The 50,443-nt window shown below is 44.1% G+C and carries 60 protein-coding genes; 48 read left to right on the top strand and 12 right to left on the bottom strand.

Annotation, left to right across the window (positions count from 1 at the left end):
• On the top strand, positions 1 to 246 hold a 246-nt coding region (locus AB4Z17_RS11865; protein WP_441959928.1), incomplete at its 5' end, for a hypothetical protein.
• A gap of 115 nt (positions 247 to 361) precedes the next feature.
• Here AB4Z17_RS11865 and AB4Z17_RS11860 read toward each other — a convergent pair.
• Together AB4Z17_RS11860 and AB4Z17_RS11855 are read right to left on the bottom strand one after the other, a co-directional pair.
• Positions 362 to 757 carry a hypothetical protein gene (locus tag AB4Z17_RS11860; protein ID WP_441959927.1) on the bottom strand — a complete coding sequence of 132 codons (396 nt, stop codon included), beginning with the start codon at positions 755 to 757 and terminating at the stop codon, positions 362 to 364.
• On the bottom strand, positions 754 to 1,446 hold the full coding sequence (locus AB4Z17_RS11855; protein WP_441959925.1) for a S24 family peptidase: 693 nt from the start codon (positions 1,444 to 1,446) through the stop codon (positions 754 to 756). The genes AB4Z17_RS11860 and AB4Z17_RS11855 overlap by 4 nt, the downstream gene beginning before the upstream one ends.
• 137 nt (positions 1,447 to 1,583) lie before the next feature.
• On the opposite strand from AB4Z17_RS11855, the gene AB4Z17_RS11850 reads away from it, so the two are divergent.
• From AB4Z17_RS11850 to AB4Z17_RS11725, 26 genes are all read left to right on the top strand, one after another.
• On the top strand, positions 1,584 to 1,817 hold the full coding sequence (locus AB4Z17_RS11850; RefSeq protein WP_441959924.1) for a helix-turn-helix transcriptional regulator: 234 nt from the start codon (positions 1,584 to 1,586) through the stop codon (positions 1,815 to 1,817).
• A 219-nt stretch (positions 1,818 to 2,036) separates the two neighbouring features.
• Entirely contained in the window at positions 2,037 to 2,252 is a 216-nt protein-coding gene (locus AB4Z17_RS11845; RefSeq protein ID WP_441959923.1) for a hypothetical protein, read from the top strand.
• Positions 2,249 to 2,605 (top strand): type II toxin-antitoxin system PemK/MazF family toxin, encoded by a 357-nt coding sequence (locus tag AB4Z17_RS11840; protein ID WP_441959921.1) that lies wholly within the window; start codon positions 2,249 to 2,251, stop codon positions 2,603 to 2,605. The genes AB4Z17_RS11845 and AB4Z17_RS11840 overlap by 4 nt, the downstream gene beginning before the upstream one ends.
• A gap of 65 nt (positions 2,606 to 2,670) precedes the next feature.
• Positions 2,671 to 2,946: a hypothetical protein gene (locus tag AB4Z17_RS11835; protein ID WP_441959920.1), complete on the top strand. Its 276-nt coding sequence runs from the start codon at positions 2,671 to 2,673 to the stop codon at positions 2,944 to 2,946.
• 94 nt (positions 2,947 to 3,040) lie between these two features.
• Positions 3,041 to 3,313 (top strand): hypothetical protein, encoded by a 273-nt coding sequence (locus tag AB4Z17_RS11830; RefSeq protein ID WP_441959919.1) that lies wholly within the window; start codon positions 3,041 to 3,043, stop codon positions 3,311 to 3,313.
• Between the two features lie 11 nt (positions 3,314 to 3,324).
• Positions 3,325 to 4,869: an ATPase gene (locus tag AB4Z17_RS11825; protein ID WP_441959918.1), complete on the top strand. Its 1,545-nt coding sequence runs from the start codon at positions 3,325 to 3,327 to the stop codon at positions 4,867 to 4,869.
• A complete protein-coding gene (locus AB4Z17_RS11820) occupies positions 4,870 to 5,805 on the top strand; it encodes a recombinase RecT (RefSeq protein WP_441959917.1) in 936 nt (311 codons plus the stop codon).
• Between the two features lie 11 nt (positions 5,806 to 5,816).
• Positions 5,817 to 6,047, top strand: a complete 231-nt coding sequence (locus tag AB4Z17_RS11815) for a hypothetical protein (RefSeq protein WP_441959916.1) — start codon at positions 5,817 to 5,819, stop codon at positions 6,045 to 6,047.
• Entirely contained in the window at positions 6,037 to 6,792 is a 756-nt protein-coding gene (locus AB4Z17_RS11810) for an MBL fold metallo-hydrolase (RefSeq protein WP_441959914.1), read from the top strand. Before AB4Z17_RS11815 ends, AB4Z17_RS11810 begins: the two co-directional genes overlap by 11 nt.
• Entirely contained in the window at positions 6,793 to 7,410 is a 618-nt protein-coding gene (locus tag AB4Z17_RS11805; RefSeq protein WP_441959912.1) for a 3'-5' exonuclease, read from the top strand.
• A 15-nt stretch (positions 7,411 to 7,425) separates the two neighbouring features.
• The gene (locus AB4Z17_RS11800; RefSeq protein ID WP_441959910.1) at positions 7,426 to 8,094 is read left to right on the top strand and encodes a hypothetical protein; all 669 of its coding nucleotides are present in this window, start codon (positions 7,426 to 7,428) and stop codon (positions 8,092 to 8,094) included.
• Between the two features lie 14 nt (positions 8,095 to 8,108).
• A complete protein-coding gene (locus AB4Z17_RS11795) occupies positions 8,109 to 8,954 on the top strand; it encodes a replication protein (protein WP_441959908.1) in 846 nt (281 codons plus the stop codon).
• Complete coding sequence (locus tag AB4Z17_RS11790) at positions 8,884 to 9,240, top strand: replicative helicase loader/inhibitor (RefSeq protein ID WP_441959907.1); 357 nt, start codon at positions 8,884 to 8,886, stop codon at positions 9,238 to 9,240. Before AB4Z17_RS11795 ends, AB4Z17_RS11790 begins: the two co-directional genes overlap by 71 nt.
• On the top strand, positions 9,237 to 10,649 hold the full coding sequence (locus AB4Z17_RS11785; protein WP_441959905.1) for a replicative DNA helicase: 1,413 nt from the start codon (positions 9,237 to 9,239) through the stop codon (positions 10,647 to 10,649). The genes AB4Z17_RS11790 and AB4Z17_RS11785 overlap by 4 nt, the downstream gene beginning before the upstream one ends.
• A gap of 174 nt (positions 10,650 to 10,823) precedes the next feature.
• Positions 10,824 to 10,967 (top strand): hypothetical protein, encoded by a 144-nt coding sequence (locus AB4Z17_RS11780; RefSeq protein ID WP_441959903.1) that lies wholly within the window; start codon positions 10,824 to 10,826, stop codon positions 10,965 to 10,967.
• Between the two features lie 138 nt (positions 10,968 to 11,105).
• Positions 11,106 to 11,648, top strand: coding sequence for a hypothetical protein (locus AB4Z17_RS11775; RefSeq protein ID WP_441959901.1), 543 nt, complete (start codon positions 11,106 to 11,108; stop codon positions 11,646 to 11,648).
• Entirely contained in the window at positions 11,641 to 12,084 is a 444-nt protein-coding gene (locus tag AB4Z17_RS11770) for a winged helix-turn-helix transcriptional regulator (protein ID WP_441959900.1), read from the top strand. Before AB4Z17_RS11775 ends, AB4Z17_RS11770 begins: the two co-directional genes overlap by 8 nt.
• The gene (locus AB4Z17_RS11765) at positions 12,053 to 12,706 is read left to right on the top strand and encodes a hypothetical protein (protein ID WP_441959898.1); all 654 of its coding nucleotides are present in this window, start codon (positions 12,053 to 12,055) and stop codon (positions 12,704 to 12,706) included. Before AB4Z17_RS11770 ends, AB4Z17_RS11765 begins: the two co-directional genes overlap by 32 nt.
• A gap of 49 nt (positions 12,707 to 12,755) precedes the next feature.
• Positions 12,756 to 12,941, top strand: coding sequence for a hypothetical protein (locus AB4Z17_RS11760; protein WP_441959896.1), 186 nt, complete (start codon positions 12,756 to 12,758; stop codon positions 12,939 to 12,941).
• Positions 12,938 to 13,117 (top strand): hypothetical protein, encoded by a 180-nt coding sequence (locus AB4Z17_RS11755; protein ID WP_441959894.1) that lies wholly within the window; start codon positions 12,938 to 12,940, stop codon positions 13,115 to 13,117. The genes AB4Z17_RS11760 and AB4Z17_RS11755 overlap by 4 nt, the downstream gene beginning before the upstream one ends.
• Positions 13,114 to 15,000: a DNA cytosine methyltransferase gene (locus AB4Z17_RS11750; protein ID WP_441959892.1), complete on the top strand. Its 1,887-nt coding sequence runs from the start codon at positions 13,114 to 13,116 to the stop codon at positions 14,998 to 15,000. Before AB4Z17_RS11755 ends, AB4Z17_RS11750 begins: the two co-directional genes overlap by 4 nt.
• A 27-nt stretch (positions 15,001 to 15,027) precedes the next feature.
• On the top strand, positions 15,028 to 15,537 hold the full coding sequence (locus AB4Z17_RS11745) for a hypothetical protein (protein WP_441959891.1): 510 nt from the start codon (positions 15,028 to 15,030) through the stop codon (positions 15,535 to 15,537).
• Between the two features lie 373 nt (positions 15,538 to 15,910).
• Positions 15,911 to 16,996: a phosphoadenosine phosphosulfate reductase family protein gene (locus tag AB4Z17_RS11740; RefSeq protein ID WP_441959889.1), complete on the top strand. Its 1,086-nt coding sequence runs from the start codon at positions 15,911 to 15,913 to the stop codon at positions 16,994 to 16,996.
• A gap of 274 nt (positions 16,997 to 17,270) precedes the next feature.
• A complete protein-coding gene (locus tag AB4Z17_RS11735; protein ID WP_441959887.1) occupies positions 17,271 to 17,525 on the top strand; it encodes a hypothetical protein in 255 nt (84 codons plus the stop codon).
• 31 nt (positions 17,526 to 17,556) lie between these two features.
• Entirely contained in the window at positions 17,557 to 17,802 is a 246-nt protein-coding gene (locus AB4Z17_RS11730) for a hypothetical protein (RefSeq protein ID WP_441959885.1), read from the top strand.
• A gap of 40 nt (positions 17,803 to 17,842) precedes the next feature.
• On the top strand, positions 17,843 to 18,085 hold the full coding sequence (locus tag AB4Z17_RS11725; RefSeq protein WP_441959883.1) for a hypothetical protein: 243 nt from the start codon (positions 17,843 to 17,845) through the stop codon (positions 18,083 to 18,085).
• 77 nt (positions 18,086 to 18,162) lie between these two features.
• On the opposite strand, the gene AB4Z17_RS11720 is transcribed toward AB4Z17_RS11725, so the two are convergent.
• The 3 genes from AB4Z17_RS11720 to AB4Z17_RS11710 form a co-directional block, all read right to left on the bottom strand.
• Positions 18,163 to 18,342 (bottom strand): H-type small acid-soluble spore protein, encoded by a 180-nt coding sequence (locus tag AB4Z17_RS11720; RefSeq protein WP_441959929.1) that lies wholly within the window; start codon positions 18,340 to 18,342, stop codon positions 18,163 to 18,165.
• A gap of 337 nt (positions 18,343 to 18,679) precedes the next feature.
• On the bottom strand, positions 18,680 to 19,198 hold the full coding sequence (locus tag AB4Z17_RS11715) for a DUF3231 family protein (RefSeq protein ID WP_441959881.1): 519 nt from the start codon (positions 19,196 to 19,198) through the stop codon (positions 18,680 to 18,682).
• A gap of 203 nt (positions 19,199 to 19,401) precedes the next feature.
• Complete coding sequence (locus tag AB4Z17_RS11710) at positions 19,402 to 19,725, bottom strand: WGxxGxxG family protein (RefSeq protein WP_441959879.1); 324 nt, start codon at positions 19,723 to 19,725, stop codon at positions 19,402 to 19,404.
• 239 nt (positions 19,726 to 19,964) lie between these two features.
• Between AB4Z17_RS11710 and AB4Z17_RS11705 the strand changes: the two genes are divergently transcribed.
• From AB4Z17_RS11705 to AB4Z17_RS11660, 10 genes are all read left to right on the top strand, one after another.
• Complete coding sequence (locus AB4Z17_RS11705) at positions 19,965 to 20,210, top strand: DNA-entry nuclease (protein WP_441959877.1); 246 nt, start codon at positions 19,965 to 19,967, stop codon at positions 20,208 to 20,210.
• A gap of 9 nt (positions 20,211 to 20,219) precedes the next feature.
• Positions 20,220 to 20,843: a hypothetical protein gene (locus tag AB4Z17_RS11700; protein ID WP_441959875.1), complete on the top strand. Its 624-nt coding sequence runs from the start codon at positions 20,220 to 20,222 to the stop codon at positions 20,841 to 20,843.
• A 39-nt stretch (positions 20,844 to 20,882) separates the two neighbouring features.
• The gene (locus AB4Z17_RS11695) at positions 20,883 to 21,212 is read left to right on the top strand and encodes a hypothetical protein (RefSeq protein ID WP_441959874.1); all 330 of its coding nucleotides are present in this window, start codon (positions 20,883 to 20,885) and stop codon (positions 21,210 to 21,212) included.
• A 135-nt stretch (positions 21,213 to 21,347) separates the two neighbouring features.
• A complete protein-coding gene (locus AB4Z17_RS11690) occupies positions 21,348 to 21,758 on the top strand; it encodes a hypothetical protein (protein ID WP_441959872.1) in 411 nt (136 codons plus the stop codon).
• 43 nt (positions 21,759 to 21,801) lie between these two features.
• Positions 21,802 to 22,494 carry a putative metallopeptidase gene (locus AB4Z17_RS11685; protein WP_441959870.1) on the top strand — a complete coding sequence of 231 codons (693 nt, stop codon included), beginning with the start codon at positions 21,802 to 21,804 and terminating at the stop codon, positions 22,492 to 22,494.
• Positions 22,495 to 22,681: 187 nt separating this feature from the next.
• Positions 22,682 to 23,275: a sigma factor-like helix-turn-helix DNA-binding protein gene (locus tag AB4Z17_RS11680; RefSeq protein ID WP_441959868.1), complete on the top strand. Its 594-nt coding sequence runs from the start codon at positions 22,682 to 22,684 to the stop codon at positions 23,273 to 23,275.
• A gap of 65 nt (positions 23,276 to 23,340) precedes the next feature.
• Entirely contained in the window at positions 23,341 to 23,526 is a 186-nt protein-coding gene (locus tag AB4Z17_RS11675; protein ID WP_441959866.1) for a helix-turn-helix domain-containing protein, read from the top strand.
• Between the two features lie 232 nt (positions 23,527 to 23,758).
• The gene (locus AB4Z17_RS11670; RefSeq protein WP_006040330.1) at positions 23,759 to 23,983 is read left to right on the top strand and encodes a helix-turn-helix domain-containing protein; all 225 of its coding nucleotides are present in this window, start codon (positions 23,759 to 23,761) and stop codon (positions 23,981 to 23,983) included.
• A gap of 177 nt (positions 23,984 to 24,160) precedes the next feature.
• Complete coding sequence (locus AB4Z17_RS11665; protein WP_441959865.1) at positions 24,161 to 25,750, top strand: sensor domain-containing diguanylate cyclase; 1,590 nt, start codon at positions 24,161 to 24,163, stop codon at positions 25,748 to 25,750.
• A gap of 62 nt (positions 25,751 to 25,812) precedes the next feature.
• Positions 25,813 to 27,123 carry a GHKL domain-containing protein gene (locus AB4Z17_RS11660; protein ID WP_441909222.1) on the top strand — a complete coding sequence of 437 codons (1,311 nt, stop codon included), beginning with the start codon at positions 25,813 to 25,815 and terminating at the stop codon, positions 27,121 to 27,123.
• Between the two features lie 54 nt (positions 27,124 to 27,177).
• Here AB4Z17_RS11660 and ptsP read toward each other — a convergent pair whose 3' ends face one another.
• From ptsP to AB4Z17_RS11630, 6 genes are all read right to left on the bottom strand, one after another.
• Positions 27,178 to 28,908 carry a phosphoenolpyruvate--protein phosphotransferase gene (gene ptsP / locus AB4Z17_RS11655; RefSeq protein ID WP_441959863.1) on the bottom strand — a complete coding sequence of 577 codons (1,731 nt, stop codon included), beginning with the start codon at positions 28,906 to 28,908 and terminating at the stop codon, positions 27,178 to 27,180.
• 3 nt (positions 28,909 to 28,911) lie between these two features.
• Positions 28,912 to 29,187 (bottom strand): HPr family phosphocarrier protein, encoded by a 276-nt coding sequence (locus tag AB4Z17_RS11650; RefSeq protein WP_076270216.1) that lies wholly within the window; start codon positions 29,185 to 29,187, stop codon positions 28,912 to 28,914.
• A 27-nt stretch (positions 29,188 to 29,214) separates the two neighbouring features.
• Entirely contained in the window at positions 29,215 to 30,666 is a 1,452-nt protein-coding gene (gene nagE / locus AB4Z17_RS11645; protein WP_441959862.1) for an N-acetylglucosamine-specific PTS transporter subunit IIBC, read from the bottom strand.
• Between the two features lie 43 nt (positions 30,667 to 30,709).
• Positions 30,710 to 31,210 carry a PTS sugar transporter subunit IIA gene (locus AB4Z17_RS11640; protein ID WP_441909224.1) on the bottom strand — a complete coding sequence of 167 codons (501 nt, stop codon included), beginning with the start codon at positions 31,208 to 31,210 and terminating at the stop codon, positions 30,710 to 30,712.
• 12 nt (positions 31,211 to 31,222) lie between these two features.
• Positions 31,223 to 31,783, bottom strand: a complete 561-nt coding sequence (locus AB4Z17_RS11635) for a PRD domain-containing protein (RefSeq protein WP_441959861.1) — start codon at positions 31,781 to 31,783, stop codon at positions 31,223 to 31,225.
• A 264-nt stretch (positions 31,784 to 32,047) separates the two neighbouring features.
• Entirely contained in the window at positions 32,048 to 33,622 is a 1,575-nt protein-coding gene (locus AB4Z17_RS11630) for a catalase (protein WP_441959860.1), read from the bottom strand.
• 214 nt (positions 33,623 to 33,836) lie between these two features.
• Between AB4Z17_RS11630 and AB4Z17_RS11625 the strand changes: the two genes are divergently transcribed.
• The 11 genes from AB4Z17_RS11625 to AB4Z17_RS11575 all read left to right on the top strand — a co-directional run bounded on the left by AB4Z17_RS11625 (position 33,837) and on the right by AB4Z17_RS11575 (position 49,613).
• The gene (locus AB4Z17_RS11625; protein WP_441959859.1) at positions 33,837 to 34,511 is read left to right on the top strand and encodes a tetratricopeptide repeat protein; all 675 of its coding nucleotides are present in this window, start codon (positions 33,837 to 33,839) and stop codon (positions 34,509 to 34,511) included.
• Between the two features lie 134 nt (positions 34,512 to 34,645).
• Entirely contained in the window at positions 34,646 to 36,391 is a 1,746-nt protein-coding gene (locus tag AB4Z17_RS11620; protein ID WP_441959858.1) for a sensor histidine kinase, read from the top strand.
• Positions 36,392 to 36,560: 169 nt separating this feature from the next.
• A complete protein-coding gene (locus AB4Z17_RS11615; RefSeq protein ID WP_441959856.1) occupies positions 36,561 to 38,171 on the top strand; it encodes an SWIM zinc finger family protein in 1,611 nt (536 codons plus the stop codon).
• Positions 38,168 to 41,068, top strand: coding sequence for a DEAD/DEAH box helicase (locus AB4Z17_RS11610; protein WP_441959854.1), 2,901 nt, complete (start codon positions 38,168 to 38,170; stop codon positions 41,066 to 41,068). Before AB4Z17_RS11615 ends, AB4Z17_RS11610 begins: the two co-directional genes overlap by 4 nt.
• A 9-nt stretch (positions 41,069 to 41,077) precedes the next feature.
• The gene (locus AB4Z17_RS11605; protein WP_441909232.1) at positions 41,078 to 41,269 is read left to right on the top strand and encodes a hypothetical protein; all 192 of its coding nucleotides are present in this window, start codon (positions 41,078 to 41,080) and stop codon (positions 41,267 to 41,269) included.
• Positions 41,270 to 41,476: 207 nt separating this feature from the next.
• The gene (locus tag AB4Z17_RS11600; protein WP_441959853.1) at positions 41,477 to 42,676 is read left to right on the top strand and encodes an extracellular solute-binding protein; all 1,200 of its coding nucleotides are present in this window, start codon (positions 41,477 to 41,479) and stop codon (positions 42,674 to 42,676) included.
• A 94-nt stretch (positions 42,677 to 42,770) separates the two neighbouring features.
• Positions 42,771 to 43,652 (top strand): carbohydrate ABC transporter permease, encoded by an 882-nt coding sequence (locus AB4Z17_RS11595; protein WP_076270206.1) that lies wholly within the window; start codon positions 42,771 to 42,773, stop codon positions 43,650 to 43,652.
• Complete coding sequence (locus AB4Z17_RS11590; protein ID WP_441959851.1) at positions 43,652 to 44,497, top strand: carbohydrate ABC transporter permease; 846 nt, start codon at positions 43,652 to 43,654, stop codon at positions 44,495 to 44,497. Before AB4Z17_RS11595 ends, AB4Z17_RS11590 begins: the two co-directional genes overlap by 1 nt.
• Positions 44,498 to 44,516: 19 nt before the next feature.
• Complete coding sequence (locus AB4Z17_RS11585; protein ID WP_441959849.1) at positions 44,517 to 46,328, top strand: cache domain-containing sensor histidine kinase; 1,812 nt, start codon at positions 44,517 to 44,519, stop codon at positions 46,326 to 46,328.
• Entirely contained in the window at positions 46,325 to 47,965 is a 1,641-nt protein-coding gene (locus AB4Z17_RS11580) for a response regulator transcription factor (protein ID WP_441959847.1), read from the top strand. The genes AB4Z17_RS11585 and AB4Z17_RS11580 overlap by 4 nt, the downstream gene beginning before the upstream one ends.
• A gap of 31 nt (positions 47,966 to 47,996) precedes the next feature.
• Positions 47,997 to 49,613: a glycoside hydrolase family 3 protein gene (locus AB4Z17_RS11575; protein WP_441959845.1), complete on the top strand. Its 1,617-nt coding sequence runs from the start codon at positions 47,997 to 47,999 to the stop codon at positions 49,611 to 49,613.
• Positions 49,614 to 49,668: 55 nt separating this feature from the next.
• Here the strand turns inward: AB4Z17_RS11575 and AB4Z17_RS11570 are convergent.
• Positions 49,669 to 50,443: YfbR-like 5'-deoxynucleotidase (locus AB4Z17_RS11570; RefSeq protein WP_441959843.1), on the bottom strand; the 775-nt coding region annotated here is incomplete at its 5' end.

Raw genomic sequence — 50,443 nt, 5'->3', positions numbered from 1 at the left:
GCTCTACATCGATCTAATAAAATTATTAGTACTCAGAATGAAAAAATAAAATCCTTCATAGAAAAATTATCATTCAGTGAATTTGTTGAGAAAGTGGGCATTCTGAGAAGAGTTGTAATTGAAAATGAAAATGAAAATGAAAATGAAAATGAAAATGAAAGTGGTATTCTTAGTTTTGAAGAAATAAGTTCAGAAGAAATGTTCGAGCTTTACAAACATACAAAGAAAAAATGGTTAGAGATGTAAATTGTTTTATCTATCGTATATTGTGAACCAAACCTTTATGTAGTTTAATCAAAGTGTAAATTCGTCCTTGAAAAAGATGAATAAGAACAACAAACTACTGAACAATAAGAAGATGTTAAATTTTCCATGTAAAAATTGATAAATAATTCATATTTAATATTTCTTCTAAATCACTTACCAGAATGAGCAACTGTACGATATCATCCATTAGAAACTGAGGAGCGAGCTTCTCGCCTCTCAGTTTATTTATTCTTTCTTTTACAGTGGGTAAATGAATACCAACATAAGTTGGGCGCTCCGGGCTAACTACTAATTCAGTTGAAGTGATCGACAGGCTGATAATGTGATCATCAAAATCTTCGGACATAAAGCGATGAAAAGGGAGATTAACCGGCACATAGATATAATCTTGTGACCAGTCAATACCCCCTTGTTTAAACTTGAGTATCATCCAGATTGGAACGAGTTCAGCTTCTATATAATCAAAGTAAACTGACAATTTAGCCTTCACACATCAAACTCAACTTTCTTAACTTGACCTTGTATACGTACTTCAAAGATCGGTAGGATACGGGGAGGGATGTCCCTGTTGGCTGCCTGAAGTACAACAGTATCCCCTTCGTAATAAACTCGTTTTAAAGTTCCCTCATCACCATTGACTATCACTACACCAATCTTTCCATGCTCGCAATGGCTTTGACTTTTAACAAGTACACGCATACCCTCATGAATGCCCTCATCAATCATGGAATCTCCTTTTACAATTAAGTAAAAGTATTCTCCGTCTTTGACTGTATCTTTTGATACTACCTCGTAGCCGATAATACGCTGCTCGGCTAATGAATCGTATCCCGCACGTATATCACCGTAAATAGGGATTTGTACCAACTCAACCGTTGGAGCTGACTTAGGAACTAGTGAGTTTTTGGTAACGTTATAATCAGATTGAGTTTCTCGGAACGTTAGAGTTTTTTCATCAATAAATTGATTATATTCTGTCCTGCCGAGTAAGAAATCTGTTGTGCAGTTAAAAATATCAGATAATTTAAGTGCAATATCCATGGGGGGAATTGCTTTACCTGTTTCGTAGTTTGCAATACTTGATCTGTCTACTCCGATTTTTTCACCTAATTGTAATTGTGTATACCCTAATCCATTTCGCATTTCTCTTATACGTTCACCGACAATATTCTTCTTCATTACGTTCATAAAATCACCTCTGGAAAAATATGTTGACGTGCAGGAAATAAACATGCTATTATTTGCATGTGCAGTAAATGCACGTTTGTATTAATATAGTCAATAGCTGTCACTTCTATTCGAAGGGAGGTAAATATATGGGCAGACGTAAAACAGATCCTCGCATTATTAAAAAACGTATCAGATTTAAGGAACTCCGCTTGGCGAAGGGTAAATCTCAGCGCGGTATTTCTCTCGATCTAAATGTAAGTGAGAGTTTTATCCGTAGTATAGAAAGCGGGCGATCAAATCCAGAAATACAATTTGCATTTAAAATAGCTTCTTACTTCGATACCACTGTTGATGATTTATTTAACGATCTAGTGGTTTAATTAAGTCTGTCTACTATGTGCATATTATGCACATAAGATTATTATAAAGCGTTAATATAATGAACGCAACAGAACATATGTTTCATTTTTTACATTAATTAGAAATTGTAACGAAGGGAGTTAACCAAAATGCAATTTGCTCAATTACTTAAGAACCGCGGTCTTACTTCTGGGCCAGTATATGTAACTCGCTTGATGAAGGGTCATGAAGCTGCTCGTATGGTTGCAGATTGTAAAGCACAGGAAACAATTCGCGCAGCTCATGCCATCGTGATATCTGAGGCGGAGCCGGTCGGTAGTGTAGCTCATGTAGTGGATAGGCTTGCTACATTTTATCATTCGGATCACGTTAAGGCGTGCCAACCTTGGATACTAGAAACACCTTTTGATGAATGGCGGGACATACAACTGGTAGGGATGGGGATCATTCTATGAAACGTGGAGAAATTTGGTGGGCAGAATTCGGAAAAGGAGAGGGAAGCGAACAATCTGGCGCTCGCCCCGTTCTCGTTATTCAAAACGATGTGGGTAACGAATTTTCACCAACAATCATCGTAGCAGCTATGACCGACTCTAAAAAGCGTTGGATGCCGACCCATATCAAAATCAGTAGAGGATGCGGGCTCGAAAAGGATTCAGTAATCATGGTAGAGCAAATCYGAACTATTAATAAGACACGATTATCAAATCGGATTACCACAGCACCTGATTACATCATGTCTCAGGTCAATCATGCCCTTGGTGTCAGTGTAGGACTCATACCTGCAAAAGCCCCATTTAAGCGATAGTCTATTTTTTTTTTGCCAAAAACGGCATTTTGAGCGGATTTAACGCTTGAGGGGAGGTGAATCATATGTCAATCGTAAACAAAATCGAGGCTGTTCTGGACAAGCTGGCTACGCTTCAGGGAGGTATTTCGGATAAGTACAACCAGACTCATCATATTCTGGAGAAGCTTTCAGACTTCGCTAAATTTGGTTTGAATGATCTAGTTAATGAGCTTGAAGAGATTCGGGACGAGGTTGAAGAGAACGAGCACAAGATTGGGCAGCTGGAAGAAAAAATCGAGGAGCTTGAAGTGGAAGAGGCTGCTCCAGTGGTGCTTATGGAAGAACCACTACCATTCTAATGAAAAAGCCCTAACAGCGATGGCCGTCGCGTTAGAGCCACAAATAAACAATTCACCGTCAGTGTACCACGGAGGTGGCAGAAAGGAAAGATTTATGAACCGGAAAACATTGGAGTACATGGAGGAACGTGCGAAAAAAGCTCGCGCAATCGTTGATAGAATTCATTCTTTAACACGCCAAGCAGAAGGTTTGGACAGTGCGACTTATATTGAAATAAAAAACGGACGTCGGAACAATGTTGTTGATATGGACAAACGGTTTACACATCCAGGTAATGAACGTCTTTTCGCACTAATCGTATCAACCACTCAGCGTTTACTTGCTGATGAAATCACCTTGCTCGAGCAAGAGCTCGCGGAATTATAGGAGGAAACAGCATGCCTAAAGTAGTCCAATTCAAACAATTAGAGCTTGTAAATTACACTGGGCTCCGCAGCCAGTCGGTCCATTACGGCAGGGTAACTAATCTATCCGGCCGCAACGGCGAAGGGAAATCATCGATCGGTGGCGCTCCGGTATGGATTCTATGGGGCAAGGATTTGCTCGGAGCTGATTACACATCAGCCAAAAACAGTCCACGGCCAAGCAATTATAAATACGATCGGGTTTTCGCTTCAATATTGCTTTCAGTTGACGGCATCGAGTACAAGTTTGCCCGAGAGATAGCCGGTAAGACAAACAGCTTCTATGTAAATGACATACCGCGGTCTGCGAAGGAATATGATGCCGCCGTTGCTTCCTTATTCTCGCAAGAGGAATTCATGGCCCTGTACTATCCAGCTTTCTTCTTCGGATTACATTGGACCAAGCAGCGCGCATTGTTGATGCAGGGTGTGACTCCACCGCTTAATAAAACAGTCTTTGAAGGCATGGACAAGTTGCAATCGGGTAAGCTGGCTGAGCTCACCAAGAAACACACCATCAATGACTTGGAGGCTAAACACAAAGAACTCAAGCCAAAGCTGGACAAGGCTCACACGGAGGCTGTTGGAGCCACAAAGAAGATGCGCGAGATGCTCGGGCGATTGCCAGAGACACAAGCGGATATTACCACTCTTGAAGCTGATGCTGCTACATTGAAGCTTGATATCGAGCGTGAAGAAAAGATTGTCTATGATGCTTCTTCTATTAATACGCATTACAACGCTTTGGAATCGCGTTGGCAACAGCTTGATAAGCAAGTTAAGGACTCGGCTGCTGCATGGCCTGCACTCAAGGAAGAGCCTATCCTAATTACTTGCCGTACATGCAAGCAACTGTTACAAGACGAAGCGGTAGATGCCGTCACAGCCGACAAAGAGAAACGGGTCGAGCAGTACCGAATCAAGCATGCGGATTTACAGGCTAAACGGAAAGAGGCGCACGAAGCGCTCAAGCAGGCTGAACGAGTCGACATCGAGGAGCAGCAAACGAAGGTTAGAGCGCTCAAGGAACAATATGAATCGCTGCTCGGCAACATCAGAGACCATAACGAGCGTGCTCGTTTGGCAGCTGAGGTTGCAACAGCTAAAGAAACCGAAGCGGCAGCACTCATTAGCCAGCGTGATACGACATTCATCCTTGATGCGATCAAGGCATTCCGCGCCAAAGAGGCGGAGCTGCAGGCTGCAGAGATTCAATCCAAGTTTACTACGCTCTCGATTCGCCTCTATAAATATGTAGCTTCTCGGAATGAATATGATCCGGATTTCAGCGTCCAGAAGGACGGCAAGGATTACACTTCCCTCTCGGCAGGCGAGAAGATCGGCGCGGGGCTGGAGCTGACAGAGGTACTGTTCAAACAATCAGGCCTCATAACTCCGGTGTTCATCGACGGTATTGGCGAATACACGGGACCCGTGGCGGCATATGACCAGGTTATTACCGGCCGGACTGTTCCAGAAATAGATTTAAAAATTGAAGTGGATGGAGTGATTGTATAAATGAGCACTAATACACAAATTCAAGTAGCGGAAGAGCTTAATCAAATCGTTCAGATCGGTGATTTTGGAGCTAACGAGCTCATGACAATGAAGGAAACGATCGGTAAGGATCTGACTATTCCGCAATTCAACCTGTTCATGTATCAGTGCAATCGCATGGGATTGGATCCAGCACTCAAGCACGCTTTCCCAATTCTCTACGGCGGGAAGCTTGATAGTCGGGTTTCGTACGAAGGCCTACTCTCACTGGCAAAGAAGTCGCCAGGTTATCAAGGGGTATTTAATCAAGTGGTTTGCGATAACGAAGTAGATTCATTTGAAGCTGAAACGGATGATGAAGGCGTTTTTGTAAAGATTAGCCACAAAGTAAAATTTCCCCGAGGAAAAGTTGTTGCTGCTTATTCTGTGGCAAAGCGCGAAGGGTACAAGCCCGTTATCATTCTCATGGATGTTACGGAAGTGCAAAAGCTTCTTAAAGGCCAGAATCAGAAGTTTTGGAAAATGGAAGACGGCTCACCGGATCCTGATATGTTCAAGAAGCATGTAGGATTCCGCTCTATCAAGGCTCAATACGACATCGCTTCAGTCGTAGAGGAGAACATGGAGGCGATGAATGCTCCAGAGGGGTATGTCTCTCCAGAACCAACGCGCAGGGATATCACGGAAGAAGCTAATGCTGCTACTGGATCGCCGAAAGAAATCACACCACCACCGCCATCAACTACCACGGAGAGCGAGACGGCACAGGTTCGGAAGAAAATTTCAGCCGCATTCAAAACACTCGGCATTATCGACAAGGATGCCCAAGGCGAGTACATGCAAGCTAATTGCACAGTAGCTGGAGATAAACCAACGCTCAAAGAGTTAAACGCCTTGCTCAAGGTTATGGAAATGGAAATCGCGGAGAAAGCTGCCGGCGACGACGATCTCGAATAGGGGGAATCAACGTGCAAATCACAAAACAACATCTTGAATTTTTGGAAGAGGCGAAAATAGCTTTTCTTGTGAATGTCAGATGGGATACGTATTTTAATGATCATTCAGGTCTAATCGCTTTAAGATTCGGGCCTGACCGAGACTGTATCAGGATATATGAACTTGGCGATGAAGTTGGGTTCTTCGCTCAAATGATCGATCAGAAATCAAAGACGCCGGATGCTACAGCTTATGAACGTTAAAGTCCTCTCAACGGGCTCTGAAAAGGGCAGTTGCATCTATATTGCTACGGAGGGAGCCAGCATCTTAGTCGATGCTGGCCCATCCAAAACGAAAATCGAGAAGTTGTTGCTTGAGCAAAACTATGATCCTACTAAAATCGATGCGATATTCGTCAGCCACGAACACGGGGATCATACCGACGGCCTTGGCTTCGCAGATAAATTTAAGATTCCGGTATATGCCAGCGAGGGGACGCTCAAGGCAATTGGTAGGCTGGACAGCGGGCGAGTGGTTAAAACGAATGGCTTCACTGGATTCGCATCTTTTAATCAGAGCTACATGAATGTCAAACCATTCAACATATCCCATGATGCGATGGAGCCATTCGGTTACACAATCCATTCCGCTGACAAAAAAGTTAGTGTTCTGATGGACACGGGTTGCGTCAACGAAGAAATGCTCACAGCAATGGAGCACAGCGACATATACGTGTTCGAATGTAATCATGATATCTCGATGCTGCATGGCAATCCAAAATATCATGATGGTCTGAAATACCGGATACTATCAGACATCGGTCATATGTCAAATGATGCTGCCGCAGAAGCTTTGTCCAAGCTGGTTAATGGTAGAGGCGAACAAATCTATTTAACCCATATGAGTCAGAACAACAACACGGCAGCGCTGGCAGAAAAGGCTGTTAAGCTAGCTTTGTTCGACAAGGGTTTCGTAAAGAACAAGCATTATAAATTGGAGGTCATCTGATTGACTATTAATGTTTTAGACGACTTGTGCGTGTTTGACTTCGAGACCTCAGGGCTCGACCCAGCGAAAGAGCGTGTCATTGAAATGGCAGCGATTCGAGTCGTGAAAGGTGTTCAGGTCTCCGAATTTCGGACATTCGTTAAGTATGACGGAAAGCTGGTGCCGAAAATCACCGAGCTGACGGGCATCACCGACGAGCACCTGGTTAACGGGATGGAGGAGAAGCAAGCCTTCCTGAACCTTCGTCGGGTGATGGGCCCGAAAACGCTGCTTGTGGCTCATAATGCAACGTTTGATCTTGCATTCCTCCATTATGCGATGTTCAGAATTAGCGAAATTACATTTGGCAATCCGTTCATCGACACCTTGACAATAGCGCGGGGCCGGACAACCTACCCGCACACGCTCACAGATATGTGTAACAAATATGAAATTAAACTTGACGGCGCTCACCGCGCTCTGGCTGATGTTGAGGGGACGCTAGCCTTACTGCAGGCGATGCATGCGGAGCGGCCGTTGGATGAATGGATCAACAAATTGAGCTACGTTGAGAAATATGGAAAGCCCGACTGGGTGCCGGCACATGCCGAACTGTCTCCTGTAGTCTGGAAAAAATAGAGGATGGTGAATTGAATGGGACGCATGAAGGAACGAGATTTTAAAATTTTGAAAGAGAGATCGAACGACGTCACTCCCTGTTTTTTCGCCAAAGAAGCGGTTCGCGGTCTCGTCGCTCACGCTGAAGCAATTGAGCTTGAGCTCAAGATAAGCAAAGAGGACGAGGAAGAGGCAGTCCGCAGATTCGGTAAAGCTGAATTGAATATCGTCCGCCTGACGGTGAATGTAGCGCAGCTTAAACGGGAGCTGGACGAATCTCGCTCCGACGAATTACTGGCAACTCAATGTGCGGACAGACTTTCTACAGAGAACGACACCTTGAAGGCACAGTTAGAAGCTAAGAAGGTCGTGCTGCCGAAGGAAGTGGCGGAGGCACTTGATCGTTATGTGAGTGACGGACACTCTCATGAGAGCAAGAGATGGGCATTATTCAATATAATCAAATGTGATTCTCACGCGCTAGACATGCCCGCGCAATTGATTCAGAGACATTTTGATTTGAATTATTTCTCACTTGCCTCGGCAATTGTCAATGGTTACACCGTCGAGGAGCCAGCCGATGTGCGGCGCAACGATATTTCCTCAATCATTAATAAGTGGTGGGTAACGGCAGCACCGATTGATGACAAACATTCTACACGTTTAGCAGATCAAATCCTTGAGTACATTGATTCTACGAATTGAACGGGTGAGGTGCAATGGCAGGCCCGCAGCTAGAAGATGGTTTCACTCAGGTAGCCAATGAAATATTCGAGCAGGCTGCACGAATCAACCTAAACGGTACACAATTCCGAATCCTGCTTATCGTCTGGCGATACACCTATGGCTTTAAACGCAAGACTCATCAATTCTCATTAACGTTTCTAGCTGAAGCGTTGGGCACTCATAAAAATCAAGTTCAGCGGGAGCTGCAAATACTAATCGAACGTAACATATTGATCGTCATTTCGGGCGGTTCTCGCCAAAGTCGAACGATTTCCTTCAATAAAGATTATGACCAATGGGATTCCAAATCTGACAACGGATTAGCGGTCAGTTTGGAACAATCAGAAAATGCTTCGAAACAACAGATTAGCGGTCAGTTTGACCCAAATCTGACCGCTACGTCGCGTACCAAGAAATATATATATTTAAATAAAAAAGATTTTAAAGATATAGCTGAAACGGAGGAAATAGAACCTATGAATGACCAGGTCAAAATCCAGTTTCATGACACCGTATTTTTAACTCAAGAAGAATACGATCGTCTAGTAAATGATTTTGGTAAAGAGAGAGTTGATCTGTACATCGAAATGGTAGATGAATGGCAAACGAATAACCCGAAGAAGCAAAAGAAGGATCATAACAAAACCATTCGCGTTTGGATAAAGAAGGATGATGCAAAGAAAAAGTCGTTATACCCTTCTAACCAGCAACAGAAGCAAGAGCAGCAAATGGATGTATTAGCACAGTTTTATGAGGAGGGCGCGGCGCTTGAAGCAGACGGAAACGGCCCAGCTATTAGCGGTCATCAAAACGGCGTACCAGAACTTCCTAGTAACTGATCAGGCTGTACGTTTATGGCATGAGTACATGAAGGAAATTTCATTTAGCTCAGCACAAAAGAATTTGCAAGAGCATATACGTTCGAATCGATTTCCTCCAACTATCGCAGACATTGTCAGGCATGATCCGAATCAATTCACCGATCATCAACGGTTAGAACTGGAGACGGAAGAGCGCTTTGCATTAATGGATGAATGGGAGCAGAAGGCAACCGACATACCAGAGCATGTTCGCAATAGAATTGAATTCGGGCAAAAGCTTCTGAAGCGCGGTGTTGTTGAATGAACGGGCAATATCAAGCTGAAGCAGCTGTTCTCGGCGCAATAATCAAGAACGGTCAGTTAATGGATGAATGCGTGCTGGCACCTGAGGAATTCATTTCAGACGAACGCCATCCTTTAATCATGGAGTATCTGCGATTCACGTTCGAGCAAGACGGGAAAATCGATTTTGTGACGATGGCGAAACGCTCGGGTAAAAAGCTTATGCGTATGGGTGGATTCGAATATTTGACCAAGTTGAGCGAATCAGTGCCGATTGTTGATAATTTCGCTCAACATATGAGAATTGTCAGAGACTCATACATCGTCAGACGAACGCAAGATGCAATGGAAGGAATATCTGCGGCCGGCAGAAACGAGGACGTAGATTCAACAAAACTTCTCGCTGACGCAAAAGCAGCTCTCGAGGAAATTTCTGATCTCCAGGTGAAGGAGAAAGACACAGGGCTCAAGCATGTTTCGAAATATATGGACGGTCATGCAGATAAGATCATTGAGCGTAAGAAAAAAAGAGGCGTAACCGGATCAAAGACAGTGAGCGTTAAGCTGGACAAAATGACAGGCGGTCATCAAAAGGGTGATCTAGATATTTACGCAGCGCGTCCCTCAATGGGAAAAACTGCACTGATCGTGAATGAAATGATCACAGCGGCGCGCGGAGGTACAGCAGTAGCGTTCTACTCTTTGGAAATGTCTGCAGAACTTATCATCGATCGTTTCTTATGTAGCCTAGCCAATATAGACAATTCAAAAATGCGTTCAGGCGATTTCGATGATTCTGACTGGGAGCGTTACAGCTTTGCAGTTGATGAATTCCTGAAACTACCGATTTACATCGATGATACATCAGGCATCACTCTTCAAAATATAAGGAAAGAGTTAAAAGAATTATTGAAATTACATTCTGACATTGCTGCCTACGTTGATTACCTACAACTCGTGCAACCTGGTCGTAATTTCAAAGAGCCTCGTGACTGTGTCGCATACGTCTCCAAAGGACTTAAGGCTACCGCTAAAACGCTTGATGTTGCAATGATTGCAATATCGGCAGTTGGCAGGGAATGTGAAAAACGAGTGGACAAGCGACCGATGATGTCCGATTTGAGAGAGTCAGGATCAATAGAGTCAGACGCTGACAATTTAATTTTCCTTTATCGAGATGATTATTATGATCCAGAATCAGAGGATAAAGGGATTGTGGAATTGATAATAGCTAAAGGTCGAAACGTTGGTGTAGGCAAGCTGAAAATGGCTTTCTTGAAACAGTACGGAAAATTCCTCGACCTAGATTATTCCGGACAAGGCCCGAAGCAAGGAGGCGACCATGTCAAAAAAGATTCCGGATCGAATCAACAACGACGAGGAGTACGAACTGATTCTGGCTCGTATCGTAAAGGGAGCTCAGGCAATTGAGGACCCTTCGTCAACAGATGAAGAACGAGAACGCTATATGGTTGGATATGACAAGTTATGCGCTCTGATTGATGATTATCGTATGAGAGGAGACTGATCATGCAATCACTATGTACTATGCCAGGTTGCAAAGATAGAGCAGATACCACTTTCGCACTTTTACCACTCTGTCAGATGCACAACGATTCTGTTCTACACGAGGCATTAGATTACTACAGCAAGCATCCGAATGCTGGTGAGAAGCACTTAAGACCTTTGTATCGTAAAATCGATTCTCTTATTCCTTGGAGCCGCAAACGGATGGGGAAATTCAAATGAAGCGCATGCCGCGAAAGCATGTCGAAGTCGATCCCTTCTTTCAAGAGATTCCTTGGGAGATTGTACTGAATGACCAAGGCAAAGTAATCGGTGAAGTGTTCCTGTTGCCAGCAAAAAAACAGAACGGAGGCAAGCAAAATGATAGAGCAAATAAAAGAAGCGTTGGAGAAGGCTACACCGGGACCGTGGAAGTATCAGAAAGGATTCTACGGAAGTAATCACTTGGTATATGAAATCGATACTGACATTCTGATATGCACAGCGAAAACTCATGCAAAAACGGAAGAGAATATGCAACTCATCGCTCAATTTCCCACCTATATCCGCTACCTCCTTGATGAACTGGAGAAGGAACGAAGAGGTAAAGAGGTAGCATTAAGCAGCCACAAGTATCTTGAGGGTGAACTGGAGAAGGCGAACAAAGAGATCGAGAAAGTAACGCTGGAACGGGATAACGAATACTGGAGAGCAGTATGGTACGAGGGACATATAGAGGACGCAAGCCGATCAGCAGACAAATGGCAGCAGCATTTTAGGGAGTTGTTGGAGGAACACAAGACCATAAAGGAAGCGCTGAAAAAGGTCGGTTATTATCTAAAACGTGAAGCTTACATTCCRGCAGAAATTTTAATAGAGAACTTTCTACCCACTCTCAACAAGGAGGCTCCTACCGATGGCTAATTCCGAATTTGCAAAACAGCTCGATTCACTCATCATGACGGATGAGCAGGTTATCGCTCAAATCGACAAGTGCATCGGTGACGGTAAGCCGATCAACATAAGCACTATGCGACGGGGGCTGGAGATCCTGTTGTACGAGAGACACATGCGGCCGCAGATAAAAGCAGGGCTGAATCCATTAAACAAGCGTCAAGCTGCAACGTTTAATTTCATTGTCGATTTCCTGAATAAAAATGGATACCCGCCTTCAGTTCGTGAAATTGGAGATGGAGTAGGACTCTTATCTAGTTCAACCGTTCACGGTCATTTAGAGCGGCTTGAGAAGAAAGGCTATATCAAACGTAATTCGGAAGGCGGCAGGCCACGCAGCTTGCAAATAACAGGTATAAGGGAGGTCGGGGCCGATGAGGTTTGTGGGGATCGATCCGGCGACTAATACAGGATTTGTTGCTCTTGATTCATGCGGAATGCCTTTTGTAGAGGAATTGATTCGCGGTGAAGGTAAGAATCAGCCAGGCGGAATATCACCTGAACAAAGAATGTCACTAGAAAATCAATTGTTTGTACTCCTGAAGCCTGGCGACGTGGTCCTAAAAGAAGGCGTTGCAAACGGAACGCAGATGCTTATCACTACTGCAAAGATTCACGGCGGGCTAGAAGGTATGGTAACGCGCAAAGGTTTGCGTTATGACGAGATTGCTCCCGATTCTGTTAAAAAGTTTGTTGCTGTGGAGAGTTGGACAGGAACTAAAGGAAGCAAAGTCCGTTTAGACGGACCAGCAAAGAAAAAAGCGATGGCAGCCGCAGCGCTGGAACAATACGGATATACAAATCCGAGTCATGATATTGTGGATGCTTTCATAATCGCTAAGATTTGCGAAGCTGTTTACAGAGTGCGTAACGGCCGCAGCCTAGACGAGTACCCGCCACATCAGAGTGAGGTAATCGAATCAATAACCGATCCTGTTGCTTATAAGGCAAAGAAGGACGCGAAGAAAAAGCCGAAGCCGAAGCTGAAGCAGAAAGTAGAAGCAAGTGCACAGTCAACATTGTTCTAACCCCGCAATCGCTCGGTGAAGGGATTTTTGCTGCCTAAAAACCGAACATATGTTTCTGAATGAGGTGTTTTTATTGGATATGAGCAAAGCAACATTGAAGGAATTGGTCATTATCCGTCATTTCGACGAAGCTGCAAAGCTTCAAGACAAGATCGATGCCGAGACAGAGTTCTTCCGCCGGCAGCGCAAGCGGCGCAGTAGCAAGCTGGATAAGCACCCAGGGTCGAAACGATGAGCCGCCGCTTACAACCGCTGCCTCAGCGCAAGCTGGATGTCGACCGAAAGGCAAACAGTGACGTAGAGGTTCGGCAGATGACGGCAGAAGAACATGAAAAGCAGGCTGCCGCAAAACCAAGGGAACGCGATGTTATGACATGGAAGCCGACCAGGCGGAAAGAGGTGGGGGATTGAAAAGAGCTGATGAGCGCTTTGCAGGCAACAAGGCAATGAGGAAGTATTATCGCAAAGTTGCCAGCTTCACGTATCACCACCGGACGTATTCGGCTGACGAGATATTCGTAGACAACTTTGCCGGAGGAGGAGGCGCGAGCACCGGGATAGAAATCGCAATCGGCCGCAGCRTGGATGAAGCAATTAACCATGATCCAGCTGCTATTGCAATGCATAAGGCAAACCATCCAGAAACTAGACATTGGTGCGAATCAGTTTGGGATGTTGATCCACGCACCATTGCAGCAGGGCGTCGAGTCGCACTGGTCTGGCTCTCTCCTGACTGTAAGCACTTTTCAAAAGCTAAGGGAAGTAAGCCGGTTGAAAAGAGTATTCGGGGGCTGGCATGGGTTGGGATAAGGTGGGCTGCCACAGTTCGGCCTAGGGTTATCATGCTAGAGAATGTCGAAGAGTTTAAAACCTGGGGGCCAGTAATAGTTCAGAAGGACAAAACAACTGGAAGGGTTATGAAAAAGGTATTTAGGAGTGACGGACACAGCTTTGATATGGTCGTTTCATACCCCGGGGAAGTGGTCCCGGAAGAGCTGCAATGTATGATTCCAGACCCGAATGAAAAGGGCAGGACATTTCATTCATTTGTTAATGCGTTACGCCGTTTAGGCTACGAGGTCGAGTGGCGCGAGCTTCGGGCATGTGATTACGGAGCCCCGACGATCCGCAAGCGCTTGTTCTTAATTGCTCGATGCGATGGAAAGCCGATTGTTTGGCCGGAGCCGACCCATGGCGCGCCGGACAGTCCCGAAGTGCTGTCTGGTGAACGGCTACCTTATAAAACAGCAGCTGACATCATAGATTGGTCGATTCCTTGTCCTAGTATCTTTGACAGGAAAAAGCCGCTCGCAGAAAACACGCAGCGCCGGATCGCTCGCGGCATTGAGAAATTCGTTATTAATAACCCGAAGCCATTTATCATCAAGGTCAATCATCAAGGCGAACAGTTCCGAGGCCAAGACATTGACGAGCCACTCCAGACAATCACCGCGAAAAATGGCTGGGGCGTTGTGACCCCATTCGTTGCCCGCATCGGTCAGACCGGATTCGGCGGGGACCGGATGCAATACTCAGCGGAGCAGCCGCTTACTACTGTGACAACAAAGGCGGAACACCTGCTGGTAAGTCCTACACTCATACAAATGGGTTACGGAGAGAGGCTGGGACAGGAGCCTAGAATATTGGACCTTGATAAGCCTGTCGGCACGGTTACCGCAGGCGGTAATAAATTCGGATTAGCGGCAGCATTCCTTGCTCGACATTTTGGACAATCAACAGGCAGCACAGTAGATGAGCCTGTCGGGACGGTTACAGAGGGCGGTGGTGGTAAGACCTCGCTTGTTACCAGCCACCTCGTTAAGCTGCGGGGAACCTGCAAGGACGGACAAGAGGTCACGGAGCCGATGCCAACAATTACTGCAGGCGGCCTGCATATTGGAGAGGTTAGATCTTTTTTGATTGCATACTACGGCAGCAGCGTTGGGCAGGACCTAAACGACCCATTGCAGACAGTGGTGACCAAAGATAGGTTCGGGCTAGTAACGATCGAAGGAATCGATTATCAAATCGTAGATATCGGAATGAGAATGTTGAAACCGCATGAGTTGTTCGCAGCTCAAGGATTCCCAAGCAAATACATTATCGACAAGTACGAGGATGGCGCGCCAGTATCGCAGGCCGAGCAGGTTAACCGCTGCGGAAACTCAGTATCTCCGAAGATGTCCGAAGTACTGACAAAGGCGAATGTGCCAGAGCATTGCGCCGGATCAGGAAATGCTCTGAAATTTGAAAGGTATGCAGAAACCGAAGGGCAGCTTCAATTATCGATGTGAATAATACTATTTCGAGGAGCGATGAACTTGAATAAGCAATATGAGCAAGTGAAACAGTTTCACGCAGCATGTGGCATTGAGATGCCTAGCAAGCCAACCGAATTAAGCATCGGACCGCTAGTTACAAATAGTTGGTTGATCGCTCCACTTCACGAGTTAACTCAGGAAATTAAGGAGATCAGCTCGCGTAAGTACAAAGGCGAAGGTGAAGATATTGGCGGAGAGGTTGCAAAGCGTATCTCTTACATGTTGGAAGAGTTGACGGAATTTGCTGCGGCTGATGGATTAACAGAACAAGTTGACGCCATTATCGATCTTATCTATTTCGCACTCGGCACAATAACATTGATGGGCGTTAACCCGGAACCGATCTTTGACATCGTAGCTCAGGCCAATCTCGGTAAGATAGCGACAGATGGCAAAGTGCTGAGAAATGAACAAGGCAAGATTCAGAAGCCGGRAGGCTGGCAAGAGAACTTTTCACCAGAACAGAAGATCAAGGAAGAGATCGAGCGTCAGGCTCAAGTATCTGGATGAATATCAAACGTACTAGGAGGAAAAGCATGAAATGCCCTAATTGTAATAAAGATGAGCCGATGCTAGTTATTAATGGGGTTTGCGAGGATTGTAATGAGGTTGAAGTGGAATATATCGATTACGACGAGACAACATATTGAATAAAGACGTTCATCATTCTTTAAAAATTGATCCAATTAGTTTGAAAAATTCAATTGGTAAAAAAACTAGTATTTGAATGATGCCTACGACAGCTTCAAGTATCATATATTTTTTATCATTATTGCGACTCATTAGTTTCATCCACCTTTATGTACGCTTCATGGTATTTACTGGTTATTATATCACGAAAATTATAGAACAGTCCTGAATATTGAGGAACTTGGAGGCTGATATGGAGAAAATAGCAGACGTAATGAGCATTTCTGGCGGTAAAGACAGCGCGGCGATGTGGATATATGCGACAAAGGAATTGGGTGTAAAAGTCATCCCTGTATTCGCTGATACAGGGAACGAACACCCTTCAACATATGAATACCTTGATTATCTCGAAAGAGAGCTTGGTCCGATCCGCCGAGTGGTTCCCGACTTTACTAAACAGATTGCGAAGAAGCGTGAGTATGTAATAAATCATTGGCCTACAAAACTACAGAAGGATATACCTGGCCGCTGGGTGAGCGTGGAACCAGAGTTTGAAGGATCGAGTGAAGAAGATTTAACGCTCCCACCGTCGACTCCGCCAATTGATATTTATAAAACCTATAAAGGTGTCACCGGCTGGATATGGGAACCAACAGTAAAAGGTAAATCTTTTGAGGAAGCAGAAGCGATAGTGTCTAGAGCGCTTGAACATTTACATCCAACTGGGATTCCATTCCTCGATCTCTGTATCTGGAAAGGTCGTTTCCCTTCTACAAAGGCAAGATTCTGTACGGAATGGCTCAAAATTATACCGATTGCAGAGGATGTGTACTTTCCGCTCTTGGAAGACGGATACCACATTGTTAGTTGGCAAGGTGTCCGAGCAGCAGAAAGCCCAGCACGCGCTAAGTTGCCTATGCGGGAGGAGACGCCGGAAGGTTACGAAGTGTACAGGCCGTTGCTGAACTGGAGCGCTAGAGATGTGTTCGACATGCACAAGAAACACGGCATTGAACCAAATCCTTTATATTCGCAAGGAATGTCCCGCGTGGGCTGTATGCCTTGCATCAACGTTAACAAAGGAGAGCTTTTTGAAATATCACGGAGATTCCCTGAGGAGATCGCAAGAATATCGGAATGGGAAAGGTTAGTCGCTGGAGCTTCAAGACGTGGAGATTCATCATTCCTTCCGGCCTTAGATGCCGATGATAAAAAGAATATTCATGATTGGGTTGAATGGTCAAAAACTAGCTATGGCGGGCACACATATGATTTGTTAAAAATGATTTCGCTCGAAGAGCCAATTACTTGTTCCAGCGTTTACGGCTTGTGCGAATGAACATTCGCTGAATATTGAGGAACTTGGGCCTAATCTAAGAGTATTTATGGTGCAAATGAGACGTGACGAACAATATACCATAATCCGAGTAATCCTCCGAAATAAAGAACAATGATAATCCCTAATAAAATTATTATTAATTTCTTTGTTTTCTGCATGCCGGATCATTCCTTTTCTTTCTAACGATACAACAGTTTTTATAAGTGAGTGAGTACCATCTTTATATGGTACCGTGAAGAAAAAGTTTGAATATTGAAGATCATGGAGGGATGAAATGAAGTTAATAAAGTTAGAAAAACAGGAGCAATTCGATGCAATGAAGAAGGGTGACATTGTTATCGTTAGATGGCGTCCAGGCTCTCTTGAATACAAAAAGGGCAATGAAATCAGTCATTATTCAATGGTTGAAATTAATCGCTCCAACGAAATTATTCTTCAAAAGCGCGGGAATGTTTATTTCATCATTCATCTTTATTTAGAAGATAACTCACAAGCAGCAGAAGCGTATCTCGTTTCGCACGCTGGCTGAATACGGAAGAACATGAGGGAGGAAACAAGGGATGATTAAACGATATTATAACGGGGTAACTTGTTCGTTTGTTGAAGCAGTCAAGTTCAACGGAAACTTTGATGAAATTGAAAAATTTGTTGGCGGTGACGCAGATTTTAGAAATGGTGGTATTGTAGTCGCTACTTTAGACGGACCGCTTTTCGCAAAAAACGGAGACTATATTATCAAAGACCCTAATAATAAATTTTCAGCATGTCCAGCATTGGATTTTATTAATAGATACAACCAACAGTAACGGACAAGTTTGAATACACAAATACATGGGAGGGTTAAACGTGAGCATTGAAAAGAAATTAAAGAAGCTTTGCGGAACTAGTACGGAGGTTAAAATCGTTAAGATCGAAATGTCAGAAAAGACAGTCGAGGTGCTGGTTCCATATGAAGTTGGCTCTATTGAAATTGAACTTGAAGGAGATAATGAAGGGGAAATGCTAGAATCCTTCGTTGAAGGTGTAAATCGCCAATTGGAACGGATGGTCAACCATCTGAATGACTGTAAACTAATGGACATCGACTGAATATTGAGAAACTTAAGAGGGAAAATGTTCATGTGAAAACAAATGAAAAAGTCGTCCCTATGAGAGACGACAATTATCTATTCCTCACTTAAGTTGTGTAAAGGTACAGTGAGTTCTTTCTCTGGATCATCAAGTGGGAAGATCCTTGCCATTTCAGTTATTTCGTCAATGTCTTGTATATATATTTTTAATCCTTCATAGGTCACGTTAGCCATGTTGGGTGAATCAACGATCTCTTGCGCTCTTTGAATGTTAATGTTGAACAACCTCCACATTTGTTATGACAACATTTTATTATTACACAAATATCAATAATTATTCTTATTTTTAGGACTATCGGTCCTTAATGATGGCACAAATGTAACATATATATTTCCTTCCTTTTATTTGCTTCAAGTTTTCACAATGTATGCATTTCATGGCGTAGCTCACCTCCGAGTGATATTATGCCCGATGGTCGTTAAGGAATATACAGGAAAGTTGATCATTACGAAATAGCAAGCTTGTTACATTAAGCTCTTTGAAGGGGAAATTTGTAATTACATGAGTAGGATTAAAAAAACCTGCCCAATGGGCAGGTTGGGCAACTTATTTTTATGCGTTAACAGTCTCTGGTCGTTTAACTTGAAGTGGAGGAGGTATAAGCCAACCTTTTTCTTTGCTCAGTTCAAGTATTTTAACGCCAAGTGCTGTTTTAGTAAGATGATATTTCGCAAATAAAGCTCCAATATCTTCTCTAATAGACTGACCCATAACTTGGCTACAAGCAACTAGTCCAAGTGATGTGTCAGCGGCAATTATAGCGGCAATTTCAGGATCAGAGAATCTTGCGCCTACAGGGATGTCTTCGAGTTTAACAGGGGGTCTCTCAGGCATCATAGGTGCGGAAGCAATTCCGTTATCAGTAAGCAATGTATCACATTCTTTAATTTCCATCTTTGCTTGATCAATGAGAGCATCCAGTACTTTTTTTAAGTCTTTGTCTCCAGCGTGGTTTAAGTATGCTTGGTAACAGGATACAGCGCCTTTTGCTACAGTCGAAGCCTGCCAAACACTAAATATTTCACCGTAGTGCATTGGTTCATCCTTTGGATTACCGCTTAAAATTCCCATTTGATTTGCTCCTTTTGATTCAATAATTTTTTGAACTGACTTAATATGCTTAACTACACAGAAATAATACGAGTAAGGGTGAAATTCACAAAAATAATTGATAACACTTCGAATTGGCGGAAAAATGAAGGAAGCTATTTTGCGCTCAAATGAACCCCCCCAATAAATGCAGGGGTTCATGAAAAACGATTCTCTATTCTTGCTTAAGTACGTTCCCGATCTCGGCTTCTTAATCCGATTAAGCCCGTTAAGCCAAGCAAACCAAGCCAGCCCCAATTATTTCTTCTATCGTCTGTTGTTGCATTTGTCCGATAGTTGTTTGCATTGATACCCGTGTTATTTGCTCCATAGCCATCTCCATAGCCATTCATTTGATTAGTGGTTGTGTTGTTTGTTCCATAACTGTTCATGCGATTGTTATCAGTAGTCATCTTATCTACTTGATTTGAATGTTCCGCGAAGGCAGGGATACACAGTGCGGATGATAGGATTGTAAAGGCAAATAGCAACGAGTAAATTTTTTTCATAATCACTAATTCTCCTTGTGTTCAAATTTTTTACGTTTATAAGTTGCCCTTACTATAAAAAAATATTCTGTTTTTATGTATCTTAATGAATAAAAAAAGCCCCCCCTAGATGATTAGGAGGGTTTGATGGCTTTAGATATGGTTGTCAAATATTCTATGTGATGAATTAAATAATGTGATCATGATTAATGAAAATAGGTGTTTTTACTGAATAAGCAAATACATGGGAGGGATGATGTTTGGAAGCTGAAATTCAATATGATAGCCTCGGCCGGATGAAATACCATCCCGATTTTCACCCAAAGCACGGCCAACCTTTTTCAGAAGAAGAACTCTGCTACCTTGCGAAATATTACAAAGTAGATGGCCGCTTGTCTGTTTCTCTTGCGCTTGATCGTCCAGAAGGATCGATTCAAAAGAAATACTTGTCTCTCAAAAGCAATGGCATGCTTGAGCAATACAGCAAACTCGAATACTACAATTGAGGTGATGACATGCTGCTACTTGTTAGTGGAGCTACCAAAACCGTGCAGAGAGTTTCGGGAGACTCGGACAATATCGGCGGACTGCTCACGCCGCGAGCTGGCAACCTACTTTACTATTCCGCGAGCGGTATTCCTTGGGCAGCGGACAATGATTGTTTTAATGGATTCGATGAACAACGATTCGTCGGTATGCTTGAGCGCATGCGAGATTCAAAACCAATATTTGTGACCGCGCCAGATGCCGTGGGTGATGCGCCAGGCACGTTGGATATGTTCGGGCGGTGGGAGCCGGTTATTCACTCATATGGGTTTCCCGTAGCCTATGTCCTTCAAGACGGTCAAGAGAAGCTTTGCATGCCTTGGGGCAAGATCGATGCAGTATTTATCGGGGGATCAACGGAGTACAAGTTGGGTCCAGAAATCAGGTGGTTAGTGCGAGAGGCAAAGTGGCGAGGGAAATGGGTACACATGGGCAGAGTCAATAGCTTGCAGCGGTTGTCGTATGCGAGGGACATTGGCTGCGACAGCGTGGATGGTACGGGCTATAGTCGGTTCCCGGATACAAACATCCCGGAGGCCCTGAGTTTTCTGAAACATGAGCAGTTAGCGTTGCAAATAGACGAGGCCATATGAACATTGGCTGAATATTGAGATGTATGGGAGGGACAGACATTGGATTATGCCAAGCTTACAAATGATTTTAGAGAAGCTAATCAAATAGCCTGCGAAGCTGTCAAGGATTCGGACGATGGTGGTACATGCAATTTAGATAGTTGCTTCCTACAAGTTCCTAGAGCACGAGAAACGAAAGTGCTTGAAGCGATCAAAGCAGCTGGTCTATATTGCAGAGCTAAGACACAGTGGGGCTGGATCGGCAATGGTTACATGATTAAACCAACGAATGATGGTCAAGGGGACAAGCGTTCAAAGGCCGTCGAGGTAATGTCCAAAGAGCTCAAGCAACGTGGTTGGGACGTAACAACCTATTATCAGATGGATTAAATAAAATGAGAAAACAGCCATTTCTGGTGAGCTAGCGGCTAACTACTGTCTAAAAACCGAACATATGTGCTGGAATTTCTAATGGAGGAGATAGGATATGCGTGATCTGAAGCACTTGCTGGAGGTGAGCAAAACATGATCAAGTTAACGGAGTTGCAAATGACAATTATGAATGTTATTGCCAAGCATGATGGGATAAAGTACGGCGACATTATGGAGAAGTCAGGTGTCACGCTCAACAACGGCACTGGTACGATTCAAGCACTCTTAAACAAGCAATTGGTTGTTCGCGAAGGCAAACCGAGAAAGTACCTTTATCGCAGTACAGGCATTCTTTATGAGGCGCGTCCGGATAGCGATGAGGAAAATAACGAGCGAATTAAGCGAGCAGATCCTTTTCTTACGAAATCTGCATTATACCGTTTTACTGATGATCAATTAATTTTTCTGAAAAATAACAGCAATCTATCTCGCAGTAAATTGGCTCAAAAGCTCGGTATCAGCAAACTAGAGTTAAACTTCGCATTGGACTTAAAACGCAAGTAATCGTTGAAGTTATTCCAAAACTATTCTGAGGAGAGATATAGATATGGCAAAGAAAGCGAAGACGGAAAAGTTTCATACGGAAGCGGAGTCCACAGTATACGATCTGCTGCAGGAAGTGGTTGAAAAGCATCATGATCATTTTGAAGAGCCACGCTTCCTGATCCTATTTAAACACGGCGGTTGGGCATCGAAAGGGCGGACAGTTTTTGCAAAATTCAAGGTCCTCGCCGACGACTTGCGCCGTACGCTGAAGAAGGAAGCAATCCTATACCTTAACTGCGATGTTTGGCGCAAAATGAGCGAGCCGCAGAAACGCTATTTTCTGGATGAGGCATTGTACGGCCTCGACTTCAAGACCAACGCTCAAGGCGATACGTTGATGCATGCGGATGGCTATCCGCTATTGAAGTCGGTACCTCCAGACGTGGAAGCATACATCGACGTTATCCGCCGACACGGCGCCATTGCAGAAGATGTGAAAAGGCTCATGAAGGGGCTGCAAGATGTCAGCCAAATGAGCATTGAGGATGTCAAGGAAGAGCCTCCGGCACCGCCGCATGACGGGTTAAAGGTTGTTGTTGGAGCTAATGGAGTTGTTGAAACCGTTGAAGATAAAAACCAGCTCACGCTCGAAGAAGCTGCTGCGGCTGCTGAAGCTGCAAATGATCCGATGAATGCCATCAAAACTGACGACGATAACAAAGCTGGCTCGCATGAAGATGACGATCTCGTATGAAGAATTTAAATGACATGTCGGTTAGACGGTTTTGGGGCTTGGCTGTGCTTTTTCTCTTAGTGTTTTGGTCGGGAGTATTACTGCTTATAAACACATTAATTAAATAACATATAGCCCCGGTTCGTCCGGGGTGATCCCACAAAGGGGCGTGACGTAAGTGGGCGAAGCAACGGATACATTGAGTAAGGTGGACGATCGAGGATTTTTGATTGATCTCCAAGACCTTAAAAAATCATACAGAGCCACGCTGCGCATGCTTACAGCGCGAAGGCGGGAAATTGAAGAGTTTATTGAACACGATAGCGGCATGACGATGGAGCAGATAGGCGAGAAAAAGCATCGGGACGTTTACAAGCAATGGAGATCAACAAATGATGGGCTTTGGAACGAGATACAGGATCTCAAGGAAATGATATCGGATGTGAACTTTACAATCGAATGGCTCCACACTGGCCGGCAGCCTGGCACAAAACGTGGAGTCGATCGAAGAAGTGTATATCAAAATACCGTGCTGCTCGATCCGATGATAATGGCAAACTTCTCGAATGCTTATAACAGCCGTAGTGGTTCCACTATTTCAGAAGAGGAGCGCCATAAGCTAGAGGAAGTATTGGGAATTCTCAGCCCACAAGAGCGAGAATGTTTTGTCTTATCTTTTGGACAATGCTACAGCCATTCGGATATTGCGACAGCGCTGGCGATAAGCAAAGGCGCGGTTGACAAGTATGTGCAGCGCGCACACGCCAAGGTATCGGCAGGTTGGCAGGGGACTTTGTTTTAAATTATGTGATAGTTAATGGTATCGGACAATGTCGAAGTGGAATATAAAATATCAGAGGTGATTAAATGGAATCGAAAATAGAAGATCTCCCCGACATTCTCGAAGTAGATGATATTCGCTCTTATTTAGGAATAAGCAAAACAGCTGCATACAATTTAGTTAAGTCAGGAGAGTTTCATGTTGTGAAAGTGGGTCGTATTTTCAGAATCCCCAAGAAGTCATTCCAAACATGGTTACAAGGAAATGATTGAATATTTATAAATCGAGCAGCTTAAGCCTAATAGCTAAGCTGCTTTTTTTTTTTCGTGCGTTGATGCAATTTGATGCAAAATTTGATGCAAATCAAGGTGTGATTTAGTAGGATTGGATAGTAATGAGTGGGAATGGAGAGAAAGTGGAAGAGCTTTAAAAGATTGATATCATTGGGATTCGTCGCATTTAATAGTATTTAATTGGACTATAAGAGAGTGGCGGTGACAGCCATTGAAGGGTAGCGACCATAAGAGCAAGTTTTTATTGACGCATCGTGAACGCGAGGTATTCGAGCTGTTAGTACAGGACAAGACAACAAGAGATATTGCACAACAACTATTCATCAGCGAGAAGACCGTCCGCAACCATATTTCTAATGTCATGCAAAAGCTGAACGTAAAAGGTCGTTCACAAGCGGTTGTCGAGCTAATCAAGCTTGGTGAATTACAAATCTAACATAGCAACCTAATCGGACGGCACTGTGACAAGGTGCTGTCTTATTTTTTTAAATCGATTAATGGGCAATTATTGAAATTGATTATCTAATTATGGAAAATAAACCAGCAAAGAAAGAGGTATTTGTCGAATCCCGTCGAATAATGAGTAATATCATAAATCAAAGAAGGTATCGCTGTGTCGCTTTTACAAGTAAAACAAGCTATCCAAAAGAGAAAAGTGAGCCTGACGACGCTAATGATTGGTTTAGTCTCTGTTTCGGTTTTACTCATGTTAACCATTTTGCTTATTGCATCCTACCAGTCCAAGAAACAAGCGTTGTATGAAACAACACTTACACTTAATCTTTCAACCGCATCTAAAATGAGCATGACAATGGATTCATTATTTGAGTCGATGCGAAGCAGTCTTAAAAACGCGGCAGACTTTTATTCTTTGAATAGTGATATGAAGCAATCAGATTCCGGAAAATATCTTGATCTCATTCGCAATAGCAGCAACTATTTTAATTCGATTGTCGTAGTTGATGAGAATGGTGTCATGCGTACACTGTCCCCTTCGTCGATCGGGAAGGCAGGCGTGCCTATTAAAACAGCTCCTGCGAAGGAAGCATTGGCCTCACGAAAGCCATATTTGTCAAAGCCTTATACGAGCGCGACAACAAAAAATCTCATGGTGTTTATTAGTGAGCCTTTGTTTGATCAAAAGGGTGTATACCGGGGCTATATCGGTGGAAGCCTCTATTTGCAACAAAATAACGTTCTAAATATGATATTCGGTAATGATAACCTAGACCATAACGGTTCCTATTTCTATGTAGTGGGTTCAGATGGCCACTTGATGTACGATCCTGATAAAAGTCAGATTGGAAAGGATAGTACCTCGAATATGATCGTTCAGAAGTTGATTAAGGGGCAGAGTGGACAAGAGCTCGCCGTAGATGAAGATGGTGTAAAATGGCTTGCCGGTTACTCCTACGTCCCAGAGAATCAATGGGGGGTCGTTGTGCTTTCACCAATAAGCATAGTGAAGGAGCAGTTGAGCAATCATATACAAGCGATCCTATCATACACGCTCGTACCCTTTATTCTTTTGATGCTCGTGACGACCTTTCTTGCCCGCCGATTGGCTAAACCTTTTGTAACACTTGCGAATATCGTCAGCAAAATGGGGAAAGAAGAAGTTCCCATACCCGCCATGAAGCATCATTGGAACAGAGAAGCCGATTTATTAACGAGCACGGTCATACTTGCTATGAACGGTATTAAAACGGAAACCGATCGGTTGACACAAGCGGCTATGACGGATCCTTTGACTGGATTAAATAATAGAAGAACGTTAGAAACGATTATGAAAAAATGGATAGAAGAAAAGAAACCTTACTCCATTGTCGTCCTGGATATTGATCGCTTTAAAACCATTAATGATACATATGGGCATCAGGAAGGTGACAGAGTGCTTCAACATTTGGCTGACATTGTCAGGTTTTCTGTAACACCTGATGACCTTTGCAGCCGTTATGGAGGGGAAGAGTTCGTTGTCCTGCTGCCGAATACCGCGCCGCATGTTGCCTTTGAAACTGCTGAGCGGATTCGTACAAGGATGGCGAGCAGCGAAAATCATCTCAAGCAGATGGTTACCGTTTCGCTTGGCGTAGCTCAGTTTCCTTCCCATGCACAAACAGCAGATGAATTATTTTCACTTGCAGATCAAGCTCTCTATAAGGCCAAGCACGCTGGAAGAAACCAGACGGTAATGGCTGACTAGTACGCTGCCTCTGAAATTTCTGATTATTATCAATTATTGATGTACTGAAAAGGATTAAGCTAATGAAACCAGACCTAGTGTATACAAAAAAAAGAATGATTTATTTTATCGTTTTATCCATTGCAATCATAAGTATGCTTGTTGGACTTAAACTCATCTCCACCTATCACAATACAACGAAGTCAGCGGAGATCACACTGGCGAAGCAGTATACGGAAATCGCTACGGATGCAGCAAATGGTATAGATAAAGTTGCTTATAAGCAATTTCTACTAACGAAAACGGATGATGAGAATCGTAAAAAAATAAAGCTGTATTTGGAGGAGTATCGGAAACGTATAAATGCGCTCTATATTTATATTCTGCTTTTAGATGATACCGATGTTTCCAAAGTAATGGTTAACGCATTTCCGCCTCATATAAAAGATATACCGATTGGTTTTCCTTGTACCGTTCCTTCTAATCAAGTGGAGATGGCTAAAAAAGGGTTGAAATATTCCACAGGAGTGTTACATGATAGGATAAGCGAATCCTATATGTCCGTCGGGGTTCCTTTCTTTGATGAGGATGGTACGGTGCTTGGTGTTGTGGGGATCGATATCGCTGCGAAGGATTTAGGCCATGTGGGCAAGTATGTTGTCCAAAATAATATGTTTATTTTCGGAGTGGATGTCCTGTTTGCTTTATTGCTGCTCGCTGGTGTATATGTGCTTAACAAATGGTACAAAGCCAGGCTTCATCAGGACATGCGTGAATCTGAGAAGGTATACATTTCCGAGTTGGGCAAAATTGTAGAGACCATCAAATCAAGTCGTCATGATCTCATGAATCATCTCCAGGTGTTGAATGGATTAATGGACATCCGAAGGTATGATAAGGCACATGATTATTTAAAACAGCTAACCGAGGAATCCAAAACGCTAAACCTATCGCTGCATATTAAAAATCCGATTTTAATGGTGCTGTTCCAGAGCAAGAGGGAGCTGGCGCATTCGAAAAATATAATCATCAGCTTCGCTACAGATTATGATGCATTCGATAAAATAGAGTCGATGGACTTAGTCAAATTATTTTCTAATTTGTTGGATAATGCGATTGAAGCGGTGGAATCAAATGCTGGGTATATAACGCAGGAGATTCAAGTGCAATGTAAAGTGGAACATGGAAAGTATATATTTATAATCGAGAATCCAGCCGTGCTTACGGATGAGGAGCAGAAGAGCTTCTTCCAATATGGTTTCACTACGAAAGCAAAAGGTTCTGTTTTACGAGGAAACGGTCTCTCTATAGTAAGGAGAACGGTGGAGAAATATAAGGGTGAGCTTAAATTTCAATATGAAGAAGGCAAGGTTCGTATTCAAATCCGAATCTAAATAAATAGAGGCTGTACCGCATTCTGATGCAGTACAGCCTCTTTTGCAGAAATTTTATTTTAATCCAGAAACATGCTGCTCCACATAGGCTTTAACCTCTTCAGCTGAGCTTAGTGCCAGAACGGCCTGCGCTATCATCTTCATTTCCTGCTGAGATAGATTTGCTAGCAAAGCGCGAGCAGGAAGTATTGCACTTGCGCTCATACTAAACTCATCTAAACCTAGACCGAGCAGGATCGGCAGTGCAAGCTTCGAGCCCGCCATTTCACCGCACATCCCCACCCATTTGCCATGAGCATGAGCGGCTGTAATAACACGATTAATGAGCTGTAAAATAGCTGGATGAAGCGGATCGTTTAGATAGGAAAGCTTAGGATTCATACGATCTGCAGCAAATGTGTACTGAACTAAATCGTTTGTTCCGATACTGAAGAAATCAACTTCCTTGGCGAATAAATCCGCTAGCAGAGCCGCTGCTGGAATTTCGATCATGATGCCGGCTTCGATCCCAGAGTTAAAGGGAATGCCTGCTTCGGTCAGTTCCTGCTTTGTTTCTTCCAGCATAGCTTTAGCTTGGCGCCATTCACCCAGTGTAGCAATCATAGGGAACATAATTTTTAAGTTGCCGTATGCGCTGGCCCGCAAAATCGCCCGAAGTTGTGTCTTGAACATATCCGGTCGATCCAAGCAGATACGAATGGCACGATAACCAAGGAAAGGGTTGTCTTCCTTAGGCAGGTTGAGGTATGCAATTTCCTTGTCTCCGCCAATATCTATCGTTCGAATGACGATAGGMGCATCGTTTCCAAACGCTTCTGCTGCTTTGCGATAAGCTTCAAACTGTGTATCCTCGGAGGGCAGCCCAGCTGCGTCCATATATAGAAACTCGGTACGAAAGAGTCCGATGCCTTCAGCTCCTGCCGCAGCGGCAAGCTCTGCATCCTTAACTAAGCCGATATTTGCTACAAGTTCAACCTGTACGCCATCGCTGCTTACGGAAGGCTGATTCATAAAGGTTTGATAAAATTGCTTGCTCTCAAGCTGCTGCTTCTGCAATTGTGAATAGCGAGTTAATGTTTCATTATCCGGGTCCACGTAAATATGCCCATCTGTCCCGTCAATGATGACGGTTTGGCCGTTTTTCACTGCCAGCTCCATGGAGCTGCCGATTCCGACAATGGCAGGAATGCCGATAGACCTTGCAATAATGGCAGAGTGGGAAGTACGTCCGCCTGCTTGCGTTGCGAAGCCAATCACTTTGCTTGGATCGAGCTGAGCCGTATCCGAAGGTGTTAAATCTTCTGCAAACAAAATGATAGAACCTGATTCATCATTCAAGGATGTTGATGAAATGCCTTGCAGCTTGTTCAATACGCGCCGACTTACGTCACGAATATCGGCTGCTCTTTCCTTCAAGTAGGGATCATCCAGCCCGCCAATCATTTCAGCAATCTCTTCAGAGGTGCTCAAAAAGGCAAATTCAACATTAATCCGTTCGGATCTGACGATCTCTTTCGAGCGGTCGATGAGCTCTTCATCCTCGAGCAGCATCAGATGCGCTTCAAATATTTCTGCCTCATGCTCTTTGCTCTGAGCAATCAGCTTGGCATGGATGGCTTCAAGCTCTATATGTGTTGAAGCAATTGCAGCTTCAAAACGTTTAATTTCATCGTCCAATTGATTGTCTTCTATGTGAACCTTCTCGATCTGGAGAGGTTTTGTAGACAATACTTTAGCTACGCCAATCGCATATCCAGGAGATGCGGCAATTCCTTGAAGCATCATCTCTTATTGCCCCTTTTCTGCATGCGCCTCAATAGAGACAAGAATCTCTCCAATAGCAGCTACAACAGCCTCAGCATGCTCACCCTCAGCAGAAACGGCAATGCTGTCTCCAAGTTTTGCCCCAACAGAAATGACATGAACGAGGCTTTTGGCATTGAAGCTTTTGCCATCCTTCTCTAGTGTAACTGTTCCTGTGAATGCCTTTGCGGCTTCAACGATTTTACGTGCTGGTCTTGCATGTATGCCAAATGGATTTTGTATAACAAAGCTGTTTTTCATCGTTTTTCACTCCTATTATGGTTGTTGCTACATTATTTTTTTGATTTCGTCTTTCAACTGCTCGGACTGCGTGCCGAATATAACTTGCACGGCGCCTTTGCCTAAACGGATAATGCCTGCTGCGCCCATGCCCTTGAGCTGTGTATCATTGACAATCGATTCATCCTTCACGACTAAGCGAAGACGTGTAATACAAGCATCTAGACCGACGATATTTGAAGATCCGCCGAGCGCATGCAGCACATTTTCAGCTTTACTGCCAGATTCGGCTGCAGTCTTTTCTTTGTTATCGGCGTTGTCCTCGGCCGTCTCATCTTCGCGACCTGGCGTCTTAATATTGAATTTGACGATGATAAAGCGAAATAAGAAATAATACACGACGGCAAAGGCAAGGCCTACTGGAATAATGAGCAGCGGATTCGTCGCGAGCTGATAATTGATCGCATAATCGATAAAACCAGCTGAGAAGCCAAACCCATGCCTAACCTCCAGCTGATAAAGGATGAAGCCGGATAACCCCGTTAAGATGGCATGAATGACAAATAGAAACGGCGCTGCGAACATAAAAGCAAATTCAAGCGGTTCTGTGATCCCTGTCAGGAATGAAGCGAATGCCGTACCAATAAATATGGAAGCAACGAGTTTGCGCTTCTCCTTGCGAGCTGTGTGGATAATCGCAAGCGCGCCTGCTGGCAGTGCAAACATCATAATCGGGAAGAAGCCAGTCATAAACATGCCCGCTGTTTTGTCTCCAGCGAAAAAGCGATACAAGTCACCGTGCACTACTTTGCCTGTTGCATCTGTATAGTCACCGATTTGGAACCAAGCGATGGAATTAATAACATGATGCAAGCCGGTAGGAATAAGCAGTCGGTTGGCTGTAAGAAAAACAAAGGAGCCGATTCCGCCAAAACCAACGACCCAGCGGCCAAAAGTATCCAGCGCCATTTGAACAGGACCCCAGACAAGACCGAGCAAGAGAGCAACGATAACCATAACGAGCGAGGTTATGATAGGGACAAATCGTTTGCCGCTGAAGAAGCCAAGCCAATCGGGCAGCTTGATCGTATGAAATCTTTTATATAAGTACGCTGAGATCAAACCAGCAATAATACCGCCAAGGACGCCCATGTTGAGTTCAACATCTTTTCCAACAATGTTGGTAAAGACGAGCGGCACTTTAATTTGAACGGTTACAAGAACTTGGTACGCAATAACGGCAGCCAGTGCGGCAACTGCATCACCAGCAAGTCCGATGGCAACACCGACGGCAAATATGAGCGGTAAGTTATCGAAAATTGCGGCGCCGCCAGCAGCAAGAAACGGTGCGATGTATTGATTAATAAACTCTCCTGCGCTGCCCATGTGAAAGTCTTTCACATAGTCAATATTACCAAAACGAAGCAAGATGGAAGCCGCTGGAAGAGCGGCGACTGGAAGCATTAATGCTTTACCTATTTTTTGTAGGAAGGCCAGCATAGTTATTCGTCCTCTTTTCTAATCCAAGTGTAGGGGTGCTTCTTTAGCCGTTCATAGTTGCCTTGAGCAGAAGCTCTTTGCCAGCTGTGACAGAACCGCTGGTGAGCAAATGCTCCAACTGCTTCACATCATCCTCGTTTGCGACAACGATAGGTGTGATGGATGGATAACCTGCAGCTTCGATTTTGGCGCGATCAAATGTTATAAGTGCATCACCGGCTTGAAAGGTGTCACCTGAAGCTACATGAGCCTCAAAACCATCGCCATTTAGTGCTACAGTATTGATGCCGATGTGAATGAGAAGCTGCAGGCCTGATGCATGCTCAATAATAATGGCATGATTGGTATGAATAAGATGAGATACAGTACCTTCGAAAGGTGCGACGATTGTCCCTTCAGACGGCTCAATCGCAAGTCCGTCACCCATATGTTTGCCTGCGAAAGCTTCATCAGGAACAGCGGTTAACGGTACGACCTTTCCTGACAAGGGTGCTGATACTTCAATTGTTTTTTGTTTTGATTTTCCAAAAAGTTTAGATAGCATAATAATATCCTCCTAGTGTTGGTCTGCTTGTTTAATAAGTTGCCCTACCGGTACATTGTGAATTCCAGAATAAACATGAAACGATAAAAACCCTATTTCTTCTTCCGGGATGCCGACGTGGAATTGCTCACTAATCCACTCAGCCAATTTGGCGGCAATTTCGAACTCTAAAGGAAAGCTCTGCTTCGTCTCGTTTAGAAAGGGATTTACAATATCCATGCCATTGTGAAGCCGATAAACAGCAAATTGGATGTGGCTCGGCAGTGTGAAATATAGTTTCGGGTTTACTTCGACACCCGTTTTCTGCTTGATGTAATCGGCTATTCGCTCTGTCATATCAATGATGATTGGATCGATTTCTTCAAGATACGTGTGATATTTCTTCATTTGTTCGGAATCGTCCAAACGAAATCGTTTTTCTATGCGGTTATCGGTTCGATCAATGGTTTGTCCGGCTTTAAGACTGAACCCTAATCCTTTGCCAAAAATGACGTATTCTTTCTCCGTTTGCACATCAATTGTTAATAACACATTGTTGCCGATTGCGCGTTCAACCCGAAAGGCGCGAGCCATACTTGAAATCCCTCCTTTGTCATTAAGGTGCCCATCTGGCAAAAAAAAGAGCCAAGAAAAGAAAACCGTTCTAAAAAGAAATTAGAAGGTAATCTGTTCTTGGCTCATGCCTCTTTTAGTGAGTAACACGCCAATTTCATGTGATTGATCGTTTTAATCGATAAAATGATGTTTAACACCATTCATTTGAATATTAACATCATAAGAATGTAAAACGCTTTCGTCAAGAGGATATTCACTTGAAAAATATCACTTTCATCATTTTCAATAACCGTCAGTGGAATGACCGAGCTCCTCAGAAAGCTCCATCCCTTCGTTTGCAGGCGTTGTTCCAACGTGTTTTGAGCTGTTGCCGAGCTTATCGGTTGTCTGTAGTCCTTCCTTCACACGTTTGCCATATTCGGGATCCGCTTCTGTAAAATGTTGAATCATTTGATCACGAATAACGGTGCTGCATGTGCTAAGTGCATCTACCAAATTTTCGATGAGCTCATCCTTCTCCCAGTCCTCGAATTTGCGATAGGTCTCCCCAGCTTGTTTGAAATTGTTTTGGCGATCGATAGGCTGTTTTACAAGTTTTGCGGAATAGGAGGGCTCATGAGGCTCACCCGGCTTTGGGGCTTCCGTTAATCCGCCCATTGTAGACGGCTCATAATTGACATGCGGATTTTGGCCGGGAGCAATGTCAATATAGAAAGCCATTTGTCCGTCACGCTGATTGGTAGCGACACGTTTCTTCGGTGCGTTGATCGGCAATTGAAGGTAGTTGGAGCCGACGCGGTGGCGCTGAGTATCAGAATAGGAAAACGTCCGGCCCTGCAGCATCTTATCGTCAGAGAAGTCTAGACCATCAACGAGTACGCCTGTGCCAAAGGCCGCTTGCTCGACTTCTGCAAAGTAGTTTTCCGGGTTTTTGTTTAAGACCATCTTCCCAACGGGCAGCATCGGGAACAATTCAGGGTCCCAAAGCTTTGTGTCGTCCAGCGGGTCAAAATCAAACTCTTCATGCTCGTCATCGCTCATCCACTGCACTTGTAATTCCCAAGCTGGAAATTCACCACGTTCGATGGCTTCATACAAATCTTGGGTTCCGTGATTAAAATTTTTCCCTTGGATTTGCTCTGCTTCACTTTGTTTTAGATTGCGAATGCCTTGAAGCGGCTCCCAATGGTATTTGACGAGTACGCCTTCGCCTGCGGCATTAATCCATTTGTATGTATTGACGCCGGAGCCCTGCATTTGCCTATAGTTTGCGGGTATTCCCCAAGGCGAGAACAAAAAGGTAATCATATGGGTAGCTTCCGGCGATTGAGATACAAAATCAAAAAAACGTTCCATACTTTGTACATTGGTGACTGGGTCGGGCTTGAATGCATGAACCATATCAGGAAATTTCATCGCATCCCGTATGAAAAATATTTTCAGATTGTTGCCGACAAGATCCCAGTTGCCATCTTCAGTATAAAACTTTGTAGCGAACCCGCGCGGATCGCGCAGCGTTTCTGGTGAATGGCCTCCGTGAATAACGCTGGAAAAACGAACGAATACGGGCGTACGCTTGCCCGGCTCTTGAAATAGCTTGGCTCTCGTATATTTTGCAATGGGCTCTTCGCCAAGCTTGCCGTAAGCCTCGAAATAACCGTGCGCACCTGCGCCGCGGCCATGCACTACACGTTCTGGAATACGCTCTCTGTCAAAATGAGATATTTTCTCGATGAAATGATAGTTCTCCAGTGTCGACGGACCACGATTGCCAACAGTACGAATATTTTGATTGTCTGAGATAGGGTGACCTTGCCGATCAGTTAATGTCGAATCGGGTGTCTCATTCGTCGCCATGATGTTTTCATCCTCCAATTTAATGCAATTGATATTTCTAGCGTATAGTTTAAGTCATACAAGTTTTTATTATTCATACATTAGATATAGTAATGAAATGCTATTTTTGCTCGAAAAATGTGAAGATTATGGTATGATAGAACCATATTTGTACAATAAATGATGGATTTGCTTACGAATTGAATGTTAATTACAAAGCGTGCAGGAGGACCATATGTTAAAATTTAGTCTTTTAATATTTTTATTTTGGTTGTTTGGCAACCCGTTTATAGCCATTCTTGTCATGCTTCTCCTGCTGTATGTGCTTGATCGTCGTTTTGTCGGGTTAATGCCAAGCATATTTAAACCACTAAAAAGAATATCAAGAATAAAAAAACTGAAACAGCAAATTGATCGGTCGCCAAATGATGTGTCCTCCAAGCATGAGTTGGCTCGTCTTTTAATTGAGAGAAAGAAGTATAAAGAGGCTTTGACATGGCTTGTCCCGCTGCAGCCTATGCTTGATGAATCAGCTGAATTTTGGGATGACTTAGGGACTTGTTATTTATATACTGGTGATGAGGAAAATGGGGTAGCAAGCATACTTCGGGGGCTGGAGCTTAATCCACGCGTCAAATACGGTGCACCATACTTGAATCTAGCGGCTCATTTCTCGAATGGCCAAACGGAGCAAGCGCTTAAGCATATCCAATCCTTTCAATCGATAAACTCCTCATCCTGCGAGGCATATGATCAACTTACTACGATATATAAGAAATTAGGCAATACGGCTGAAGCCAAAAAAGCTATTGAAGAAGGACTTCGAATTTATCGTATGCTTCCTCGTTATAAGAAGCGGCAGGAGCGCAAGTGGGCCGTTCGATTGTTTTTCAAAAAATGGACGGTTTAACCTAGAACGAAATACTAGCGCTTTGGTTGATATTCATGTATTTGTAATCATTTGTTAGTGATTGTCATATTGTCGTTTAGTTTAGGATGATCCATAATGGAAGCTATAATAAATAGAAGGGCAAGATGCTTGAGATGCAACGCAACATTTGGCTTGTGGCGATTAGTATTATCGTCGTTTTAGTTTTATTAAATAATACGGCTTATTATTTTCTCACAAAAAAAACGCTGGAAGATTCCTTTAATGAAGAGCTTCTGACACATGCCAAGCGGCTGGAGATTTCGCTCGAGCAATCCCGCGAAGGCTCGGAACAGTTTCAAAACCAGATTGGACGTGAACTTCGCGCCGCCTCGATTGCAATTCAATATGCGCTTGATCCCGATATTGAGAAAGTAACGACGGAGCAGCTAATGGAGCTGCGCGATAAGCTGGACCTAAGCCACATTACCCTTCTCAAAAAATTGCCTGATGACATTGTTTTATACAAATCATCCAATGCTAAGCAAACCAATATTAGTACAAAAGAATGGAAGCCATGGTACGAGGTGTTCAACCAGCTATTCGAAAACAAAAATGCATCGGTTAATTGGCTTGGACAATCCCTTCCGAACTTCTGGAGCGGACCTTATGAGGTATCGGCAACAAATGTTGATAAGCTTAACAAATGGGGTTACTACTACGACGGAGCTACAAAMTATATTATTGATCCTTATGTAGATTATGAGCGACAACAAAAGTATGAGAATGCGACAGGTGTTCACCGCATGATTGAAAATTCAATTCAAAGCAGCGATTCATTGCTTGAAATTGCTTTTATTAATCCGGAGACATTTCCTGATGGGAAAAATACGATTAATCCGCAAGGCGAGGTTCAAGGCCATAAAGTGCAGGAACCGATCTTTTACGGCACGTATAATATTAAATCAAAGCAGGATACGAATTTAGTCCGCAAAGCTTACTTCTCCAAGAAGACGGTTACCATAAGAGAGAATATCGGCGGCAAAGAGATATTCAAAATGTATATTCCGGTATTTGTTAATGAGCATGGTATTAATATTACCGATCGTGACGGTCAACCTATGAATAGCTATGTGCTAATGATGACCTCTGATTATCACGTCATTCAGGATAAGCTGGACTCTCAGTTTCTGAATTTAGGCATTATCATTTTAATTGTTACCTTTTTCAGTTTGTTGATAGCTGTATTTGCAATGAGATATTACAGGCATTCTCGCGACAAGGTTGTTCGCGTCACGCAGGAGACCTATGTCGAAGAGATTAATCAAATGTTCCAGTCTATTCGAGCGCAGAGGCATGATTTCTTGAATCATGTCCAGACCATTCACTCTCTCGCAGAGCTTAACAAATCGCATGAGCTCGTTGCTTATACGAAGGAGCTGACCGGTGATATTCGATTAATGAACGATATTATCAATATTGGCAATCCGGCCATAGCAGCTTTGGTTCGTTCCAAAATTTCACAAGCAGAAAGCAACAAAATTCAATTCAGCTGCTCCTTTACCGGACTGAATATGCAGGAAATGGGCGTTAGAACGCTTGATGTCAATCGTATGCTTGGCAATTTGATCGATAATGCTTTTGATGAGGTATTGAAATACTCGGAGGATCGACGCCATGTTACGCTTATCGGCAAACAAACGGCGGATATGCTGGAATTTACGGTAACAAATAATTGTGACGATGCGGAGCTTGCCATTTCGAATCCTATATTTGAAGCGGGTTATTCCACTAAGCAGCAGGATCATCAAGGCTTAGGTTTATCGATTGTAAAAACGATTGCGAAGCAATATAAAGGTGATGTTTATGTGGCTGCAGAGCCGGCTGGGAAATTAACATTTACTGTGAAGATGCCATTATAATATTGTTTTATGCCTTGCCGAGCGAAGATCTTCGTCGGTAAGGCTTTTTTTATCCTGCTGCTTATTTCATTTGCAATTGTAATCCAGCTTTTAACGTCAAATGATGGCACCAGCCTTTCTGGCTTGGTATAATAGAAAGAATGCAAGTGAACGGAAAGGAAGCGGGTGAATGTCTATGATGCACCTCAATGAAAAGCTGCACGCGCTAATTGAGCAACAACTGAACGTCCATGTTGAGACAACGATTATGAAGCGGGGCTGGCATTATTACATGGAAGGTAAAGTGAACAGCGCGAATGAGGGAAGCCATGATCATCTTTATGGGGTCGTGCAAGGATCGGATCTTTATGCGGTCATCCTTGATGCTGGTCAGCTGCGTTATAGCTCATGTACTTGTCCCTATACAGGATTTTGCAAGCATATGGCTGCTGTTTATTTTCAATATTGCAGTCAGCAGGAGGGGGGACATACACTGGCGGAGCGATCCTATTTTCGCTTGCTGGGGTTGTCTTCCGCGAGTGCGCTGCTCAAAAATACACAGGCTGCAGCACCGCCGCCCGAAGCTGCCCCTGTTTTGCCTCGTGAACCCGGTGAACAAGCGTCAGCTGAGGAGTGGCTGGAATGGATGGAAGCGACACATGGCGACGTATGGCGGAAATGCCGGCACTCACTCCATGCTCTTCAACCATTGTTGTCCTCATTAAAGGGGCTGGCCAAGGATTGGGAAAAACCGTTGCAGCGTTTGCATTGGTCAACAGCCATCATCTTTGTGCTGGAGCAAGCAGAGCGAGCGATCAATACAGTGGACTCGTTCAGCAGATATTATCATGAAATGTCGTTCATCCGGATGGCTGAGCCTTGGGTGGAGCATTTATATACATTGGTATCCGAGCTAACTCCTGAAGCAATGGAGCTGCGGGAAGAAGCATGGGCAGATGCCTTAATTGCCCGGGTGAAAGTATGGGCATCGAGTACCGAAAAGCAGCTTTTTGACTGGGAGTATATCTATTTAGTTTTGTGCGAGAAACTGTCGGAGAGCCGCAGCTGGTTTGAGCGGGAGTTAGCGTCGATGGTTGAGCTGTCGATGAATGAAAATGTCGAAGACGTCAATAAGGCATTTTTGCATACTGCGATTGGCATCATGTATTTTTTTGACAAGCAGGATGAGAAGGCAATTGCTCATTTTGCATTAACAAGCTTTGAGCGCTCTCAGAAAGTGATGTATCCTTGCGCCGCACAGCGGATGGAAGAAGGGAAATGGGAGCTTGTAGAGCAGTGGATGAGCTTCTTGTTCGAGCGAATCAATAAATCGAAAAATGGCCGTTCGGTGGGACCGTTCGTAACATTATGCCGAAGAGCAGATCTTGACCGGCCTGAGATGCCGATATGGACCGATTATATGAAGCAATTGCTGCCCCATTCTTATTCAGAATTATCTGACCATTGGCTGGGTCAGAAGCGTTATGAAGAATGGGCTGATTTGCAAATGCTGATTGGATCAAGCCCTGAGGATGTCGGCGCTCATGCGCTTCGAGAAATTGCTAAGCTTGCGCCTCGCGCGCTAATGCCCATGTATCATCAATCGGTTGAATCGTCCATCCAATCACGGAACCGTCAAGGCTACCGAATTGCGGTTAAGCAGCTTAAGAAGCTGGAGCGGTTATATAAAGCAGATAAAGATGAAGTGAGATGGAATCAATATATTTCTGGACTTGTAAGTAAGCATCAGCGATTGCGAGCATTTCAGGAAGAGCTGTGGAAAGGGAAAATAGTTACATGAGAACTTACATTGGCGCGCGCAAGTTGACGATAGACGGATTTTGGAGCGAAGAAGAGGGTACGTCCATTTGGTTAAGCGCTGTCGATCGCAAGGATTCCGCGGATGGCAAGCTGCGATCCTTATTGTTCGCATGGCACAAGGCATCTTGGTATGGAGCGGATGTAGAGGAAGTCAGTGTTGGTGAGCGTAAGATGCTGAAGGTTCCGCCGCTCCTTGCCATTGATTATTTATCCTCGCCTCAGCATGTTCGCCTGCTTCAAGTAGAGTGGACGGAGCGATTGACGGTCTTGATGCAAATGGCAGAGTTAATAAGAATTGCGCTTCTTAACGGTTGGTATATGCCTGATTGGGAGCGTTGGACGGAAGAGAAGCGAAGCTGGAGAATGGCTATTCCTGAGCAGGATACCGAGCGCAACCAGCAATGGAATGCTATTGTAGCAGCTGCTAATCAGAACGGCGATAAAGGAATTGAACAGTGGATTAGCGGAGCAATTGAGCAAATGATTGAAGAAAACGAACAGGCGGCACAGGCTTGGAGGGAAATAGGCAATGCTTCTGGAGAAGCGGTGCTGAGGAGAAAAGCGGTTGATGAGGAAGATTGGCTCATTGCCATTGGGCTTAGGAAGGATGTCCTTCCATTCCGAATTGCGCTTCAGCTGGTGGAGCCGCAGGAGTCATCCATTTGGAGGCTTCGACCCGCTCTGCAAAATCGTGATGGCGGACCGTGGCTGCCTATTCGCCAGAATATCAGTGAGGACGGCTGGGAAGCGGATACGGATGATGGACAAATCATTCCGCAAGAATGGCTTCCGCTTCTAGATGGCAAACTGGCTAAGGAGCAGCAGAAATGGATGAATGCTCTTCCTGATCTAACAGAAGCGGAAAACGACGACAAGCTAAGATACACCTTATCGGATAATGAAGCATGGAAGTTTCTTGAGCATGCAAGCGTTCAACTGCTGGAGGCAGGTTGTCCGGTCTTATTGCCTAGCTGGTGGGAAGCGGTTCGCAATCGCAAGCTTCGTTTGAAGGCGAAGATGAAATCTTCAGTAGGCTCAGCGGCCCAGCCCATGTTTGGACTTGATCAAATCGTACAATTTGATTGGAAGCTGGCTCTTGGTGATGTGAATTTGACCGAAGCCGAATTTCTGCAGTTGGCAGAGCAAAACCGTCGTCTCTTCAATGTCGGCGGCGAATGGGTTCATTTGGACCCACAGGATGTGACGCAAATTAAACAGTGGCTGAAGCGGATGGGTAAACGCAAAGGACTATCTTTCCGTGATGTGCTGGAAATGCATTTAAGAGGCGGCATCCCGCTCGATGACAGCGGTGAGCTTGATTCGTCTATGGACACGGAAGTTGAGCTGAATGACCATTTAACGGCATGGCTCACGCAGCTGCAGCAAATTAAGGAAATACCGCAGGCGGAAATTCCAGCTACGTTTTTGGGAGAGCTTCGACCATACCAGCATGAAGGCGTATCGTGGCTGCTTTTTCTTAGGAAATTCGGGCTTGGCGGTGTGCTTGCAGATGATATGGGACTCGGAAAAACGATTCAATTTATGGCTTACCTTGTCTATATTAAGGAGAAGAAGCTTCAAATGGGAGGGCCTTCGCTGCTTATTTGCCCAACTTCAGTAATAGGCAACTGGGAGAAGGAGCTCGAGCGTTTTGCTCCCTCGCTTAATGTCATGCTGCATTACGGCAACAAACGGGAGAAAGGCGAATCATTCCGCGATTCCGTTTCAGGGGCAGATTTGGTCATAACTTCTTACTCCTTGGCACAGCTGGATGAAGATGATTTGTGTTTAGTGGATTGGGATGCTCTTTGCCTCGATGAAGCGCAAAATATTAAAAACGTATATACAAAACAATCTACAGCAATAAGGAGACTGCCTTCGAATCATCGCCTGGCTCTGACAGGAACGCCGATGGAAAATCGATTGACAGAGCTCTGGTCGATCTATGATTTTATAAATCCGGGTTATCTTGGCAATATGACCGAGTTCCGCAAGGAGATCGTCACACCGATAGAGAAAACACGAGATGAGAAGCTTATTGCTGGCCTTCAAAGCTGGGTAAAACCATTCATGCTGCGAAGAATTAAGAAGGACCCTTCGATTCAGCTGTCTTTGCCGGATAAAAATGAAACGAAGCTGTATATGACGTTGACAGCTGAACAAGGCGCGATGTATGAAAATTTAGTCGCAGATCTCCTTGAGAATTTGGATAAACTAGGTCCAATGCAGCGCAGAGGTCTCATTCTTGCAGCTTTAACCAAGCTGAAACAATTATGTGATCATCCTTCCCTGCTTAATCATGAGCATACCGCGGCTTTATGGGAAATAGAACGTTCGAATAAAGTAGCAAGGCTGCTTGAAATGTGCGAGGAAATAGCTGCCGAAGGTGAACGCTGCCTTATCTTTACCCAATATATCGATATGGGGCACCAACTGAAGCAGCTGCTTGAGGAGCGAATAGGTTTGCCGGTTCCTTATTTGCATGGCGGCGTGCCTAAGGTCAAGCGGGATCAAATGATTGAGCAGTTTCAAAATGCGGAGGAGCCGTGCTGCGCATTTGTCCTTTCACTAAAAGCGGGGGGAACGGGTCTTAATCTGACCGCTGCAAACCATGTTTTCCATTTCGACCGGTGGTGGAATCCTGCCGTTGAGAACCAAGCGACCGACCGGGCATTCCGAATCGGCCAGACGAAGAAGGTTCAGGTGCATAAGTTTATTACACTCGGAACGCTTGAAGAGAAAATTGACGAGATGATTGAGCGAAAGCAGTCGCTTAACGATCAAGTGGTCGGTCAATCGGAGCAGTGGATTACGGAAATGTCTACTGAGGATCTTAGGGAGCTTTTTGCACTGCGCAAAGGCTGGCTAAAGGGATGAGGGATATAATTGTCGGATGGCAGTTTACGTGCAAAGCAAGAAAAATTGCAGCTTGAAGGTCAAAAAACGAATAGTGAAGATAAAACATCACATAATGAAAACAATATTATAGTGGAAAATAACCATATACAAGGTTCTATTCCAGAATGGCAGCGATTTTATGAGGTTGTTAGAGGGATAACAAAGGATATGCGTTACTAAAACGTAAAATTAATTTACATAGCCCGTCGGGAAAAGTAACCCGACGGGCTATAAGATTTTATCCCTCTTTTGAAAAATGAGAGAATTGTCTCCCTAACTCGTCGTTTTTTTGACCTCCTTTGAATTGGTTCTGCAGGACTATAATAAATGTGCGAGGCAAACAAGCAACACCATAAACGAGGAGGTCTTCCCAATGAAAACGTAACATTGTCCCTTCGCCACACTCAAATTAAAGAAACAAGCAAAACTCGTTTGAAAATTCTTGAAGATGTTGTTGCAAAAACACAAGACGAAAATAAAGGTCTTACTTTCAAGCTTGAAGGTATCGACGAGATCGTTAACCGCGATCAAAAGCTGAAAGCTGAAATGGCTGCTGGCAACCCTCCTGATATTTTTGAAGTATTCGGTGGAGCAGACCTTAACCTTTACGTAAAAGCTAACCGCATGCTTGACTTGACACCAATCATTGCAGAACTTGGCCTTACAGACAAATTTGCAAGCTTGGACGAGTTCACTGTAGATGGCAAAGTATATGGCCTTCCTTTCGGCGGCTATAGCGAAGCGATTTTCTACAACAAGAAAATTTTCTCTGAGCTAGGCTTGGAAATTCCTACAACTTGGACGCAATTGGTTGAAATCTCCGAAAAAATCAAAACAGCTGGCTACACACCACTTGGTTTGGCTGCTAAAGACGGCTGGGTAAACGGTATGCTTTGGAACACAGTTATGGAGCGTAACGTTGGCATCCAAGCATTCAGCGATGTTGTTGCTGGTACTGCAAAATGGACTGATCCTAACTTCGTTAAAGGTCTAGCTTCTTATGCTGAGCTTGTTAACAAAGATTTCTTCACTAAAGGTGCTTTAGGTCTTGCATACGCAGATCAAGGTGCGCAATTGCTTTCCGGTAAAGCAGCAATGGTATTCACAGGAACTTGGGATGCTAACCGCTTCTCAGGCGACGAAGCAGGCGACCTTAAAGGTCAAATCGGTTACTTCGCATTCCCTTCAATCGAAGGCGGCGCTGGCGACCAAACATCAATCAACGCATCATACTCAAACGGCTTTGGTTTCTCTGCTACGCTAACTGAAGATCAAATTGCAGCAGTTAAGAAATTTATCGCTAACTTCTATTCCGAAGAGGTTCAAAAACGTACTTTGGTAGAAGACAAATTGCTTCCTTCTTTGAAACTAAGCGATCTATCTGGTGTTGACCCGCTTACAACTGAAATCTTGACGGTTATGGCTAACGCTTCCAGCTCATGGAAAGCTTATGATGCAATCGTTCAACCAGCAGTAGGCGCTGACATTAACGTTGGTATTCAAGAGCTTATCGGTAAAGTAAGCACACCAGAAAAAGTAGCTGCAAAAATTCAAGCATCGCAAGATAAAGCGAACGCAGCTAAGTAATCGCAACACATTACATTCGATCCTGCTATGCAAGAGGGTGTGCTTCCTTCCTGGAGGGCACCCTCTTTTAACGCTAGGACAAAAGGAGGACATTATGAACAGAGCGCTCAAAAATCCGATTACTTACGTGGCGTTCATTATTCCGACGCTTGCTTTATATGCTTTGTTTTTTGTTTATCCCGTTATCGTATCTTTTTTTTACGGTTTCTTTCGTTGGGATGGCATTACTGAGAAGGTGTTTATCGGATTTGATAACTTTACGAGATTGTGGCAGGATGAAATTTTTAGAAAAGCACTTTTAAACAACTTTTATTTCATGGCGTTTTCCCTAATCGTGAACATTCCGCTCGTCTTCTTGATTTCGATCATTATTAGTAAAGTTAGACGGATGCGTGACTTTTACAAATCGGCCGTATTTGTGCCGGTTGTTATATCGACGGCTACTGTAGCCATATTGTTCGGCGTTTTGTACAACTATGATTCAGGAATGATCAATCAATTAATTCGTCTTGTTGCACCAGAAAGCTGGGCGCGCGAATGGTTGTCGGATCCCAAGCTTGCAATGCTCTCGATTCTTATCGCGAATGCATGGCAAAATATCGGCTTCTTCATAGTACTTTGTTTGGCAGCAATTCTAAACATTCCGAAAGAAATTATCGAAGCTTCTAAGCTGGATGGCGTAACCGGCTGGCAAGAAACATGGATGATCACATTGCCGCTTGTAAGACCAATCCTATTTGTAATGCTGCTTCTTTCTGTTTCGGGAACGATGAAGGTGCTTGATATCGTACAAATCATGACGAACGGCGGTCCTTTCCAATCCACAGAAGTTATGGCGACTTATATGCTTAAAGTTGGCTTCCGCTCTCTTGAACTTGGATATGGCAGCGCGATCGGTGTTGCGATGTTCATTATTATTTTGATTCTTACGGGTATTTTACAGCGCATCACAAAAAGCGAGGAGGTGCAGTACTAATGGAACGTTCCCGAGGCACACAATGGTGGATGCATACATTTTTAATGGGGTATGTTGCAGTAGTGCTCTTCCCTCTGTTATGGTTATTCATGTCATCATTCAAAACAAACCGTGAAATAACTGTAAATACATGGTCTTTGCCAACTAGCTTTAACTTCGATAACTATATCGCTGCTTGGGAAACGGCTAATATTGGTAAATATGCGCTGAATAGTACAATTGTAACCGTTGCAGCTTGTGTATTGACGCTCCTTTTTGCAGCGATGACCTCATTTGCGATTGCGCGGATGAAGTACACGAAGATGAATAAAGCTGTTTATAATTTCATTTTGCTTGGCCTAATCGTCCCAGCGGGTGCATTGTTTATCCCGTTGTACCGTTTAATTCAAAAGATCCATTTGTTTGGACAGCCATTATATGATACGCATTGGTCATTAATTTTGGTATACACCACATATGCTTTGCCGATAACCGTGTTTATTATTTATGCATTTATGCTTTCGATTCCAAATGAACTTGAGGAAGCTGGCATTATGGACGGGCTAGGCGCAAGCGGTCTGTTCTTCAGAATTATTATTCCGATTTCGATGCCGGCACTAGTTACTGTTTTTATTTTAAATTTCATTGRCAATTGGAACGAATATATTTTGTCCCAACTATTTATAACATCTGAATCACTCAAAACACTTCCAACGGGTATGGCAACCTTTAATGATGGCTATCGCACAAACTTTGCATCGCTGTCTGCTGCGGTAATCATAAGCATTATTCCGGTCCTGGTTGTGTATGTGTTTTTGCAGCGTCAAATCATTGAAGGTATGACTGCAGGCAGTGTGAAGGGATAAGAAAGAAGGAGCCTCCTAGATGAACTTGAGACCGAAATTGATGCTTGCATTCATATTTCTGATCGTCATTCCGATGATTGGCCTCGGCATATTCTCATTCATTAACTCTGAGACGCTGCTGGAGAAAAAGTATAGCGAGCAAACCGAAATTTCGCTCAGGGCTGTAGGAGGCAATATTCATTATTTCTTTCGAGAGCTTGATCAGCTATCCGATGGTAATTTAACGAGCACAGAAGTGCAGGATACACTGAAATACAGCTCGTATAATTCCAATGATGCCGGCACACTCATTCAAATTAACCAAGCAGAGAAAGAAATGAAACGGATTTTGTTCCAACACCCCGCTGTCAGCTTTGTTGTGCTGTATGCGAAGGATGGGACAATGTTCCGCTCTTACCGCAACGATCCGACGACGTTCAAGCCTATTTCCTTCGATATGCTCAAGCAGCATTCTGTTTATAAGGATGTAATGAATCTTGGCGGACGTCCGCTTTGGATTGGACCTTATGAGCAGCGTGAGCTGACAGGTGTTGAACCGCCTCTATTTACACAAATTCGTGTCGTTAAAGATATTGAGTCATTTAATGATTTGGGCGTAATGATTACGCAGTACAAAACGGAAGAAATATCGAGCATGCTCAAAACCTTTCAAAACCCGCAATCCAATGCAGCTGAAACAAGATACCTCATTGTCAATAAAGCAGGCCTTATTATGCTGGACAGCAAAAAAAAGATGGATGGTCATAATATAAATGAACAGACCGATTCATTGCCTCAGCACACGAATAACTACAACAGCTCGCGAGAAAAGTTTGAAGGTATAGACAGTCTTGTTTCTTCCTATCAATTGGATCGCAATGGTTGGATACTCGTGTCCATAAAGCCTTGGGATTCACTTACTAACGAAAATGTTCGGTTTGTCCAGTGGATTGGGATGATTACGGTCCTTGGTTTGCTATCGGCGGTATTGTTCAACGTCTTTTTTGTTAACCGAGTAGCGAAAACGATCATTAAAGTTGTTCGTAAAATGAGATTGGTTGAGCAGGGGTTGCTTGATATTCGAGTAACAGCTCAAGGTAAGGATGAAACCTTTCTACTGGCCAACAGCTTCAATAGTATGGTTGAGCGAATCGGCAATTTGCTAAGTGAAGTGCGCAGAGAGCAGGCACGTAAGCAGCATGCGGAAATGATGCTTATGCAGGCACAGATTAAACCGCATTTCCTATTTAATACGCTCGAATCAATTAATGCTCTTGCAGCACAAAATGAAGGCGCAAAAATTATGTTGATGGTGCGCAGATTAAGCAATTTGCTTCGCACAAGCATGCATCAATCCGAAGAAATAAGGATCAGTCAAGAAATTGAGCATGTCCGCAGTTATTTGGAAATACAGAAATACCGCTTCGAGGAGCTTTTCTCATACGAATTGAATGTCCCGGCAGAAGCACTAGATTTCTCCATACTAAAGCTTTCGCTTCAACCGCTCGTAGAAAATAGCATTCAGCATGGGTTTGATGGTTATGAAGACGGACAAGGCAGGATATCAATTGACGTAACTGCTGAGCCTCATCAGATCGTCATTATGGTTCGTGACAACGGATTAGGCATGAGCTCCAGAGTGCTGACTAAGCTGTCAGCAGAGTCAGACTCTGAAAGCAAGCAGACGGATGCTGCGCAAATGGGTGAGAGAAGAGGACTTGGATTACGAAATGTTGCAGATCGCTTGCGCATACATTATGGTCCTGCGTTCGGTTTGTGGATTTGTAGTCAAGAGGGCAGCGGGACCGTTATTCGCTGTGTAATTCCGAAGAGCAGAGGTGATCAGCTATGACGGGCAAAGTACTCCTAGTTGACGATGAGGCACATATTACGAGAAATTTAGAAAAAGTTATTCCCTGGGAAATGCTAGGTCTTACCGTTGGCGGTACAGCTAAAAATGGTGTTGAAGCGTTAGAGCTAATGGAGCAGCAACATTTTGATTTATTGCTGTGCGATATTCGCATGCCGGTTATGGACGGCTTGGAGCTTGTTCGGCATATCCGTGATAAAGCAATGACTTGCGATATTATTATGCTGTCGGGATATCAGGATTTCGCTTATACGCGAACAGCAATTCAATTTGGCGTCAACGATTATGTGTTAAAGCCGATACCTTATGATGAATTGACTGGTGTTATTGCTAGAGTGATGTCTACTCAGCGCAGTAAGCAGAAGCTGCAGCAGGAAGAGAAGCAGAAGCTCGGCCGGATGATCGATCTCGCTAGCGAGAAAATTTTGTACGATATTATTATGGATTATACCGATGTTACTGCAGATAATTGGMTCTTGACCGGAGATGAACAGCAGCTCAAGCGGCAGCAGTTCGTCTTAATTGTGCTTGATCTTGATGTAAGCTCGGAGAAGACGAAGGATTGGCGTGACTGGTCCGATAAGGAAAGAAAGCTGTGGAATTTTGCTGTATGTAATGTACTTCGGGAGAAGCTGCAGCAAAATGGGCTGCATCATGCGGTCATTCAAATTCGAGATGGTGAGTGGTGTGTACTCATTGAAACGGAGAAAACGGCTGAATTTGATATTGCCTTCATTAAAAACTGGGCAGACATGTTGTTGTCTGCGATTAAGAGCCATGTAAAGCTGAATTTATTTGCAGGTATTTATCATAAGTTTGCAGCGGTTGCTGACTTATCCCAAGCCTATAAGCTAGTACAGCAAGGGATGCAGCTTACGCCTGTCCATGACATTATCGCTATTTATCCATCCGCTCAGCAAAAATCATCGCAAGCAGATCAAGCGTTTTGGGATACTGCGGAGAAATTAATTGGAGCGGTTAAACGCGGGGATACGATAAGCGTAGACAGCGAGCTTCAAAGTATTACGCTGCTGTTGCAGAGAATGAATGAGCCTTCATTAAATCGTGTAAAGCCGCTGCTTCATTTCTTTGTCCTGCATCTTATGCGCGAGATGAAAGAAATGGGCGTATTTACTCGCGAGCAAGAGGATATGCTTTGGCGGAGATTGGATCGCCGCTTTGGCATTAAGGATTTATTATCAGTTATTCGTCAAGTTACGAATACGGTCTCGGAGAAATCTATGGATAAGAAAAAGCAATCGGAACGTTCAATGGCTGAAGCGAAAGCCTTTTTGGACCGCAATCTTTATCGCGATCTAAGTGTTGAAGAAACGGCAACTCATGTCGGTTTAAGCACCTCTTATTTTAGTTTATTGTTCAAGCAGACTTTTGGCGAAACGTTTATCGAATATGTAACGCGGCAGCGGATGGAGCGCGCGAAGGCAATGCTTGGGGAATCACTCAAGAGCGTTGCACAAATCGCGAAGGAAGTCGGTTATGCGGAGCGGCGATATTTTACAAAAGTATTTATGAAATATACAGGTGAGAATCCTACCGATTATCGTACGAGACGGCAAGAGGGCGGACAACATAACGAGGCTTTGAATGAGCCGTCGTAATAGGGTTGATAAGTGAAGGGACGGGGAAGCATTGACGACAACGCGTGAGTGGGATAACTGGAGCTTGAAGAAGAAGGTTGGACAATTATTTGTATTTGGTTTTCATGGCTTTGAGCCAACGGCGCAAATCAAGCAGTTAATTGAAACGAGCGGGATTGGCGGAACGATCTATTTTTCCCGCAATGTGAAAGATGCTAAGCAGGTGCACAAGCTTAGCGGCGAGCTTCAAAGCATCGCAAGAAAAGCTGGCAATCCGCCTCTATTCGTAGCGATCGATCAAGAAGGCGGCATGGTTGCAAGACTAGTTGACGGTGTAACGCTTATGCCGGGCAATATGGCACTTGGTGCAACCGGCGATAAGGAGAGCGCTAGAGAGACAGCATTTGTATGTGGTGAAGAGCTTCGTCAATTGGGTGTTACGATGAATTATGCGCCTTGTATTGATGTTAACAATAATCCGGATAACCCCGTTATTAATGTACGTTCGTATAGCGACCGCTCTGATGTTGTTGCGGAACTCGGAGCAGCCGCAGTAGCAGGCTATCAAGCTGCACGAGTTGCTGCGACAGTTAAGCATTTTCCAGGGCATGGCGATACGGCGGTGGATTCCCATCATGCGCTGCCGATATTGCTGCATGGGCGTGATCGATTAGATGCGATTGAGTTGAAGCCATTCCGCGCTGCAATTGAAGCAGGCACGGATTGCATTATGACAGCGCATGTTTGCTTGCCTGCGCTTGATCCATCCGGCGTGCCATCGACTTTGTCAGAGCCTGTCATCACGGGGTTACTGCGCAAAGAGCTTGGTTATGACGGGATTGTTGTGACAGATTGTTTAGAGATGGATGCGATTGATAAAACCTATGGTCCAGAGCAGGGCGCTATTAAGGCGCTGCAAGCGGGAGCCGATATGGTGCTGATCAGCCATACATTTGATAAACAATGGGCTGCCCTAGAAGCCGTTGTGCGTGCTGTTGAGAATGGTGAGCTTGCAGAAGCTCGTATTAACGAGGCGCTAAATCGGATTATGACACTTAAGGAGAAGCTTGTGCTTGAGGAGCCTTTGCTGCCGTGGTCACAAGTGGAATGGGAAATTGGTACGGAAGTAAATCGAGCGGTTGCAATTAAATGGAGCGAGGCTTCAGTTACATTAGTAAAAGACGATGGGCCATTGCTGCCATTAAGCCGCGAGAAAAGCACGCTCGTATTGTGGCCCAAAATTGTCCCTGTTTCGGTGGCTGACGAAATGCTATCAGGCGACGGCTCATTAGGTCACTTTCTTGGGGAGTATGGAGCTAATATCGTCGAGCGTCAAATGGATGACGACCATCCACTCGCTGATTTGGAAACATTCTCACAAATTGTCGTTGTCACTTACGACGCTTCGAAGCATCCGGTAGAGCGCGATATTGCACGCGAGGTCGTAAAATTGGCACCGGAGCGTACGATAGCTGTGTCGGTTCGGAACCCGCTTGATTTATTGCTTTATCCGGAAGTGAAAACCTATTTGGCAGTGTATGAGTGTCGTCCACTCGCGCTTGCTGCTGCAGCGAGAGTATTGTTAGGTGATCTCAAACCGCAAGGCAAGCTGCCGTTAGAAATATCGGCTGCTTATCCATTTGGCTGGAGTGCTGCTGTCCATAGCTAATATAAACCAAAGCTGGGCCGCGAGATATATCTCGCGGCTATTTTGTATGGAACACTTATTGTCCAATCAAATTGGAATAGGTTAAGTCATGCAAAATATAGGCAAGGAAAAAAACAACACAGTCATTCTCATAGCGATGCTGAACCTTCACCAGCTGGTTATAATAAGTATCAGCGTAATGAGGGTTATTTCGCATCTCAAGGCTTGCTTTGATTAAGGCGTCCAGCTTGTCGGAAATATCAACGAGCTCGCCATTTGCATCTGCTGACTTGCTGTGTACTATGAATTCGGTCATATCTTCATGAAAAAACGATGGAAGCTTATTAATCATGAACTGAGCGGTTTCTTTCTCGTATTGCTCGAAAGCGTGTTTAATGTCTGGATTATTGTGCTTGAAATTCGATACAACATCGCCGGATAAAGCTTCAGGCAAATCATGAAGGGCAGCTTTGGCGAGCAGCTTATAGAGATCGATATTTTTATTGCCGAAGCGCTCGATTTCAAGAAGCCCATTAAACAAAGCAAGTGAAGCGACTCGGAAAGAATGTGTCGCATCATTGTCTGGAACGAGATTATAGCTGCCGTTCCATCTTTTTACGGTATCGAGATTCATAATGTATTGGATAAATTCATAAAAGCCATCATGTTTATCGTATTCATCGAGCAGCCAGTGTATGGATGGAAGCTCTGTGCTTCGCAGCACTTGTTCAAGCTCCTTATATTTGGCATGAAAGAAAGGATTCGTGTCATAACGGGATTCTCTGTGACAATACAAATAGGCATCCAACGTATCGATGGCATCAACTAATCTTCCAATAGGAGAATCATCT

It is taken from the genome of Paenibacillus sp. TAF43_2 (genome assembly GCF_052113545.1).
GTDB lineage: Bacteria > Bacillota > Bacilli > Paenibacillales > Paenibacillaceae > Pristimantibacillus.
The sequence above is the reverse complement of the archived record's forward strand: the minus strand, read 5'-3'. Positions and strand labels throughout refer to the sequence as shown.

What these genes read in the sequence shown, in the direction of transcription:
- AB4Z17_RS11855 (WP_441959925.1), bottom strand. Translation starts at nt 1,446, where the DNA reads ATGAAGAAGAATATTGTCGGTGAACGTATAAGAGAAATGCGAAATGGA.
- AB4Z17_RS11850 (WP_441959924.1), top strand. Translation starts at nt 1,584, where the DNA reads ATGGGCAGACGTAAAACAGATCCTCGCATTATTAAAAAACGTATCAGA.
- AB4Z17_RS11845 (WP_441959923.1), top strand. Translation starts at nt 2,037, where the DNA reads ATGGTTGCAGATTGTAAAGCACAGGAAACAATTCGCGCAGCTCATGCC.
- AB4Z17_RS11835 (WP_441959920.1), top strand. Translation starts at nt 2,671, where the DNA reads ATGTCAATCGTAAACAAAATCGAGGCTGTTCTGGACAAGCTGGCTACG.
- AB4Z17_RS11830 (WP_441959919.1), top strand. Translation starts at nt 3,041, where the DNA reads ATGAACCGGAAAACATTGGAGTACATGGAGGAACGTGCGAAAAAAGCT.
- AB4Z17_RS11825 (WP_441959918.1), top strand. Translation starts at nt 3,325, where the DNA reads ATGCCTAAAGTAGTCCAATTCAAACAATTAGAGCTTGTAAATTACACT.
- AB4Z17_RS11820 (WP_441959917.1), top strand. Translation starts at nt 4,870, where the DNA reads ATGAGCACTAATACACAAATTCAAGTAGCGGAAGAGCTTAATCAAATC.
- AB4Z17_RS11810 (WP_441959914.1), top strand. Translation starts at nt 6,037, where the DNA reads ATGAACGTTAAAGTCCTCTCAACGGGCTCTGAAAAGGGCAGTTGCATC.
- AB4Z17_RS11800 (WP_441959910.1), top strand. Translation starts at nt 7,426, where the DNA reads ATGGGACGCATGAAGGAACGAGATTTTAAAATTTTGAAAGAGAGATCG.
- AB4Z17_RS11795 (WP_441959908.1), top strand. Translation starts at nt 8,109, where the DNA reads ATGGCAGGCCCGCAGCTAGAAGATGGTTTCACTCAGGTAGCCAATGAA.
- AB4Z17_RS11785 (WP_441959905.1), top strand. Translation starts at nt 9,237, where the DNA reads ATGAACGGGCAATATCAAGCTGAAGCAGCTGTTCTCGGCGCAATAATC.
- AB4Z17_RS11780 (WP_441959903.1), top strand. Translation starts at nt 10,824, where the DNA reads ATGCACAACGATTCTGTTCTACACGAGGCATTAGATTACTACAGCAAG.
- AB4Z17_RS11770 (WP_441959900.1), top strand. Translation starts at nt 11,641, where the DNA reads ATGGCTAATTCCGAATTTGCAAAACAGCTCGATTCACTCATCATGACG.
- AB4Z17_RS11765 (WP_441959898.1), top strand. Translation starts at nt 12,053, where the DNA reads ATGAGGTTTGTGGGGATCGATCCGGCGACTAATACAGGATTTGTTGCT.
- AB4Z17_RS11760 (WP_441959896.1), top strand. Translation starts at nt 12,756, where the DNA reads ATGTTTCTGAATGAGGTGTTTTTATTGGATATGAGCAAAGCAACATTG.
- AB4Z17_RS11755 (WP_441959894.1), top strand. Translation starts at nt 12,938, where the DNA reads ATGAGCCGCCGCTTACAACCGCTGCCTCAGCGCAAGCTGGATGTCGAC.
- AB4Z17_RS11740 (WP_441959889.1), top strand. Translation starts at nt 15,911, where the DNA reads ATGGAGAAAATAGCAGACGTAATGAGCATTTCTGGCGGTAAAGACAGC.
- AB4Z17_RS11735 (WP_441959887.1), top strand. Translation starts at nt 17,271, where the DNA reads ATGAAGTTAATAAAGTTAGAAAAACAGGAGCAATTCGATGCAATGAAG.
- AB4Z17_RS11730 (WP_441959885.1), top strand. Translation starts at nt 17,557, where the DNA reads ATGATTAAACGATATTATAACGGGGTAACTTGTTCGTTTGTTGAAGCA.
- AB4Z17_RS11715 (WP_441959881.1), bottom strand. Translation starts at nt 19,198, where the DNA reads ATGGGAATTTTAAGCGGTAATCCAAAGGATGAACCAATGCACTACGGT.
- AB4Z17_RS11710 (WP_441959879.1), bottom strand. Translation starts at nt 19,725, where the DNA reads ATGAAAAAAATTTACTCGTTGCTATTTGCCTTTACAATCCTATCATCC.
- AB4Z17_RS11700 (WP_441959875.1), top strand. Translation starts at nt 20,220, where the DNA reads ATGCTGCTACTTGTTAGTGGAGCTACCAAAACCGTGCAGAGAGTTTCG.
- AB4Z17_RS11690 (WP_441959872.1), top strand. Translation starts at nt 21,348, where the DNA reads ATGATCAAGTTAACGGAGTTGCAAATGACAATTATGAATGTTATTGCC.
- AB4Z17_RS11685 (WP_441959870.1), top strand. Translation starts at nt 21,802, where the DNA reads ATGGCAAAGAAAGCGAAGACGGAAAAGTTTCATACGGAAGCGGAGTCC.
- AB4Z17_RS11675 (WP_441959866.1), top strand. Translation starts at nt 23,341, where the DNA reads ATGGAATCGAAAATAGAAGATCTCCCCGACATTCTCGAAGTAGATGAT.
- AB4Z17_RS11660 (WP_441909222.1), top strand. Translation starts at nt 25,813, where the DNA reads ATGAAACCAGACCTAGTGTATACAAAAAAAAGAATGATTTATTTTATC.
- AB4Z17_RS11650 (WP_076270216.1), bottom strand. Translation starts at nt 29,187, where the DNA reads ATGAAAAACAGCTTTGTTATACAAAATCCATTTGGCATACATGCAAGA.
- nagE (WP_441959862.1), bottom strand. Translation starts at nt 30,666, where the DNA reads ATGCTGGCCTTCCTACAAAAAATAGGTAAAGCATTAATGCTTCCAGTC.
- AB4Z17_RS11640 (WP_441909224.1), bottom strand. Translation starts at nt 31,210, where the DNA reads ATGCTATCTAAACTTTTTGGAAAATCAAAACAAAAAACAATTGAAGTA.
- AB4Z17_RS11635 (WP_441959861.1), bottom strand. Translation starts at nt 31,783, where the DNA reads ATGGCTCGCGCCTTTCGGGTTGAACGCGCAATCGGCAACAATGTGTTA.
- AB4Z17_RS11630 (WP_441959860.1), bottom strand. Translation starts at nt 33,622, where the DNA reads ATGGCGACGAATGAGACACCCGATTCGACATTAACTGATCGGCAAGGT.
- AB4Z17_RS11625 (WP_441959859.1), top strand. Translation starts at nt 33,837, where the DNA reads ATGTTAAAATTTAGTCTTTTAATATTTTTATTTTGGTTGTTTGGCAAC.
- AB4Z17_RS11615 (WP_441959856.1), top strand. Translation starts at nt 36,561, where the DNA reads ATGTCTATGATGCACCTCAATGAAAAGCTGCACGCGCTAATTGAGCAA.
- AB4Z17_RS11610 (WP_441959854.1), top strand. Translation starts at nt 38,168, where the DNA reads ATGAGAACTTACATTGGCGCGCGCAAGTTGACGATAGACGGATTTTGG.
- AB4Z17_RS11595 (WP_076270206.1), top strand. Translation starts at nt 42,771, where the DNA reads ATGAACAGAGCGCTCAAAAATCCGATTACTTACGTGGCGTTCATTATT.
- AB4Z17_RS11585 (WP_441959849.1), top strand. Translation starts at nt 44,517, where the DNA reads ATGAACTTGAGACCGAAATTGATGCTTGCATTCATATTTCTGATCGTC.